56 protein-coding genes (2 of these 56 cut by a window edge) are annotated in these 55,207 nt (G+C 74.2%); 26 read left to right on the forward strand and 30 right to left on the reverse strand.

Features of this window, described 5'->3' with window-relative positions; all coding sequences use genetic code 11:
• Positions 1–123 carry the start of an SRPBCC family protein gene (locus tag JD78_RS05250; protein WP_153362527.1) on the reverse strand. It extends 270 nt beyond the left edge of the window, so the window shows 123 of its 393 coding nt (coding positions 1–123); its start codon is at positions 121–123; its stop codon lies off the left edge, out of view.
• Positions 124–273: 150 nt separating this feature from the next.
• Here JD78_RS05250 and JD78_RS05255 point away from each other — a divergent pair, with 150 nt between their 5' ends.
• Positions 274–1,188, forward strand: a complete 915-nt coding sequence (locus JD78_RS05255; protein WP_166521002.1) for a DMT family transporter — start codon at positions 274–276, stop codon at positions 1,186–1,188.
• A 7-nt stretch (positions 1,189–1,195) separates the two neighbouring features.
• Here JD78_RS05255 and JD78_RS05260 read toward each other — a convergent pair whose 3' ends face one another.
• Positions 1,196–1,576, reverse strand: coding sequence for an ArsR/SmtB family transcription factor (locus JD78_RS05260; protein WP_228395462.1), 381 nt, complete (start codon positions 1,574–1,576; stop codon positions 1,196–1,198).
• Positions 1,577–1,686: 110 nt separating this feature from the next.
• On the opposite strand from JD78_RS05260, the gene arsB reads away from it, so the two are divergent.
• From arsB to JD78_RS05280, 4 genes are all read left to right on the forward strand, one after another.
• Positions 1,687–2,814 carry an ACR3 family arsenite efflux transporter gene (gene arsB / locus JD78_RS05265; protein WP_153362528.1) on the forward strand — a complete coding sequence of 376 codons (1,128 nt, stop codon included), beginning with the start codon at positions 1,687–1,689 and terminating at the stop codon, positions 2,812–2,814.
• Complete coding sequence (locus JD78_RS22010; RefSeq protein WP_166521003.1) at positions 2,814–3,458, forward strand: arsenate-mycothiol transferase ArsC; 645 nt, start codon at positions 2,814–2,816, stop codon at positions 3,456–3,458. The genes arsB and JD78_RS22010 overlap by 1 nt, the downstream gene beginning before the upstream one ends.
• Complete coding sequence (locus JD78_RS05275; RefSeq protein ID WP_166521004.1) at positions 3,455–4,867, forward strand: FAD-dependent oxidoreductase; 1,413 nt, start codon at positions 3,455–3,457, stop codon at positions 4,865–4,867. The genes JD78_RS22010 and JD78_RS05275 overlap by 4 nt, the downstream gene beginning before the upstream one ends.
• 70 nt (positions 4,868–4,937) lie before the next feature.
• Entirely contained in the window at positions 4,938–5,351 is a 414-nt protein-coding gene (locus JD78_RS05280; RefSeq protein ID WP_369074111.1) for an arsenate reductase ArsC, read from the forward strand.
• A 9-nt stretch (positions 5,352–5,360) separates the two neighbouring features.
• On the opposite strand, the gene JD78_RS05285 is transcribed toward JD78_RS05280, so the two are convergent.
• The 3 genes from JD78_RS05285 to JD78_RS05295 are packed head-to-tail and all read right to left on the reverse strand — an operon-like array spanning position 5,361 to position 7,574.
• Entirely contained in the window at positions 5,361–5,696 is a 336-nt protein-coding gene (locus JD78_RS05285; RefSeq protein WP_166521005.1) for a YnfA family protein, read from the reverse strand.
• Positions 5,693–6,151, reverse strand: a complete 459-nt coding sequence (locus tag JD78_RS05290; protein WP_166521006.1) for an SRPBCC family protein — start codon at positions 6,149–6,151, stop codon at positions 5,693–5,695. Before JD78_RS05290 ends, JD78_RS05285 begins: the two co-directional genes overlap by 4 nt.
• A 34-nt stretch (positions 6,152–6,185) precedes the next feature.
• Positions 6,186–7,574, reverse strand: coding sequence for an FAD-dependent oxidoreductase (locus JD78_RS05295; RefSeq protein ID WP_153361851.1), 1,389 nt, complete (start codon positions 7,572–7,574; stop codon positions 6,186–6,188).
• Positions 7,575–7,666: 92 nt separating this feature from the next.
• Here JD78_RS05295 and JD78_RS05300 point away from each other — a divergent pair, with 92 nt between their 5' ends.
• Complete coding sequence (locus JD78_RS05300) at positions 7,667–8,026, forward strand: ArsR/SmtB family transcription factor (protein WP_153361852.1); 360 nt, start codon at positions 7,667–7,669, stop codon at positions 8,024–8,026.
• Positions 8,027–8,032: 6 nt separating this feature from the next.
• Here JD78_RS05300 and JD78_RS05305 read toward each other — a convergent pair whose 3' ends face one another.
• Positions 8,033–8,848, reverse strand: coding sequence for a DUF998 domain-containing protein (locus JD78_RS05305; RefSeq protein ID WP_153361853.1), 816 nt, complete (start codon positions 8,846–8,848; stop codon positions 8,033–8,035).
• A 99-nt stretch (positions 8,849–8,947) separates the two neighbouring features.
• Here JD78_RS05305 and JD78_RS05310 point away from each other — a divergent pair, with 99 nt between their 5' ends.
• Both JD78_RS05310 and JD78_RS22015 read left to right on the forward strand, forming a co-directional pair.
• Complete coding sequence (locus JD78_RS05310) at positions 8,948–9,304, forward strand: ArsR/SmtB family transcription factor (RefSeq protein WP_153361854.1); 357 nt, start codon at positions 8,948–8,950, stop codon at positions 9,302–9,304.
• On the forward strand, positions 9,301–11,247 hold the full coding sequence (locus JD78_RS22015) for an MFS transporter (protein WP_243730980.1): 1,947 nt from the start codon (positions 9,301–9,303) through the stop codon (positions 11,245–11,247). The genes JD78_RS05310 and JD78_RS22015 overlap by 4 nt, the downstream gene beginning before the upstream one ends.
• A 37-nt stretch (positions 11,248–11,284) precedes the next feature.
• Here JD78_RS22015 and JD78_RS05325 read toward each other — a convergent pair whose 3' ends face one another.
• The 3 genes from JD78_RS05325 to JD78_RS05335 form a co-directional block, all read right to left on the reverse strand.
• Entirely contained in the window at positions 11,285–11,488 is a 204-nt protein-coding gene (locus JD78_RS05325) for a hypothetical protein (RefSeq protein ID WP_153361857.1), read from the reverse strand.
• Positions 11,489–11,586: 98 nt separating this feature from the next.
• Positions 11,587–11,904 carry a hypothetical protein gene (locus tag JD78_RS05330; protein ID WP_153361858.1) on the reverse strand — a complete coding sequence of 106 codons (318 nt, stop codon included), beginning with the start codon at positions 11,902–11,904 and terminating at the stop codon, positions 11,587–11,589.
• A gap of 15 nt (positions 11,905–11,919) precedes the next feature.
• Positions 11,920–12,573, reverse strand: a complete 654-nt coding sequence (locus tag JD78_RS05335; protein WP_153361859.1) for a DJ-1/PfpI family protein — start codon at positions 12,571–12,573, stop codon at positions 11,920–11,922.
• 117 nt (positions 12,574–12,690) lie between these two features.
• Here JD78_RS05335 and JD78_RS05340 point away from each other — a divergent pair, with 117 nt between their 5' ends.
• Positions 12,691–13,629, forward strand: a complete 939-nt coding sequence (locus JD78_RS05340) for a GlxA family transcriptional regulator (protein ID WP_153361860.1) — start codon at positions 12,691–12,693, stop codon at positions 13,627–13,629.
• A gap of 16 nt (positions 13,630–13,645) precedes the next feature.
• On the opposite strand, the gene JD78_RS05345 is transcribed toward JD78_RS05340, so the two are convergent.
• Both JD78_RS05345 and JD78_RS05350 read right to left on the reverse strand, forming a co-directional pair.
• A complete protein-coding gene (locus JD78_RS05345; RefSeq protein WP_228395342.1) occupies positions 13,646–13,963 on the reverse strand; it encodes a hypothetical protein in 318 nt (105 codons plus the stop codon).
• 54 nt (positions 13,964–14,017) lie between these two features.
• A complete protein-coding gene (locus tag JD78_RS05350) occupies positions 14,018–15,022 on the reverse strand; it encodes a helix-turn-helix domain-containing protein (RefSeq protein WP_153361861.1) in 1,005 nt (334 codons plus the stop codon).
• A 214-nt stretch (positions 15,023–15,236) separates the two neighbouring features.
• Between JD78_RS05350 and JD78_RS05355 the strand changes: the two genes are divergently transcribed.
• Positions 15,237–16,061: an alpha/beta fold hydrolase gene (locus JD78_RS05355; protein ID WP_153361862.1), complete on the forward strand. Its 825-nt coding sequence runs from the start codon at positions 15,237–15,239 to the stop codon at positions 16,059–16,061.
• Between the two features lie 43 nt (positions 16,062–16,104).
• Here JD78_RS05355 and malQ read toward each other — a convergent pair whose 3' ends face one another.
• Positions 16,105–18,015, reverse strand: coding sequence for a 4-alpha-glucanotransferase (malQ, locus tag JD78_RS05360; protein ID WP_153361863.1), 1,911 nt, complete (start codon positions 18,013–18,015; stop codon positions 16,105–16,107).
• 126 nt (positions 18,016–18,141) lie between these two features.
• Between malQ and JD78_RS05365 the strand changes: the two genes are divergently transcribed.
• Positions 18,142–19,176, forward strand: a complete 1,035-nt coding sequence (locus tag JD78_RS05365) for an ABC transporter substrate-binding protein (protein WP_153361864.1) — start codon at positions 18,142–18,144, stop codon at positions 19,174–19,176.
• A 19-nt stretch (positions 19,177–19,195) separates the two neighbouring features.
• Here JD78_RS05365 and hrpB read toward each other — a convergent pair whose 3' ends face one another.
• Positions 19,196–21,739 carry an ATP-dependent helicase HrpB gene (gene hrpB / locus JD78_RS05370; RefSeq protein WP_166521007.1) on the reverse strand — a complete coding sequence of 848 codons (2,544 nt, stop codon included), beginning with the start codon at positions 21,737–21,739 and terminating at the stop codon, positions 19,196–19,198.
• Positions 21,740–21,843: 104 nt separating this feature from the next.
• On the opposite strand from hrpB, the gene JD78_RS05375 reads away from it, so the two are divergent.
• The 3 genes from JD78_RS05375 (at position 21,844) to JD78_RS05385 (ending at position 26,878) form a co-directional block, all read left to right on the forward strand.
• Positions 21,844–23,931, forward strand: a complete 2,088-nt coding sequence (locus tag JD78_RS05375; RefSeq protein ID WP_153361880.1) for an elongation factor G-like protein EF-G2 — start codon at positions 21,844–21,846, stop codon at positions 23,929–23,931.
• Complete coding sequence (locus JD78_RS05380; RefSeq protein WP_153361865.1) at positions 23,928–25,571, forward strand: SLC13 family permease; 1,644 nt, start codon at positions 23,928–23,930, stop codon at positions 25,569–25,571. The genes JD78_RS05375 and JD78_RS05380 overlap by 4 nt, the downstream gene beginning before the upstream one ends.
• A 101-nt stretch (positions 25,572–25,672) precedes the next feature.
• A complete protein-coding gene (locus JD78_RS05385) occupies positions 25,673–26,878 on the forward strand; it encodes a cation:proton antiporter domain-containing protein (protein ID WP_153361866.1) in 1,206 nt (401 codons plus the stop codon).
• A 58-nt stretch (positions 26,879–26,936) separates the two neighbouring features.
• Here JD78_RS05385 and JD78_RS05390 read toward each other — a convergent pair whose 3' ends face one another.
• Complete coding sequence (locus tag JD78_RS05390; protein ID WP_153361867.1) at positions 26,937–27,431, reverse strand: MarR family winged helix-turn-helix transcriptional regulator; 495 nt, start codon at positions 27,429–27,431, stop codon at positions 26,937–26,939.
• A 96-nt stretch (positions 27,432–27,527) separates the two neighbouring features.
• Between JD78_RS05390 and JD78_RS05395 the strand changes: the two genes are divergently transcribed.
• The 5 genes from JD78_RS05395 (at position 27,528) to JD78_RS05415 (ending at position 32,510) form a co-directional block, all read left to right on the forward strand.
• A complete protein-coding gene (locus tag JD78_RS05395; protein ID WP_153361868.1) occupies positions 27,528–28,025 on the forward strand; it encodes a pyridoxamine 5'-phosphate oxidase family protein in 498 nt (165 codons plus the stop codon).
• Positions 28,022–28,756 (forward strand): NAD(P)-dependent oxidoreductase, encoded by a 735-nt coding sequence (locus tag JD78_RS05400; RefSeq protein WP_153361869.1) that lies wholly within the window; start codon positions 28,022–28,024, stop codon positions 28,754–28,756. Before JD78_RS05395 ends, JD78_RS05400 begins: the two co-directional genes overlap by 4 nt.
• A 224-nt stretch (positions 28,757–28,980) precedes the next feature.
• The gene (locus JD78_RS05405) at positions 28,981–30,030 is read left to right on the forward strand and encodes a TIGR03885 family FMN-dependent LLM class oxidoreductase (protein ID WP_166521008.1); all 1,050 of its coding nucleotides are present in this window, start codon (positions 28,981–28,983) and stop codon (positions 30,028–30,030) included.
• Between the two features lie 11 nt (positions 30,031–30,041).
• A complete protein-coding gene (locus tag JD78_RS05410) occupies positions 30,042–31,721 on the forward strand; it encodes an alpha-amylase family protein (protein WP_153361870.1) in 1,680 nt (559 codons plus the stop codon).
• 144 nt (positions 31,722–31,865) lie between these two features.
• Entirely contained in the window at positions 31,866–32,510 is a 645-nt protein-coding gene (locus JD78_RS05415) for a hypothetical protein (RefSeq protein ID WP_166521009.1), read from the forward strand.
• Between the two features lie 54 nt (positions 32,511–32,564).
• Here the strand turns inward: JD78_RS05415 and JD78_RS05420 are convergent, their stop codons facing one another.
• The 6 genes from JD78_RS05420 to JD78_RS05445 all read right to left on the reverse strand — a co-directional run bounded on the left by JD78_RS05420 (position 32,565) and on the right by JD78_RS05445 (position 38,588).
• Positions 32,565–33,047 (reverse strand): SRPBCC family protein, encoded by a 483-nt coding sequence (locus JD78_RS05420; RefSeq protein ID WP_153361872.1) that lies wholly within the window; start codon positions 33,045–33,047, stop codon positions 32,565–32,567.
• The gene (locus tag JD78_RS05425) at positions 33,044–33,418 is read right to left on the reverse strand and encodes an ArsR/SmtB family transcription factor (protein WP_153361873.1); all 375 of its coding nucleotides are present in this window, start codon (positions 33,416–33,418) and stop codon (positions 33,044–33,046) included. The genes JD78_RS05420 and JD78_RS05425 overlap by 4 nt, the downstream gene beginning before the upstream one ends.
• Positions 33,419–33,520: 102 nt before the next feature.
• A complete protein-coding gene (locus JD78_RS05430; RefSeq protein ID WP_153361874.1) occupies positions 33,521–34,273 on the reverse strand; it encodes an ANTAR domain-containing protein in 753 nt (250 codons plus the stop codon).
• Between the two features lie 69 nt (positions 34,274–34,342).
• Positions 34,343–35,116, reverse strand: a complete 774-nt coding sequence (locus JD78_RS05435) for a sulfite exporter TauE/SafE family protein (RefSeq protein ID WP_153361875.1) — start codon at positions 35,114–35,116, stop codon at positions 34,343–34,345.
• Positions 35,113–35,904 (reverse strand): sulfite exporter TauE/SafE family protein, encoded by a 792-nt coding sequence (locus JD78_RS05440; protein WP_153361876.1) that lies wholly within the window; start codon positions 35,902–35,904, stop codon positions 35,113–35,115. Before JD78_RS05440 ends, JD78_RS05435 begins: the two co-directional genes overlap by 4 nt.
• Before the next feature lie 77 nt (positions 35,905–35,981).
• On the reverse strand, positions 35,982–38,588 hold the full coding sequence (locus JD78_RS05445; protein WP_208103991.1) for a DEAD/DEAH box helicase: 2,607 nt from the start codon (positions 38,586–38,588) through the stop codon (positions 35,982–35,984).
• A gap of 165 nt (positions 38,589–38,753) precedes the next feature.
• On the opposite strand from JD78_RS05445, the gene JD78_RS22515 reads away from it, so the two are divergent.
• Positions 38,754–38,876, forward strand: a complete 123-nt coding sequence (locus JD78_RS22515) for a hypothetical protein (protein WP_267128589.1) — start codon at positions 38,754–38,756, stop codon at positions 38,874–38,876.
• Between the two features lie 269 nt (positions 38,877–39,145).
• Here JD78_RS22515 and mmuM read toward each other — a convergent pair whose 3' ends face one another.
• From mmuM to JD78_RS05460, 3 genes are all read right to left on the reverse strand, one after another.
• On the reverse strand, positions 39,146–40,060 hold the full coding sequence (mmuM, locus tag JD78_RS05450; RefSeq protein ID WP_166521010.1) for a homocysteine S-methyltransferase: 915 nt from the start codon (positions 40,058–40,060) through the stop codon (positions 39,146–39,148).
• The gene (locus JD78_RS05455) at positions 40,057–40,842 is read right to left on the reverse strand and encodes a hypothetical protein (protein WP_153362682.1); all 786 of its coding nucleotides are present in this window, start codon (positions 40,840–40,842) and stop codon (positions 40,057–40,059) included. Before JD78_RS05455 ends, mmuM begins: the two co-directional genes overlap by 4 nt.
• Positions 40,843–40,946: 104 nt before the next feature.
• Positions 40,947–41,564, reverse strand: a complete 618-nt coding sequence (locus JD78_RS05460) for a hypothetical protein (protein WP_166521011.1) — start codon at positions 41,562–41,564, stop codon at positions 40,947–40,949.
• A 60-nt stretch (positions 41,565–41,624) separates the two neighbouring features.
• Between JD78_RS05460 and arfB the strand changes: the two genes are divergently transcribed.
• A complete protein-coding gene (gene arfB, locus JD78_RS05465) occupies positions 41,625–42,071 on the forward strand; it encodes an alternative ribosome rescue aminoacyl-tRNA hydrolase ArfB (protein ID WP_153362803.1) in 447 nt (148 codons plus the stop codon).
• Positions 42,072–42,073: 2 nt separating this feature from the next.
• On the opposite strand, the gene JD78_RS05470 is transcribed toward arfB, so the two are convergent.
• A complete protein-coding gene (locus JD78_RS05470; RefSeq protein WP_166521012.1) occupies positions 42,074–42,520 on the reverse strand; it encodes a hypothetical protein in 447 nt (148 codons plus the stop codon).
• 42 nt (positions 42,521–42,562) lie between these two features.
• Entirely contained in the window at positions 42,563–42,712 is a 150-nt protein-coding gene (locus tag JD78_RS05475; protein ID WP_153362550.1) for a hypothetical protein, read from the reverse strand.
• A 241-nt stretch (positions 42,713–42,953) separates the two neighbouring features.
• Here JD78_RS05475 and JD78_RS22845 point away from each other — a divergent pair, with 241 nt between their 5' ends.
• The 4 genes from JD78_RS22845 (at position 42,954) to JD78_RS05495 (ending at position 50,899) form a co-directional block, all read left to right on the forward strand.
• A complete protein-coding gene (locus JD78_RS22845) occupies positions 42,954–44,399 on the forward strand; it encodes an AAA family ATPase (RefSeq protein ID WP_153362549.1) in 1,446 nt (481 codons plus the stop codon).
• Between the two features lie 1,024 nt (positions 44,400–45,423).
• Positions 45,424–47,997, forward strand: coding sequence for a molybdopterin oxidoreductase family protein (locus tag JD78_RS05485; protein ID WP_243730982.1), 2,574 nt, complete (start codon positions 45,424–45,426; stop codon positions 47,995–47,997).
• Positions 47,997–50,537, forward strand: coding sequence for a nitrite reductase large subunit NirB (nirB, locus tag JD78_RS05490; RefSeq protein ID WP_166521013.1), 2,541 nt, complete (start codon positions 47,997–47,999; stop codon positions 50,535–50,537). Before JD78_RS05485 ends, nirB begins: the two co-directional genes overlap by 1 nt.
• A complete protein-coding gene (locus tag JD78_RS05495) occupies positions 50,534–50,899 on the forward strand; it encodes a Rieske (2Fe-2S) protein (RefSeq protein ID WP_166521014.1) in 366 nt (121 codons plus the stop codon). Before nirB ends, JD78_RS05495 begins: the two co-directional genes overlap by 4 nt.
• Before the next feature lie 95 nt (positions 50,900–50,994).
• Here the strand turns inward: JD78_RS05495 and JD78_RS05500 are convergent, their stop codons facing one another.
• Positions 50,995–51,450, reverse strand: coding sequence for a DUF2000 domain-containing protein (locus tag JD78_RS05500; RefSeq protein WP_153362725.1), 456 nt, complete (start codon positions 51,448–51,450; stop codon positions 50,995–50,997).
• A gap of 50 nt (positions 51,451–51,500) precedes the next feature.
• Between JD78_RS05500 and JD78_RS05505 the strand changes: the two genes are divergently transcribed.
• Positions 51,501–52,289, forward strand: a complete 789-nt coding sequence (locus JD78_RS05505; protein ID WP_166521015.1) for a helix-turn-helix domain-containing protein — start codon at positions 51,501–51,503, stop codon at positions 52,287–52,289.
• A gap of 3 nt (positions 52,290–52,292) precedes the next feature.
• On the opposite strand, the gene JD78_RS05510 is transcribed toward JD78_RS05505, so the two are convergent.
• From JD78_RS05510 to JD78_RS05525, 4 genes are all read right to left on the reverse strand, one after another.
• Positions 52,293–52,709, reverse strand: coding sequence for a hypothetical protein (locus tag JD78_RS05510; RefSeq protein WP_153362572.1), 417 nt, complete (start codon positions 52,707–52,709; stop codon positions 52,293–52,295).
• A 135-nt stretch (positions 52,710–52,844) separates the two neighbouring features.
• A complete protein-coding gene (locus tag JD78_RS05515) occupies positions 52,845–54,266 on the reverse strand; it encodes a hypothetical protein (protein ID WP_153362571.1) in 1,422 nt (473 codons plus the stop codon).
• A complete protein-coding gene (locus tag JD78_RS05520; RefSeq protein ID WP_166521016.1) occupies positions 54,266–54,763 on the reverse strand; it encodes a SigE family RNA polymerase sigma factor in 498 nt (165 codons plus the stop codon). The genes JD78_RS05515 and JD78_RS05520 overlap by 1 nt, the downstream gene beginning before the upstream one ends.
• Before the next feature lie 202 nt (positions 54,764–54,965).
• Positions 54,966–55,207, reverse strand: the 3' end of a protein-coding gene (locus tag JD78_RS05525; RefSeq protein WP_166521017.1) for a hypothetical protein. 553 nt of this gene lie beyond the right edge of the window; the window shows 242 of its 795 coding nt (coding positions 554–795); its start codon lies off the right edge, out of view — the gene reads right to left on this strand; its stop codon occupies positions 54,966–54,968.

Here is a 55,207-nt window from a genome sequence, read left to right on the forward strand (position 1 = left end):
CCGCGCGATGCCGGCGGCCAGCCCGGCAGCCCACCGGGGCAGGTTCGCCGGGTCGCGGGCCCAGGCGTAGACCTCGGCGGCCGGCCGGTCGATGTGCACGCTGAGGTGCCGGGACTCGCTCATGCCCGCATCGTGCCGCAGCCCACCGACGGGCGGTCCTCGATCACCGGTTGATCGCGTCGATCCGGCCATCGTCCGGGGCGGGACGGCCAGTCCCAGCACGACGGCCGGAAACCGCCGGATCCCGTCGGTGGCGGGCTCTACCTTCTCCTCGTGCCCGCTCCTCGACGCCCGTTGGTGCTGCTCGCCGTCGCCGTCACCGTGCTCGCCTGGGCCTCGGCGTTCATCGGGATCCGGGCGGTCGGGGAGGACCTCTCACCCGGCGCGCTTGCGCTCGGCCGGCTCTTGGTCGGCGCCGCCGTCCTCGGTCTGCTGCTGGTGCGCCGCGGCTGGGTCGCGCCGACGCCGGGGGAGTGGCGGCTGCTGCTGGTCTGCGGCGTCGGCTGGTTCGGCATCTACAACGTGGCGCTGAACGCCGCCGAGCAGCACCTGGACGCCGGCACCACGGCGATGCTGGTCAACATCGGCCCGCTGCTGATCGCCCTGCTCGCCGGGGTGCTGCTGGGCGAGGGCTTCCCGCGCTGGCTGATGATCGGGCTCGCCGTCGCCTTCGTCGGGGTGCTGCTCATCGGCCTGGCCACCCGAGAGTCCGGCGCCGACCTGGCCGGCGTGCTGCTCTGCCTGGTCGCCGCGGTCACCTATGCCGGCGGCGTGGTGGCGCAGAAGCCGCTGCTGCGCCGGCTGCCCGGGCTACAGGTCACCTGGACCGCCTGCGCGATCGGGGCCGTCTGCTGCCTGCCCTGGGCGGGCGCCCTCGTCACCGACCTGGGCACCGCCCCGGCGTCCTCGATCGCGGGCATGGTCTACCTCGGTGCGGTGCCGACGGCGATCGCCTTCAGCACCTGGGCGTACGCGCTCTCCCGGATGGACGCCGGCCGGCTGGGCGTGACCACCTACCTGGTGCCGCCGCTGGTCGTGCTCATGGGCTGGCTGCTGTTGGACGAGGTGCCGCCGGCGCTCGCGGTGGTCGGCGGCGTCGTCTGCCTGGCCGGAGTGGGCATCTCCCGCCGGCGGGGCCGGGTGCGCCGTCCGGTGCCGGTCCCGCAGGAGACCGCCACCACCGGCTGACGAGGCGTCAGACCCGGGCGTCCACGCCGGGCAGCGCGGCCACCACGGCGTCCATCGCGCCGGGCACCAGCGAGTAGTACGCCCACACCCCGCGCTTGTCCCGGGCCAGGAAGCCGGCGTCGACCAGCACCTTGAGGTGGTGGGAGACCGTCGGCTGGGACAGCCCCAGCGGCTCGGTGAGGTCGCAGACGCACACCTCGCGGCCCGCGCCGGCGGCGACCAGGGAGAGCACGCGCAGCCGGGCCGGGTCGGCCAGCGCCTTGAGCGTGCGGGCCAGCTCGCCGGCCCGTGCGGCGTCCAGCGCGCCGTCCAGGGCGGCCGGCGCGCAGCCGGGGCCGTCGTCGACCACGTGCAGGGTGAGCGCGCCCGCCGTTCCGCTGGAGTTCACCGGGCCAGTGTCGCGGCCGCATTGACGTCTGTCGATCCCTTGGGGCAGAGTCCCCCACGGATAGACCGTCATCGATCCGTCGCGCCGCGGCGGGGAGGAGCACCCGCCCCATGAGCGATCTCGCCGCGGACACCCCACGGTCCGGCACCGACCTCGAGACCCCGGTTTTGGCCCGGCTGTCCACGCTGGACCGGTTCCTGCCGGTCTGGATCGTGGTGGCGATGGTGGCCGGGTTGCTGCTCGGCCGGCTGGTGCCCGGGCTGGACGACGCCCTGGACGCCGTCCGCATCGGTGAGGTGAGCCTGCCGATCGCCATCGGCCTGCTGCTGATGATGTACCCGGTGCTGGCCAAGGTCCGGTACAGCGAGCTGGACCGGGTGACCGGCGACCGGAAGCTGCTCGGCGCCTCGCTGGTGCTCAACTGGCTGGTCGGCCCGGCGCTGATGTTCGCCCTGGCCTGGCTGCTGCTGCCCGACCTGCCCGAGTACCGCACCGGCCTGGTCATCGTCGGCCTGGCCCGGTGCATCGCCATGGTGCTGATCTGGAACGACCTGTCCTGCGGCGACCGCGAGGCCGGCGCCGTGCTGGTGGCGATCAACTCGGTGTTCCAGATCCTCGCCTTCGCGGTGCTGGGCTGGTTCTACCTGCAGGTGCTGCCCGGCTGGCTGGGGCTGCCGACCACGTCGGCGGAGTTCAGCTTCTGGGCGATCGTGGCATCGGTGCTGGTCTTCCTCGGCATCCCGCTGCTCGCCGGCTTCCTCACCCGCACGATCGGGGAGCGGACGAAGGGCCGCGACTGGTACGAGGGCCGCTTCCTGCCGCGGATCGGCCCGGTCGCGCTCTACGGCCTGCTGTTCACCATCGTCATGCTCTTCGCGCTGCAGGGTGACGCGATCACCTCCAACCCCTGGGACGTCGCCCGCATCGCGCTGCCGCTGCTGGCCTACTTCGCGCTGATGTTCGGTGGGTCGTTCCTGCTCGGCATGCGGCTGCGGCTGGGCTACGCCAAGACCGCGACGCTGGCCTTCACCGCCGCGGGCAACAACTTCGAGCTGGCCATCGCGGTGGCGATCGGCACCTTCGGGGTCACCTCCGGCCAGGCGCTGGCCGGCGTCGTCGGCCCGCTGATCGAGGTGCCGGTGCTGGTCGCCCTGGTCTACGTCTCGCTCTGGGCCGCCCGGCGCTGGTTCCCCGGCGACCCGACCGTTCCCGCCACCGCACCCGAGGGAGTCCGCTGATGACCAGTACGGAGCGCGCGATGTCCGGCCTGCTGGACCCGAACACGGTGCTGCGGCGCCACGTCGAGGACCTGTCGGCCCGCTTCGCCGGGATGGTGAACCCGGAGACGGTCGAGCGGATGGTCTTCGAGAGCTTCGCCACCCTCGGCCGCACCGCCCGGGTGAAGACGCACCTGCCGGTGATGGCCTGCCGCTTCGCCACCGAGCGGCTCACCGCGCTCGCGCAGGCGAAGGGGGTGCTGGCCAAGGAGGCGCCCGAGGTGCTGTTCGTCTGCGTGCAGAACGCCGGCCGATCGCAGCTGGCCGCGGCCATGGTCGAGCACTTCTCGCAGGGGCGGGTGCACGTGCGCTCCGCCGGGTCGATGCCCGCCGCCGAGATCGATCCCGTGGTCCTGGACGTGCTGACCGACCGCGGCATGACGGTCACCGACGCGTTCCCCAAGCCGCTGACCGACGACGTCGTCCAGGCCGCCGACGTGGTCATCACCATGGGCTGCGGCGACGCCTGCCCGGTCTACCCCGGCAAGCGCTACCTGGACTGGGACGTCACCGATCCGGCCGGCCGCGACCGGGACGCGGTGGACGCCATCGCGGCGGACGTCGAGACCCGCGTCCGGGGGCTGCTCACCGAGCTCGGCGCATGAGCCGCCGGCTGCTCGTCGTCGGCGGCAGCGACGCCGGCATCTCCGCAGGGCTCCGCGCCCGGGAGCTGGACCCCGGCGCCCAGGTGACCGTCGTGGTGGCCGACGACTACCCCAACTACTCCATCTGCGGGATCCCGTACCACGTGTCCGGGGAGGTGCAGCCCTGGCAGTCGCTGGCGCATCGCTCCTCCGCCGACCTTGCGGCCGCCGGCCTGACCCTGCGGCTCGGCACCCGGGTCACCGGCATCGACGTGGCGGGGCAGGGGGTGTCCGTGATCGGCCCGGACGGCGCTCCGGACGTGCTCGGCTACGACGAGCTCGTCGTGGGCACGGGCGCCCGGCCGGCGGTCCCGGCGATCGACGGCGTCGGCGGGCCGGAGGGTCTCGGGCCGGCGGACGGCCTGCACCTGCTGCACACCATCGACGACATGCACGCGCTCACGGCCGCGCTGACCGACCGCCCGGTGCGCGAGGCGCTCATCGTCGGGGCCGGCTACATCGGGGTGGAGATGGCCGAGGCGCTCGTCGCCCGGGGCATCGCCACCACCGTCGCGCAGCGCCCCGCCGAGGTGCTGGCCACCGTCGACGCCGAGCTGGGCGCGCTGGTGCGCGCGGAGATGGAGGCGCACGGCGTCGAGGTGCTCACCGGCGCCGCCGTCACCGGGGTGACGCGCGCCGAGGACGCCCGGATCGCCGTGACGGCCGCCGGCCGGTCGGAGCGGGCCTTCGACCTGGTGCTGGTCGTGGCCGGTGTCCGGCCCGACGTGCAGCTGCTGGTCGACGCCGGAGCGCGCACCGGCGCGGGTGGCGCCGTGGTGGTGGACGAGACGATGGCCACCGGGCTGCCGCACGTGTGGGCGGCCGGTGACTGCGTGGTCACCCACCACCGGCTGGCGGGGGTCACCTGGCTGCCGCTGGGCACCACGGCGCACAAGCAGGGCCGGGTCGCCGGCGCCAACGCCGTCGGCGGGCACGCGCGCTTCGCCGGCAGCGTCGGAACCCAGGTGGTCAAGGTCTTCGACCTGGTGGCTGCCCGCACCGGCCTGCTCGAGCACGAGGCGGTCGCCGCCGGCTTCCGGCCGGTCACCACCCAGAGCACTCTCGACGACCACAAGGCGTACTACCCCGGCGCCCAGCCGATCACGATCCGGGTCACCGCCGACGCGGACACCGGCCGGCTGCTCGGTGCCCAGCTGGTGGGCCGGCTGGGCAGCGAGGTCGCCAAGCGTGTCGACGTCTACGCCACCGCGCTGTTCTCCGCCATGACCGTCGACGCCATCGCCGACCTGGACCTGGCGTACACCCCGCCGCTGGGCTCACCCTGGGACGCCGTGCAGCTGGCGGCCCAGGCGTGGAGCCGCGAACACCGCCCCCCGCGCACCGTCGCGCCCAGCGCGGCGCTGGCCTGATCCACCCCTGCGTGATCCACCCCTGCCTGATCCACCCCTGCCTGATCCACCCATGACAGAGGAGAACCCCGTGAGCGACCGTCCCAGCGTCCTGTTCGTGTGCGTGCACAACGCCGGCCGCTCCCAGATGGCGGCCGGCTGGCTGCGGCACCTGGCCGGCGACGCCGTCGAGGTGCGCTCGGCCGGCTCGGTGCCCGGCGACCAGGTCAACCCCTCGGCCGTCGCGGCGATGGCCGAGGTCGGCATCGACATCTCCGACCAGCGTCCCAAGGTGCTCACCACCGACGCCGTGGAGGCCTCCGACGTCGTCATCACCATGGGCTGCGGCGACGCCTGCCCGGTCTTCCCGGGCAAGCGGTACCTGGACTGGGCGCTCGAGGACCCCGCCGGCAAGGGCGTCGAGTCCGTGCGCCCGATCCGCGACGAGATCGAGACGCGCATCCGTGGTCTGCTCACCGAGCTGCAGGTGCCGACCGGCCGGTGAGGGGGAGGGTCAGCCCGCCCGTGGGGCGTACATGATGATCCCCACCCCGACCAGGCAGACGAGCGCGCCGACGACGTCGTAGCGATCGGGCCGGAAGCCGTCGACGGCCATGCCCCAGGCCAGGCTGCCGGCGACGAACACCCCGCCGTAGGCGGCCAGGATGCGGCCGAAGTTCGCATCGGGCTGCAGCGTCGCCACGAAGCCGTAGGCACCCAGCGCGACCACGCCCGCGCCGATCCACAGCCAGCCGCGGTGCTCGCGGACCCCCTGCCAGACCAGCCACGCCCCACCGATCTCGGCGACCGCGGCCAGCGCGAACAGCACGAGCGAGCGGGCGACCGTCACGGGCGCTCGGCGATGTCGGCGAGGCGGTCGAGTGACGCGCGGAGCCGGTCGGCCGTGGTCGCCCGGGCGCGACGCATCCGGTTCTCGTCGGTCAGCCGGGTCCAGTCGTAGGTGTGGACGACGTGGGTGCGCGCGGGGTCGAGCACCTGCACCTCCCACCGCCACAGGTGCCCGGGCGGCTCCTTCCCGGGCTCCGCCGGCCGCCAGGCGACGAGCCGGCCCTCGGCGAACTCGACGACGTGGTTCTCCCGCACGGCGCCGGTGGTGAGCGTCATGGTGAACACCGCGCCGACGGCCCGGACCCGCTGCCCCGGAGCCGCCGCGGCGAGGTTGTCGTTTCCGTCCCACCGGGGGTGCTGGGCCGGGTCGGCGATCAGCTCGAACACCCGCTCGGCGGTGGCGGCGATCTCGCGGGCGGCGCTGGCGATGCGCGGCGCGTCGTTCTGGCTGGGCACGCCCGCATCCAAGCACCGGGAGGCGCCCGCCGGGTCAGGGCACCGGCTGAGCGGCCGTGCCGCAGCAGGCCGCCGGTTCCGGCTGCTCCGCCGCGAACCCGTGCGCGCTGCCGGTGGCGAACCCCACGCCGCCTGCCTCGGCCGCCTCCCGGTCGCCCAGGTCGGTGCTGCAGACCCCGGTGGAGGGCAGGTGCAGCTGCACGTCGTCGGCGGCCTCGGTGTCCCCGGCCAGCGCGGCGGCGATCGAGCGCACCTGCTCGTAGCCGGTGGCCAGCAGGAAGGTCGGCGCGCGACCGTAGGACTTCATCCCGACCAGGTAGAAGCCCTCGTCGGGGTGGGCCAGGTCGCGGTGCCCGTGCGGGGGCACGGTCCCGCAGGAGTGGGAGTTGGGGTCGATCAGCGGCGCCAGCCGGGTCGGCGCCTCCAGGCCCGGGTCGAGGTCCAGCCGCACCTCGCGGAGCACCTCCAGGTCGGGCCGGAAGCCGGTCGCGGCGGCCAGCGCGTCGACCTGCAGGTCGACCGGGGCGCCGTCCCGGCCGGTGCCGCGCACCCGGAGCCGGCCGTCGGCGGTGGGGGCGAGCCCGGTCAGCGTGACCTCCCGGTGGAGCGTCACGCTCCCGGCCTGGACGGCGGCCTTCAGCGTGGACCCGAGCAGTCCGCGGGCGGGCAGGCCGTCGGCGTCCCCGCCGCCGTACAGCCGGGCGGGGGAGCGGCCGCGGATCGCCCAGCTGATCCGGGTGCCCGGCTCCGCCCGCTGCAGCTCCACCAGCGCCAGCAGGGTGTTCGCCGCGGAATGGCCCATCCCGACCACCAGGGCGTGCCGTCCGGCGAAGCGGGCCCGGTCGGTGCCCAGGACGTCGGGCAGCGGCCCGACCAGCCAGTCGCCGGCCTGCTCCTCGCCGACCGCGGTCAGCCCGGAGGCGCCCAGCGGGTTGGGCTGGCCCCAGGTGCCCGAGGCGTCGATCACCGCCCGCGCGGCCAGGTCCTCGACCCGGCCGCCGGCGACGGTGCGCACCACGTACGCCCGGCCCTCCCGGCCGACGGTCCGGGTCTTGTCCACCCCGGCGCGGCTGACCGCGACCACCCGGGTGCCGGTGCGGATGCGGCCGGCCAGCTGCGGCGTCGCGGCGAGCGGGGTGAGGTAGCGCTCGACCAGCTCGGCGCCGGTGGGCAGTTCGGCCCGGTCGGGGGACTCCCAGCCGGTCGGCTCCAGCAGCCGGACGGCAGCCGCGTCGACGTCGTACTCCCAGGGGGAGAAGAGCCGGACGTGCCCCCAGGCGCGGACGGCGGAGCCGACCTGCTCCCCGGCCTCGAGCACCAGCGGCTCCAGTCCTCGTTCCAGCAGGTGCGCGGCGGCGGCCAGCCCCACCGGGCCGGCCCCGATGACCACCACGGGCAGGTCGTGCGTGCGGTTCGCGGCCATGGCGCCGTCCTCTCGTCGTCTCACCACCAACGAGTCAGGACGTTAACAGCGATCACTGTTGACAACAAGGAGTGTGTGGCACACTTGCCGGCATGCCGCAGGACCTGGACGTGCGCCTCCTCGACGTCGACGAGCAGACCTCTCCCGCCGACCGCGCCCGGCTGCTCGCGCCGCAGCTGAAGGCCCTCGGCGACCCGAACCGGCTGCACCTGCTCCTGCTGCTGGCCGAGGGCCCCCGCACGGTCCGGGAGCTGACCGACGCCGCTGGGATGAGCCAGACACTGGTCAGCCACCACCTCGCGCCGCTGCGCGAGCAGGGGCTGGTCTCGATCACCCCGAAGGGCCGCAGCAACGTCTACTCGCTGTGCTGCGAGGCCTTGGCCGGGCCGGTGCGCGCTCTGGCCACGCTGGCCGCGCTCACCCCCGAGGGTGCGCGGGCCTGCTGCCGCTGACCCGGCTCAGCGCCGGGGTGCCCAGGGGTCGTCGGGGTCGAAGTCGTCGGGGTCGTCGTCGCCCGGTGCCCCGGCCGCGGTGGCGCCCGTCGTCGGCGCCGGCGACTGCGGGCCCCGCTGCGCCGCTGCCTCCAGGGCGGCGTCCCGCTCGGCCGCCTTCCGCGCCCGCGCCAGCCGCGCGTCCTCCCGCAGCTGGCGGCGGGAGGGTGAGCCGTCGGCGTTGGTGAGCTGCCACCAGCTGTCCTTCTGCCGCCACAGGGCGACGCCGGTGACGGCGAGCCCGACCGGGATCACGTAGCCCGCGACCCGCTCCATCCCGCCCTCACCGAGGAAGAGGAACACCGCGGCGCCGAAGAAGATGGTGGCGATGAGGCCGATCAGGCCGAGCACGGCCAGCGTCGTGCCCAGCGCCTCGGACCGCGGTCGCACCCCGTAGGCCAGCGCGATCAGGCCGATGGCGCCGCCGAGGAAGTGTGCGGCGGCCGCGATCTCGTGCACCGACGTCACCGAGTCCGACGGGAACAGCCCGACGACCAGCACGCCCAGGCCGGCCACGGTGAGCAGCACGCGGGCCAGCCGGCCGCCGAGCCCGGCCAGCCCGGGCCCCAGCAGCAGCGCGCCCGCGGTGATCAGCACGCCCTGGGCGACGAACGACCCGTTCATCAGCAGCCGGGCGGGGGAGTCGCCGGCGCCCAGGTCGCTGATCACGTCCTGGGAGTAGGAGTAGCCGCCGTAGCGGGCGGCGGCGATCGCCTCGACGACGAAGAACTGCAGGGTGAGCACCCAGGCCACCCCGCCCCAGCGGTACCGACTGTCCGTCACGGGAAGCGATGCTCCCAGCTCGGTCTGTGCCCAGTGCAGGCGAGGGTCGTCCATGCCATCCTCACGTCCGTTGAGATGTTCGGACGACGAGGGTGACCGATGGACGACGCCTGCGACCTGCTGTGCCTGGACCTGCCGCACGCCGAGGAGGTGCGCACGCGCCTGCTGTCCGCCGACCTGGCGGCGTCGGCCGCGGAGCGGGCCAAGGCGCTGGCCGACCCGACCCGGCTGCGGGTGGCCGCGGCGCTGGCGGCCGGTGGGGAGCTGTGCGTGTGCGACCTGGCCTGGGTGACCGAGCTCGCGCAGAACCTGGTCTCCCACCACCTGCGCCGGCTGCGGGCCGCCGGCCTCGCCGGCGCGCGGCGGGACGGGAAGCTGGCGATGTACCGGCTCACCCCCGCCGGCTCGTCGCTGCTCACCGCCCTGGTCGGGGTGCCCGCGGAGGCCGGCCGATGAGCGCCGTGACGACGCCGGGCCGGGCGGCGCTGGTCCGCCGGGTGCGGTTGCTGGTGGCCGCCACCATCGGCTGGAACGTGGTCGAGGCCGTGGTCGCGATCAGCGCCGGCGTCGGTGCCTCCAGCGCGGCGCTGATCGGCTTCGGCCTGGACTCGGTCGTCGAGGTCTCCTCGGCAGCAGCGGTGGCCTGGCAGTTCGCCGGCCGGGACCCCGAGGCCCGCGAGCGGGTGGCGCTGCGGGTCATCGCCGTCGCCTTCTTCGCGCTGGCCGCCGTCGTCACCACGGAGGCGCTGCGGCTGCTGCTCGGCGGAGCCGAGCCCCGGCACTCCACCGTGGGGTTGGCGCTGGCCGCGCTCAGCCTCGCGGTCATGCCGGTGCTCTCGCTCGCCCAGCGGCGCGCCGGGCGGGCGCTGGGCTCCGCCTCGGCGGTCGCCGACTCGCGCCAGACCCTGTTGTGCACCTACCTGTCCGCGGTGCTGCTGGCCGGGCTGCTGCTCAACAGCACGCTGGGCTGGTGGTGGGCCGATCCGCTGGCTGCCCTGGTCATCGCCGCCGTCGCCGTGCACGAGGGCCGGGAGGCGTGGCGGGGGACGCCTGCTGCGGCCCCGCGCTCGTCGCACCGACCGGCGGCGACGACTGCTCCTGCTGCGACTGACCGGTCGTCCAGGCCGGCCCGGCCGCCGGGCCCCGGCGTGGGGTGCCCGCGCGCGGACCGGCAGGCTCGGCGCGTGACGACGGGGGAGTGGCCGGGGCACCAGGTCGGTGAACCGGGGTTCCGGCGGGCTGCCACGGGCGTCTTCCTGGCCGGCATCGCCGTCTTCGTCAGCCTCTACGCCCCGCAGTCCCTGCTGCCCGAGCTGACCCGCTCGTTCGGGGTCTCCCCGGCGGCCTCGACGCTGGCGATCTCGGCCACCACCGGGGCGCTCGCGGTGGGCCTGCTGGTGCTCGGCCCGCTGTCGGACCGGCGCGGGCGCACCGGCATCCTGCACGCCAGCCTCGCCGCCTCCGCGGCGCTGGCCGTGCTCATCGCCCTGGCGCCGACCTGGGAGGTGCTGCTGGTGCTGCGCGGCCTGCAGGGCTTCGCCCTCGCCGGACTGCCGGCCGTGGCGGTGGCCTACCTGCGCGAGGAGCTGCACCCGCGGGTCAGCTCCCGCGCGATCGGGCTGTACGTCAGCGGCACCGCCATCGGCGGGCTCTCCGGCCGGTTGGTCAGCGGGTTCCTCACCGAGGTCGGCGGCTGGCGGACGGCGCTGGGCGGTGCCGCGGCGCTGACGGTGGGCTGCGCGGTCGCCGTCCGGTTGCTGTTGCCGCCGTCCCGCCGGTTCATCCCGGTCGACCGTGCGGGCCGGCTGCTCCGCCAGCTGGGCGCGGCGTTCACCGACCCGGCGCTGCTGGCGCTGTACGGGGTGGCCGCGCTGCTGATGGGCGGGTTCGTGGCCGTCTACAACGCGGTGACCTTCCGGCTGGAGTCCCCGCCCTACTCGCTGACGCCGGCGCTGGTCGGGCTGGTCTTCCTGGCCTACCTGCTGGGCTCGGCGAGCTCACCGACCGCCGGCTGGCTGGCCGACCGGGCCGGCCGCCGGGTGGTCGTGCCGCTGTGCCTGGTGGTGATGGGCGCCGGCATTGCGCTGACCCTGCCCACCCCGCTGTGGTGCGTGATCGCCGGCCTCTGCGTGCTGACCGTGGGCTTCTTCGCCGCGCACGGCGTGGCCAGCGGCTGGGTGGCGGCGCGGGCGCACCGGGGCGGTCGGCCGGTCGGGCAGGCCGCGTCGCTCTACTCGTTCTGGTACTACGTCGGCTCGTCGGTGGGCGGCACCCTCGCGGGCCGGGCGTGGCAGGAGGGCGGCTGGCCGTGGGTGGCGCTGCTGGCCGGCGGCTGCACCCTGGCCGCGCTGCTGCTGACGGTGCTGCTGGGCCGGACCCGGCCCCTGGGCGTGCGCTGACCCCGGGGCCCGGTGCGCGGGCCCCGGGGTCGGCGGCTCAGCCCTCGGTGGCGTCGTGCTCGTAGGCGCCGGCCGGGTCGGCGTCGTCGGACTGCACGGCCTGCCGCTCCAGCTCGGTGCGGTGCTCGAGCACCTCGTCGGACAGGTGCGGGTCCTTGGCGTGCTCGGTGCGGTCCCGCGGAGCCGGCTCCTCGGGGGTGATCACGTCGTCGAGCGTCGGCTCGTCGTGCGGGCTGGTCATCGCGTCCTCCGCTCTCGTGGCCCGGTGGTCCCGGGCGGTTCCGTCTCCCGGGTATCCCACGACGGTGCCCGCGCAAACGGACCGGCGGGAGGCGGTGGTCAGTCCGCGAGCCGGTGTCCGGTCACGGTCGACTTCGGGAGGCGGCCCGCGCGGGAGTGGCCCTGCAGCTCGTCACCGGCGACGACCACGTCGAAGAGCAGGTCCAGCCGCAACGGCCGGGTGATGCTCTGCCGCCACGTCACCCGCTCCCCATCGGGGTGGGGATGCGTCGTGACGTCGTGCAGCGCCACGGTCTCGCCCTTCCCGTTCGCCTCGCCGGTGAGGCCACCGTCGCGCTCGGTGAAGGTCATCTCCGCCTCGATGCTGCCGACGGGGGTGCGCATGCGCAGGGCCCAGCGGCCGGGGATCCGGCTCATCGTCTCCTCCTCGGGTCAGACGGCGAGGGGCTCGCGGCCGACGGGCCGCCAGACCGTGCCGCGGCGTTCGTACTCGAACAACTGCTCGACGGCGTGGGCCACCCGCGGCCCGAACCGCCGGTCCAGCAGGTGCAGCGCGAGATCCAGCCCGGAGGTGACGCCGCCGGAGGTGACCAGGTCGCCGTCGTCCACGACCCGCGCGTCGACGACGTGCACCCCGGTGGCCGCCAGGACGTCGTTGCCGAGCCGGTGGGTGACGGCGTGCCGGCCCTCCAGCAGGCCGGCCATGGCCAGCGCGAGCGAGCCGCCGCAGACGGTGGCGACCAGGGTGTCCGGCGCACCGAACGCCTGCTCGATCTTGCCGGGCAGCCCGGTGGTGCCGACGCGGGCGAGCAGGACCGGGACGGTGTCCACCAGGTCGGGGTCGGCCTCGACCGGGCCCGAGGCGCCGGGTACGACGACGAACCCGGGTGCGGTGGGCGCCAGCACATGGGTGGCCTGCAGCTGCAGCCCGCCGGTGCCGCTGGTGACCGGGCCGACGGCGTCGACGCCCACCAGTCGCACCTCCAGCGCGCCGCCGACGGCGTCGGAGCCGGCACTGAGCACCTCGAAGGGGGCGATGACGTCCAGCGGGTCGAACCCGTCGAACAGCACGATCTGGGCGAGCACGGGGCTCCTCTCTCGGTGGGTGCAGCGAGCGTAGGAACCGGCCGGACGGTCACACGAGTGGCAGATCCGCCCCTCACCGCAATCATCTCGCCACCCGGGCGGGGGTACTGTGCCGGCGTGCACACGGTGGCGGTCCTGGCGCTGGACGGCGTCCTCGCCTTCGACCTGGGCACCCCGCTGGAGGTGTTCGGGCGCACCACCGTCGGCGGTGCCCCTGCCTACGAGCTCGTCGTCGCCGGTCCCCGCCGGACCGTGGCCGCCGGGCCGGTCTCGCTGTCGGTGCCGCACGGCCTGGACCGGCTGGTGGTCGCGGACACGGTGGTCGTCCCGGGCCGGGCCGACCCGGGGGTGCCACCGGACCCCCGGGCGGTGCGCGCACTCCAGGAGGCGGCCCGCCGCGGTGCGCGGATCGCCTCCATCTGCGTGGGCGCCCTCGACCTGGCCGCGGCCGGGCTGCTCGACGGGCTGCGGGCGACGACGCACTGGCGGGCGGCCGCGGCGCTCGCCACCCGCTTCCCGGCGGTCGACGTCGACGCCGGCTCCCTGTTCGTGGACAACGGCCAGGTGCTCACCTCCGCCGGCGCGGCGGCCGGCCTCGACCTGTGCCTGCACATGATCGCCCGGGACCACGGTGGCGCGGTGGCCGCCGAGGCCGCCCGCACGGCCGTGGTGCCGCTGACCAGGGAGGCCGGGCAGGCGCAGTACATCCGCGACGACGGCCTGGGCAGCGGTGGGCTCACGGCCACGCTGCAGTGGATCGAGGAGCACGCGGCCCAGCCGGTGACCGTGGCCGACATCGCCCGGGTGTCCGCCGTCAGCGCGCGGACCCTCAACCGTCGCTTCGCCGACGAGGTGGGGACGACCCCGAGCGCGTGGCTCACCCGCTCCCGGGTCCGGCTGGCGCAACGCCTGCTGGAGACGACGGACTGGTCGGTCGAGCGGGTCGCTGCCGCCAGCGGCCTGGGCTCGGCCACCAACCTCCGCGCCCGGTTCGCCGCCGTCGTCGGCACCAGCCCCACCCGCTACCGGACCGCCCTCGGCACCGCGCCGCACTGAGCCGGACGCGCGGCGCTCAACCCTGGGTCAGCTGCTCGGCGGGCAGCCAGGCCTCGACCAGCACGGGGCCGTGCGCGCCGGTGATCGTGTAGGCCACCCGGCCGTGCCAGCCGTCCTCCTGCTGCCGCCACTCGACCAGCAACCCCGGCCAGGTGCCCGGCGCATCAGGCGGGTCGAGCACCCAGCAGTGCCGGCCGTGCCCGTCGCCGGCCGGGCGCCGCCGGCGGCTCGACCGGTCGGGCGACGGCGGCTCCGACGGTGCCGGGACGCCCGAGCGGGCCGCGCGGTCGGCGAGCGACGCCCCGAACCGCCCTCGCTGCATCCCGCCGGCCACCGGAGGATCGTCTCACGGTCGTCGAACACTTGTTCGACGACGGTTGCCCGCGTGTCAGCGGCCGCCGTGCCGCGGCGGGGGCAGCTGCAGTGGTGCACCGCTGCGGGTGGTGCCGTCCTGCCGCCAGCCGCGCGGCGTCACGCCGAACGCCTGGCGGAAGCGGCGGCTGAAGTAGGAGGCGTCGGTGAAGCCCCAGCGCCGGGCGACCGCCGCGATCGGGCGACCGTTGCGGGCAGGGTCGACCAGCTCGGCGCGCGCACCCTCCAGTCGCTGGTCGATGATCCACTGCTCGAGGCTGAACCCGGCCGAGGCGCACACCCGGTAGAGCTGGCGCACCGAGATGGACAGCGCCGCGGCGATCCGCGCGGCGTCCAGGTCGGGTTCGGTGAGGTGCCGGCGCACGTAGCTGCGGACCTGGCTGAGCATCGTCTCGGCCAGCGCGTCCTGCGCGGTCCGGCCGGTGTCCACGGACGAGGCGATCAGCGCCCGGGTGAGGTCGATCGTCGCCGACGCCAGCGAGTGCACCATCGGCTCGTCCACCAGTTCCTCGGCGCGCAGGGTCACCTGCTCCAGGTGCGCGCTCACCAGGTCGTGCAGCGGGCTGTGCCAGGCCGCCGGGAGAGCCCGGCGCAGCACGTCGACCGGCACCCCGAGCCGGGCCACCGGGATCTGCAGCGACCGGCAGACCCCGTGACCGGACCAGCGGTACTCGTACGGCGAGGTGATGTCGGTCAGCGTGAGCCCACCGACCGGCACGACCTGCCGGCCGCCGAGGTGGTCCTGCAGCGCCTCGCCCACCTCCTGGACGGCGAAGGACACCAGCGGCTCGACGTCCTGCCGGGCCTGCCGGGCCGACTGGGTGAGCTCCAGCTCACCGGTCAGGTCGGCGCGGGTCACGGTGAGCCCGCCGAGGTCCCAGGTGTCCATCCGTGCGTGCGTGGGTGGGCGCCGGCCGGGGAACCGGACCCGGGCACCGATCACCGCCTCCAGCTGCGCCCCGACCTGGGCCGGCCGGCGCTCGGACGGGGGGAGCAGATCGGTGTCGACCAGCATGACCATGGGAGCCCCTCGAGGTGGGTCCGCGGCGGCACTGCCCTGACGGGCAGATCCTGGGCCGTCCGGCGGCGGCGTGGCAAGGGACCGGGTCGGCAGGCAGGGTCCAGGGCGGGGCAGCCAGGGCACACCCCGCGTGGCGGACCCGCCCTAGCGTCGGCGCCGTCCGGTCCCGGCCGGCGGGCCCGGACGCATCCGCACGGAGCAGAGGAGCAGCGCCATGCCCTTCGTCACCACCCCCGACGGCGTCGAGATCTTCTACAAGGACTGGGGCACCGGTCAGCCGATCGTCTTCAGCCACGGCTGGCCGCTGTCGTCCGACGACTGGGACGCCCAGCTGATGTTCTTCCTGGCCCAGGGCCACCGGGTCATCGCCCACGACCGCCGGGGCCACGGCCGCTCCACCCAGGTGGGCGACGGCCACGACATGGACCACTACGCCGACGACCTGGCCGCCCTGACCGCGCACCTGGACCTGCACGACGCGGTGCACGTCGGTCACTCGACGGGTGGGGGCGAGGTCGTCCGGTACCTGGCCCGCCACGGCCAGGACCGGGTGGCGAAGGCGGTGCTGATCGCCGCCGTGCCGCCGATCATGGTGCAGACCGACGCCAACCCCGGCGGGCTGCCCACGAGCGTCTTCGACGGCATCCAGGAGCAGGTGGCCACCAACCGGTCGAACTTCTACCGGGAGCTGCCGGCCACGGCGTTCTACGGCTTCAACCGGGACGGCGTGCAGCCGCAGGAAGCCGTCATCCAGAACTGGTGGCGGCAGGGCATGATGGGCGGCGCCAAGGCCCACTACGACGGCGTCGTCGCGTTCTCCCAGACCGACTTCACCGACGACCTGAAGAAGATCACCGTGCCGGTGCTGGTCATGCACGGCGACGACGACCAGGTCGTGCCGTACGCGGACTCCGGACCGCTGTCGGCCGAGCTGCTGCCGAACGGGACGCTGAAGACCTACGCCGGCTTCCCGCACGGCATGCCGACCACGCAGGCCGCGACGATCAACGCCGACCTGCTGGACTTCATCCGGAGCTGAGTCGACCGCCGGGCCGGGGTGCGGCGCCCGGCCCGGCACCGGGTCAGCTCTTCTTCTTCCTCGCGGCCGTCTTCTTCGCGGCCTTCCGGGCGCGCTGGGGCTTCGCGGGCCGCAGCCCCTCGGCCAGCACCCCGGCCACCGCCTGCACGCCGGGGTGCCCGGCCAGCTCCTCGGTGGGCACCGGCAGCGGGATGCACCAGTTGGGCCGGTCGGTGGTGCCGGGCATGTTCGGCCGGCGTGCCACGGCCAGGGCGTCGTCCAGCGTCGCCGACAGCAGCGTCGACGGCGCCGTCGCCAGCCGCCGGTGGGCGGCCTCGACCGCCTCGACGGGCGTCGCGTCGGCCGGGACGGTGGACAGCCGCGCCAGCAGCGAGGCCCGGCCGCGCTCCAGCTCCTCCTCGGTGCCGACCCCGTGCTCGCGCTGCTCGGTCAGGTCGGCGCCGGTCCACAGCCCCGCGACCGTGGGCAGGTCGTGGGTGCTGATCGCCGCCATCGCCTCGGCCGGCCACTGCGCCGGCTCGTCCTCCTCGAACCAGAGCAGGCGGTAGGACAGGATGCCGTGCTCGGCCATGGCCTCCCGGACGCCGTCCTCGACGGTGCCGAGGTCCTCGCCGACCACGATCGCCTGGGCGCGGTGGCTCTCCAGCGCGACGATGTCGAGCATGTCCTCGTAGGGGTAGCGCACGTACGCGCCGTCGGCGGCGGAACCGTCCGAGGGCACCCACCACAGCCGGAACAGCCCCATTACGTGGTCGACCCGCAGGCCGCCCGCACCGGCCATGGTGGCCCGGATCGACTGGATGAACGGCTCGTAGTCGGCGGCCTGCAGGCGCCAGGGCACCAGCGGCGGGGAGCCCCAGTCCTGGCCCTGGCTGTTGAAGGCGTCCGGCGGGGCGCCCACGCTCACGCCCTGGGCCAGCACGTCCTGCCAGGCCCACGCATCGGCGCCGCCACCGGCGACGCCGATCGGCAGGTCCTGGATCACCGTGATCCCCTCGGTCGCCGCGCGCAGCTGGACGTCGAGCAGCCACTGCAGCCAGGCGTGGAAGGCGATCTGCCGGTCGTGCCCGGCGGCGAAGTCGGCGACGCCGGTGCCGCGGGGGTCGACCAGCTCGGCCGGCCAGGTCTGCCAGTTCGGCCCGTGCTCGTCGGCGATCGCGCACCAGGTCGCCCAGTCCATCAACGGCTGGCCCTGGTGCCACCACCACTCACGGAACGGGCCCTCGTCGGCACCGGAGTCGCGCCCGGCGTCGAAGACCCGCTGCAGCACCCGGCGCTTGACCGCCCAGATGGCGTCGCGGTCGATCAGCTCGCCGTCGTTGAGCGCCCGGCCGGCGTCGGTCTCGGCGTCGACCGCCTCGATCCCGGGGACGTCGGCGATGCGCAGGTAGACCGGGTTGCGGAACCGGCGGGTGGCCGGCAGGTAGGGGCTGTCCTCCTGGCCCGCGGTGGGGGCCACCGCGTGCAGCGGGTTGACCAGCACGAAGCCCGCCCCCTGCGCCTGGGCGAACTCCCGGACGGTGCGCAGGTCGCCCAGGTCGCCGATGCCCCAGCTGTCCCGGCCGCGGGTGGCGTACAGCTGCACCGCCCAGCCCCAGCCGCGCCAGCCCTCGGGCAGCCAGCAGCGGCCGGGGGAGACGATCAGCCGCCGGTCGCGGCCGTCGGTGGTGCGCAGCCGGTGGTAGCCGAGCGGGAAGTCCTCCGGCAGCGAGCCGTCGACGCGCCGGACCTCGCCGTCCTCGCAGGTCACCTCCGCGCCCTCGACCTCCAGCGGGTCGCCGGGGCGGGCCACGATCGGGGCCCGGTCGAGCAGGTCGGTGGGTGGATGGCCGATCACCTGGCGCAGCAGTTCGATCGTCTCCTCGGAGACGGTGTGCTCCTCGTCGAGGGCGTCGAGCCAGCTGGCGTCGATGCCCCAGGCGTCGGTGGTCGGCTTCGCGGGCGTGCTGGTCACCCCCTGATCCTCTCCGCTGCCGGTCGCCGCTGCCGGGTGAGGGGTGCAGGTCACGTCCACGCCCGGGGCGTTCAGCGCGACGGAGGCAATTGGTTAGGCAAGCCTTGCCTCATGTAGAAACACCGTATGCCACGCTCCCGCTCGCTCGCGCGCCGCACGCTCACCGGCGTGCTGGCCCTCGCCGTCCCCGTGTCCCTGCTGGCCGCCTGCGGCTCCGACGCCGAGGGGGACGCTGCCGCGGCGCCGTCCTCGAGCGAGGAGAGCGGCGCGTTCCCGGTCACCATCGAGCACGCCTACGGCGCCACCGAGATCCCCGAGGAGCCCATCCGGGTGGTCTCCCTCGGCTACACCGAACAGGACGCGATCCTGGCCTTCGACGTCGTGCCGGTCGCCGTCCGGTACGCCTTCGGGCCCGAGGACGACGTCTTCTTCCCCTGGGCCGACGAGGCCGCCGGCGACGCCGGGATCGCCGGTGCAGGTGAGGTGGAGATCCTGCCCCGCAACGAGGTCGACCCCGAGGCGGTCGCCGCGCTGGACCCGGACCTGATCATGGCCGTGACCGCCGGGCTCACCGAGGACGAGTACGAGACGTTCAGCCAGATCGCGCCCACCGTCGTCCAGCCGGCCGAGTACACGGCCTTCGGCACCCCGTGGCAGGAGCAGACCCGGGTGACCGGGCAGGCCCTGGGGCAGCCCGAGCGGGCCGAGGAGCGCATCGCCGACGTCGAGGCGCAGATCGAGCAGGTCCGTGCCGACCACCCCGAGTTCGCGGGGAAGACCGTCACCCTGTCCGGCCCGGCCTACGAGGGCGAGTACCCGTTCCACACCTCGGCGGACACCCGCACCCAGTTCTTCCTCGACCTGGGCATGACCGTCGACCCCGCGCTGGACGCCGTGGCCGACAGCGAGTTCTACGGCACGGTGAGCCGCGAGGAGGCCCGGATGCTGGAGGCGGACCTGATCGTCTTCCAGTCCGGCTCGGACGCCGAGCGGGCCGGCATCGAGGGCGACCCGGTGCTCTCCGGCCTGCAGACCGTGACCGACGGCCGGGTGGTCTTCGCCGAGGGCGCGGACTACGACGCCCTGCAGTTCGCCAGCGCGCTGAGCCTGCCCTACCTGCTGGAGTCCTTCGTGCCGGAGCTGTCCGCCGCCCTGGGGTGACCCGGCGCGGTCCTGCCGTTCACCCCGGCCCGCCGCGCGGCTTGGCACGGCGGGTCGGGGCTGCCGACGCCGGGTCCTCCGGCCACGGGTGGCGGGGGTAGCGGCCGCGCAGCTCGCTGCGCACGCCGGGCCACCCGGTGACCCAGAAACCGGCCAGGTCGCCGGTGGTGGCGATCACCCGGGAGGCGGGGGAGAGCAGCTGCAGGCGCAGCGGCCGGCCGGCCACCACCGGGGCGTCGGCCCAGCCGAACACCTCCTGCACCCGCACCGACAGCGTCGGCACCGACGGGTCGGCGTAGTCCACCCGCAGCGCGGAGCCGGTGGGCACCACGACCCGCTCGGGCACCAGCTCGTCCAGCCGGCCGGCCAGCTGCCAGGGCACCAGCGACCGCAGCGCCCCGGCGACGTCGACCCGCCGCAGCGCCGCCCGGTCCCGGGCCGCGGCCACCGCCGGGCTGTCCGCGAGCGCCGCCAGCAGCGCGGCGTCGTCGACCGCCGGCCACGGGTCGCCGAGGCCGGCGTGCGCCGCGGCGAGCCGTGCACGCAGCGCGCCGGCCGCGGGCGTCCAGTGCAGCAGCTCCAGCCCCTCGCGGCGCAGCCCCTCGGCCACCGCCGCGCCCACCGCCGCCGGGTCCGGGTCGGGCAGCGGCCGCTCGGTGAGCACCACCGCACCCAGCCGCTCCACCTGCGCCGCCCGCACGTCGCCGTCGCGCCACGACACCTCCGGGCCCGTGCGGCGCAGGGACGCGCCGGCGTCCAGCGCCGTCGCCTCGTCGACGGCGACCGCCAGCCGCACCCGCGCGTCGGCCCGGCCGGGCGCCCGGTCGGCGGCGGCCACCGCCAGCCAGGTCGCCCCGCCCAGCGCGGTGCCCGGCGTCAGCTCCGCGCCGGTGCCGGCCGCCAGCAGGTACGTCCGCTCGGCGCCCGGCCGCCGCCGGGCCAGCCACTCCGGGTGCGCCAGGCCGACGACCAGCCCGGCCGCCTGGTCGTCGGGGAGCTGGTCGTCGGGGAGCTGGTCGTCAGGGAGGTGGCCGTCGGGCCCCGACCCGGCCGGTGCCGCGTCGGGCACCGCCCGCGCGAGCCGGCCGGCCTCGTCCCGCCACCGGGCGGCGGGCCCGCCTCGGGCGCCGCGCAGGGCGCGCCACTCCGCGACCAGGTCGTCGGACCGGGGTGCGACGTCGGCCGACAGCAGCGCCACCACCTCCGCGGCCCGCCGCCGGCCCACCAGTGGCGCACCGTCGAGCAGCGCGCGGGCCAGCCGGGGATGGGCGCCCACCGCGGTCAGCGCGCGGCCCCGGGCGGTGACCCGCCCGGCGTCGTCCACCGCGCCCAGTTCGCGCAGCGCCGCCCGGGCCACCGTGAACGCGGCCTCGGGAGGTGCGTCGGGCAGCGCCAGGCCGGCGGCGTCGGGGGAGCCCCAGCAGGCCAGCTCGAGGGCGAAGCCGGTGAGGTCGCCGACCGCGATCTCCGGCTCGGCGGCGGCCGGCAGCCGGTCGTGCTCGGCGGCCGACCACAGCCGGTACACCCGCCCCGGTGCCTCCCGCCCGGCGCGGCCGGCGCGCTGCACCGCCGCGGCCCGGGAGACCCGCACCGTCACCAGCGCGCCCAGCCCCCGGGCGACGTCGAACCGGGGCACCCGGGCCAGCCCGGCATCGACGACGACGCGCACGCCGGGCACCGTCAGGCTGGTCTCGGCGACGTCGGTGGCCAGCACCACCCGCCGTCGTGGTCCGGGGGTCAGGGCGGCGTCCTGGTCGGCGGCCGGCAGCCGGCCGTGCAGCGGGCGGACGTCGGCGTCGACGCCGGTGAGCCGGCCGGCCACCCCGCCGATCTCCGCCGCGCCGGGCAGGAAGACCAGCACGTCGCCGGCCGCCTCGGCCAGGGCGCGCCGGACCGTGGTGGCGACCGCGTCCAGCAGCCGCGGGTCGACCCGGGTGCCGTGCGGCGGGGCCACCGCGGGTTCCGGCGGGCACCAGACGGTCTCGACGTCGTGCAGCGCTCCGGTGGCCTCGACCACCGGCGCCGGCCCACCCTCGCCGCCCAGCAAGGCCGCCAGCCGCGATGCCTGCGCCGTCGCCGACATCGCCAGCAGGGCCAGCTCCGGGCGCAGCGCGGCGCGCACGTCGACGCCGAAGGCCAGCGCGAGGTCGGTGTCCAGCTGCCGCTCGTGGCACTCGTCGAGCACCACCGCGGCGACCCCTGGCAGCTCCGGGTCGGCCTGCAGCCGGCGCACCAGCAGGCCGGTGGTGACCACCTCCACCCGGGTGGCGTCGCTGCGCCGGCTGTCGCCGCGCACGCTGTAGCCGACCGACCGCCCCACCGGCTCACCGACCAGGGCGGCCATCCGCCGGGCAGCGGCGCGGGCCGCGACCCGGCGGGGCTCGGCGACGAGCACCCGGCCCGGCAGGTGGTCGGCCAGTGCCAGCGGCACCAGCGAGGTCTTGCCGGTGCCCGGCGGGGCGACCAGCACCGCGGTGCCGGCGGCGGTGAGCGCCTCGGTGAGCCGGGCGAGCACGGCGCGGACCGGCAGGTCGGCGCCCGGCGTCCCCGGCGGTGGCAGCACGCCGACAGTCTCCCCGGCCGGGCAGGGGCCTCCGACCCTTGCCCTCGCACGTGATCCAGGCCACAGTGGCCACTCGGGACGACGTCGTCTGCACGGAGGTCCAGGTGGCCGGTCAGGGCAGGGAGAACGGCAGGGACAGGCCGGGCGCTCCTGCGCCCCGCCCGCCGGACCGGGTGCGCAACGTCGCACTGGTCGGACGGGCGGGGGCGGGGAAGACCACGCTGGCCGAGGCGCTGGCGGCGGCGACCGGGGCGGTGCCCCGGGCCGGGCGGGTGGAGGACGGCACCACCTGCCTGGACACCGACGAGGTGGAAGTGCGGCTGCAGCACTCGGTGACGCTGCACGCGGCCACCGTGGAGCACGACGGCCACCGGATCACCCTCTTCGACACCCCGGGGTCGCCGGACTTCCTCGGCGAGCTGCGGGCCGCGCTGCGCGCCGCCGACGCCGCGCTGTTCGTCGTCTCCGCCGTGGCCGGGGTCGACGCCGGCACCGTCACGCTCTGGGACGAGTGCGCGGCGGCCGGCCTGCCGCGCGCCGTCGTCGTCACCCAGCTCGACCGGCCCCGGGCCGACGTCGCGGAGGTGGTCCGCGCCTGCGCGGCCCAGTTGGGCGCGGGCGTGCACCCGGTGCAGCTGGTCGACGGGGGCGCCCTGGTCTCGCTGCTCGAACCCCAGCCGGGCACGCCGGACGCCGACCGGCTGCGCGCCGAGCTCATCGAGGCGGTGATCGCCGAGAGCGAGGACGAGACGCTGATGGAGCGCTACCTCGACGGCGCCCCGATCGGCCTGCCCGAGCTGGTCGCCGACCTCGAGACCGCGGTCACCCGGGGGGCCTTCCACCCGGTGCTGTGCGTCTCCCCGCTCACCGGGCTCGGCGTGGACGCACTGCTGGACCTGCTGGTCACCGGCTTCCCGTCGCCGCTGGAGCGGCCCTGCCCGCCGGTGCTGCGCCCCGACGGCAGCCCCGCCGGCCGGGTCTCCTGCGACCCCGACGGCCCGCTGGTGGCCGAGGTGGTCAAGACCACCACCGACCCCTACCTGGGCCGGATCAGCCTGGTGCGGGTCTTCTCCGGGCGGCTCCGGCCGGACATGCCGGTGCACGTCTCCGGGCACGGGCAGGGGCACGGGTGGGGCGACCGGCACCCCGACCACGACGCCGACGAGCGGGTGGGCGCGATCTCCGGCGCGCTCGGCAGCGTGCTGCGCCCGGTGGCCGAGTGCCTGGCCGGTGACGTGTGCGCGGTCGCCCGGCTGGCGACGGCGGAGACCGGGGACACCCTGTCCGACCCCGAGCGACCGCTGGTGGTCCAGCCGTGGGACCTGCCCGTGCCACAGCTGCCGGTCGCGGTGGCGGCGGCCTCCCGCACCGACGAGGACCGGCTGGCCGCGGCGCTCGCCCGGCTCACCCTGGAGGACCCCATCGTGCGGGTCGAGCGGCGCACCGACACCGGGCAGCTGCTGCTGTGGTGCACGGGCGACGCGCACGCGGAGGTGCTGCTGGAGCACCTGCGCACCCGCTACCAGGTCACCGTCGCCACCCCACCGGTGCGGGTGGCGCTGGTGGAGACGCTCGCCGGGCCGGCGACGGTCACCGCCCGGCACGTGAAGCAGTCCGGCGGGCACGGCCAGTACGCCGTTGTCGTGGTGGAGGGCCGGCCCGGGCCGCCCGGGTCGGGGATCACCTTCGACCAGCGGGTGGTCGGCGGCGCGGTGCCCGGGCAGTTCCACGGCAGCGTGGAGAAGGGCATCCGCACGCAGGCCGCCCGCGGGGTGAGCCCGGACCGGCCGCTGGTCGACGTCGCCGTCACCCTGGTCGACGGCAAGGCGCACTCGGTCGACTCCTCCGACGCGGCCTTCGCCGCCGCCGGTGCGCTGGCGCTTCGCGAGCTCGCCGCGACCGCCGGCACCCGCGTGCTGGAGCCGTGGTGCCGGATCGAGGCGGTCGTGCCGGTCGACGCGGTGGGCCCGGTGCTCGGCGACCTCGCCGGCCGGCGGGCCCGGGTGACCGGCAGCGACGTCGGCCCCGGCCGCGAGGAGACGACGGTGCGCGCCGAGGTGCCCGAGCGGGAACTGCTCGACTACGCCCGCGCGCTCCGCTCGCTCTCCCACGGCACCGGCCGGTTCCGCCGGGAACCGCTGGGTCATGAGCCGGCGCCGGCCGCGGTCGCCGCCGAGCTGCAGCCCGCGTGAGCGCCGAGAGCGGCACCCGCCCCGAGCGGACCGGCTCCTCGGCGTCACGGGCCGGGGAGCCGGTCGACCAGGACCAGCCCGACGTCACCGACACCGCCGTCCCGCCGCGGCGGCAGTGGGCCGGCCGCATCGGCGGCCCGGTCGCCGCGCTCGTCGTCTACTTCCTGCTCCGCCAGAGCGACGACCTGAGCACCGCCGGGCGCACCACCGCGGCGATCGGGGTGCTGCTCGCGGTCTGGTGGATGACGGAGGCCCTGCCGTTGCCGGCGACGGCGCTGGTGCCGATCGTGGCGTTCCCGCTGCTCGGGGTGCTCCCGGTCGGCGAGGCCACCGCGCCCTACGCCGACCCGAACATCTTCCTGTTCATGGGCGGCTTCATGATCGCGCTGGCGATGCAGAAGTGGGAGCTGCACCGGCGCATCGCACTGCTCACCGTGCGGGCGGTCGGCACGGAGCCGAACCGGCTGATCGGCGGCTTCATGGTCGCCACCGCGTTCCTCAGCATGTGGGTGAGCAACACCGCCACCACCGTGCTGATGCTGCCCATCGGGCTCAGCGTGCTGCTGCTGGTGCTGGACCGGGTGGGCGCCGGGGACGAGGACGCCGCCGCCGCTGACCAGGCCCGAGGAGGGACGACGGCGGTCACCGAGGCCATCAAGGACAAGGACACCCGCAATTTCGCCGTCGCGCTGATGCTGGGCATCGCCTACGCCGCCAGCATCGGCTCGCTCGCCACGCTCATCGGCACCCCGCCCAACCTGATCCTGGCGGCCTTCGTCCGGCAGAACTACGACATCGTCCTGGGGTTCGGGGAGTGGATGCTGCTCGGCCTGCCGCTGGCGGTGGTCTTCCTCGGGCTCGCCTGGCTGGTGCTCACCAAGGTGGCCTTCCGGTCCGGTCTGCGGGAGATCCCCGGGGGTCGGCAGGTCATCCAGTCCGAGCTGGACCAGCTCGGGAAGATGTCCCGCGGCGAGTGGACCGTGCTCGCGGTGTTCGTCGTCACGGCCCTGCTGTGGGTGTTCCGGCAGCCGCTGACCGGGTGGGAGGCGCTCACCGACGTGCTGCCGTTCGTCGCCGAGCTCAGCGACCCGGCCATCGCGATCGCGGCCGCGATCGCCCTGTTCCTCATCCCGGTGAAGGCGCGGGAGGGCGTCTCGGTGCTGGACTGGCACACCGCCCAGCAGCTGCCCTGGGGGGTGCTGCTGCTCTTCGGCGGCGGGCTGAGCCTGGCCGCCGCGGTCCAGGAGAGCGGGCTGGACGAGTACATCGGCGGCCAGGTGGGCGCGGTCGGGGCGCTGCCGGCCATCGTGCTGGTGTCCATCACCGCCGGCGTGGTGCTGCTGCTCACCGAGGTCACCAGCAACACCGCCACCGCCGCCGCCTTCCTGCCGGTCCTCGGCGGGGTCGCGCTCGGGCTGGACCTGCTGCCGCTGGTGCTGCTGGTGCCCGCGGCCCTGGCGGCCACCTGCGCGTTCATGCTCCCGGTGGCCACCCCGCCCAACGCCATCGTGTTCGGCTCGGGCTACGTCACGATCGGGCAGATGCTGCGGGCCGGTGTCGTCCTCAACGTGATCGGCATCGTGCTGATCACCGCCGCGGTCTACCTGCTCGGCGGGGTCGCGCTCGGCATCACGTTCTGAACCGGTCGTGTTTCCCGCCGACCGGTCGGTGGGCACGGGGCGCCGGGGCGCGGTGACCGGCACGTCGTCCGCCATCCACCGGAGCCGGGCGAGGAGGACCAGTGCAGGACCTGCACCTGGGGTATGCGCTGGTCGGCAGCCTGGCGGTGGTGCTGGCCGCGCTGTCGAGCAAGATGCGCGACCTGCCCGTCAGCGAGCCGCTGCTGGCGATGGTGCTCGGCGTCGTCGTCGGCCCGCAGGTGCTCGGGTGGATCGAGATCGCCGACGCCAGCCGCTCGACCCTGGTCGAGGAGACGGCCCGGGTGCTGCTGGCGGTCTCGCTGATCGGGGTGGCGCTGCGCTACCCGGTGCGCCGGCTGCGGCCGATCATCACCCCCACGACCCTGCTGGTGACCGCGGGGATGGCCGGCATGGCGCTGCTCTCGGCCGGGGTGGCCTGGCTGGTCCTCGGCGTGCCGGTGGCCCTCGCCGCGCTCATCGGTGCGTGCATCACCCCGACCGACCCGGTGCTCGCCTCCAGCGTGGTCACCGGCGAGCCGGCCGAGGAGCACCTGCCGGCGCGCACCCGGCAGCTGCTCTCCGCCGAGTCGGGCACCAACGACGGGCTCGCGCTGCCGCTGGTGCTGCTCGGGATCGCGCTCGTGCTGGGCGAGTCCCTGGGCCACGCGGCCCTCGACGGCCTGTACCAGGTCGTCGTCGCCGTGGTCATCGGCGCCGTCGTGGGGCTGCTGGCCGGGCGCGCGGTCAGCTTCGCGCAGAGCCGCGACGACGTCTCCGAGGGTGCGTCGCTGGTGTTCACCCTGGTGCTCGCGGTCGCGGTGCTGGGCATCGCGCGGCTGGCGAACGCCGACGGGATCCTCGCGGTGTTCGTCGCGGGGCTCGCCTACAACTTCGTCGTCAGCCAGGACGACGTCGGCCCGCAGAACACCATCGACGAGGGGGTCAACCGGTACCTGGTGCTCCCGCTGTTCCTGCTGCTGGGCATCCTGCTGCCGTGGTCGGCGTGGGGCGATCTGGGCTGGGGTGTCGTGGTCTTCCCGATCGCGGTGCTGCTGCTGCGGCGGCCCCCCGTGCTGCTGGCGCTGATGCGGCCGCTCGGGCTGGAGCTGCGCGATGCGGTCTTCCTGGGCTGGTTCGGGCCGGTCGGGGTGAGCGCGCTGTTCTACCTCTCCTTCAGCGAGGAGGAGGGGGTGACCGATCCCCGGCTGTGGGCGGCCGGCACGCTGGTGGTCGCGGCCAGCACGCTCGCGCACGGCGTCACCTCGGCACCCGGCCGCCGCCGCTACCGCCGTGCGGCGGGCAGCTGACGGGGCCGGCGTGACGAGCTGGCTGCTGGTGCACCCACCACCGGCGACGGTGGGCGGGTCAGGCGTCGCCGTCTGACGCGGGGTACAGGCTGGCGTCCGGCCGGGGCGCGTCGCTGGTGGCCCGGACGATCTTGAGCAGCAGCTCGTTGAGCTGCCGGCTCTCGTCGGCGGTCAGCCCCGCGTCACCGAGGTCGCTCGTGGCCTGGGCGACTCCCCACACGGCGTCGAGCGTCTGCCGGCCGGTGTCGGTGATCTGCACCGGGTTGCGTCGACCGCGGGCGCGGGCGCCGGTGCGGCGGATCAGGCCCCGCTGCTCCATCCCGTCCAGCAGCGGGGACATGCTCTGCGGCCGGACCAGGACCGCGCGTGCGATCTCGGAGGTGGTCATCTCCGGGTAGACCGCGAGGAACGCGAGCACCCCGAAGTGGATCGGGTTGATCCCGTGGTCGGCCAGGGCGAGCGTCATCCGGTACCCGGCGAACCGGGCCACCCGGACCAGGTTCCAGGTCAGCACCCCGTCGAGGCCCGGGTCCGCGTCGTCCGATGGCTGCACGCCCACATCCTGCCCGGGCTCCTCCGGCGCCGGGTTGCCGGATCGCCCTCGAGGCGTAACTTACAGAGGTCTGTAACTCCACCGAGGGGACCGATCATGCCCGACACCACGACCAGCGACCGGCAGCACATCGCGGACCTCGTCAGCAAGGCGAAGGTGGCGATGCTCACCACGATGACGCCGGAGGGCAGGCACGTCAGCCGCCCGATGGCCCTGCAGGAGGCCGAGTTCGACGGCGACCTGTGGTTCTTCGCCTCCGCGGACTCCGCGAAGGTGCACCAGATCGAGGCGGCGCCGGCGGTCAACGTCTCCTTCTCCGACACCGGTGACCACTCGTGGACCTCCATCGCGGGCACCGCGCACGTCGTCTCCGACCGGGCGAAGGCCGAGCAGCTGTACACGAAGGTGCTCCAGGCCTGGTTCCCCCAGGGGCTCGACACCCCGGGGCTCACGCTGATCCGGGTCGAGGCCGAGAGCGCCGAGTACTGGGAGGGACCGAGCAGCACGGCGTCCTACGTCCTGCAGACGCTGCGTGCCGCGGTCACCCGGGACGCCGACCGGGACCCGGTCCGCAACGACACCGTCGACCTGTGACCGGGAGCCGGACCTCCCCGCACGGCGACGCGGGCGGCCCGCGGCACGCGAGGCTGCTCGTCCTCGGAGCGAACGGCCCGACCGGTCGGCGGGTCGTGCAGCAGGCCCTCGACCGCGGGCACCGGGTGAGCGCGCTGACCCGGCACCCCGAGTCGTTCCCGATCCGGCACGACCGGCTGCACGTCCTCGCCGGTGACGCCACCGACGAGCGGGTGATCGACGCCGCGGTCGCCGGGGCCGACGCGGTGGTCTGCGCGATCGGTGCGTCCTTCACGCGACGACCCGTGCAGGTCTACTCGGCGAGCGCCCGGCTGCTCGTCGAGGCGATGACGCGCCACCAGCGGCGGCGGCTGGTCGTCGTGACGTCGTCCGGGTTGGGGCCACCGGACCCGGACGCCGGGGTCGTGGGCCGGGCGTTCCGCCTCCTGATGCGGCAGTACGTCGGCAGGACCGTCTACGACGACATGGCCGGGATGGAGGTGCTGGTATCGGCCAGCGATCTGGACTGGACGATCGTCCGACCGCCCGGGCTGACCGACGCACCCGGCACCGGGTACGCGGTGGCGGACACCGAGATCGACGCCGCCTTCTGTGCCCGCGAGGACCTCGCCGGCATGCTCCTCGACCAGCTCGACGACGACCGGTTCGTCCGGGGGATCGCCGCCGTCGCCACCCCGGGTCTCCGCGTCGGCGCCGGGTACATGCTCTGGCACGAGGTGCTCAAGCGCTGACGCTGCCGCGCGACGGGCCGACCCACGGGCGCGACCCATCTGGACGTGGCGTTGGGTCCGGCGGCGGCGGCGGCGGTGGTGGCGGTGGTGGCGGTGATCACCTCGGCCCGAGCGGGGCGTCCCGGCAGGTGACCACCCCGCTGGAGCCGGGTGGTCACCCGCCCGCGGTCGTTGCGGCCTGCACCCACCCGGCGGGTGATCGCCGACGCCGGTAGGCATGCGGCATGACGGTGCTGGGCTTCCACAACTCCCACGAGCAGGTGCACCCTGCCGACCTGCTGCGGGCGGTGCAGCACGCCGAGCAGGTCGGCTTCACCGCGGCGATGTGCTCCGACCACCTGGAGCCCTGGAACGAGCGGCAGGGCCAGTCCGGTTTCGCCTGGTCCTGGCTGGGCGCCGCGCTGGCCACCACCGGGCTGCCGTTCGGGGCGGTCAACGCCCCCGGCCAGCGCTACCACCCGGTGATCGTCGCCCAGGCGATCGCCACCCTCGGGTCGATGTTCCCGGGCCGGTTCTGGGTGGCGCTGGGCTCCGGTGAGGCGATGAACGAGCACGTCACCGGGCACGTCTGGCCGCGCAAGGAGCTGCGCGACGCCCGGCTGCGCGAGTGCGTGGACATCATCCGCGCGCTGCTGGCCGGTGAGGAGGTCAGCCACGACGGGCTGGTCACCGTCGACCGGGCGCGCATCTGGACGCGGCCGGAGCAGCAGCCGGCGCTCATCGCCCCGGCCGTCTCGGCGCGGACCGCCGCTCGGCACGCCGAGTGGGCCGACGGGCTGGTCACCATCAACCAGCCGCACGACGTGCTGCGCGAGGTCGTCGCCGCCTACCGGGACGCCGGCGGGCAGGGCACGCTCACCATCCAGGTGCACGTCTCCTACGACCCCGACCAGGAGAAGGCGGTCGCGATCGCGCACGACCAGTGGCGCAGCAACGTCTTCCCGCCGCCGCTGTGCTGGGACCTGGACACCACCCGCGCCTTCGACCAGGCCAGCCAACACGTGCGGCCCGAGGACATGGGGGAGTCGGTGCGCATCTCCAGCGACCTCGGCCAGCACGCGGCCTGGATCGCGGAGTACGTCGACCTGGGGTTCGACCAGGTGTACCTGCACCACGTGGGCCAGGAGCAGCTGCCGTTCCTGGACGCCTTCGGCGAGCACGTGCTGCCGCAGCTCGACGTCACCGCACCCGCCCCGGCCGTGGCCATCGACCCGCCCGGCCCGGCCGAGCCGCGCCGTCCGGCGCAGGTGCCCGAGCCCGCCGTCCTGGACTGAGGAGCTGACCCGTGCGGATCACCGACACGAGCGACCTGTGGTGGAAGAACGCCGTCGTCTACTGCCTGGACGTCGAGACGTTCATGGACTGGGACGGCGACGGGGTCGGCGACCTGGAAGGCCTGGCCCAACGGCTGGACCACCTGGCCGACCTCGGCGTCACCTGCCTGTGGCTGATGCCCTTCTACCCGACCGCCGGGCGGGACGACGGCTACGACATCACCGACTACTACGGGGTCGACCCCCGGCTGGGCACGCTCGGTGACCTGGTGGAGGTGATCCGGACGGCGAAGGACCGCGGCATGCGGGTGATCGCCGACCTGGTCGTCAACCACACCTCCGACCAGCACCCCTGGTTCCAGTCGGCCAAGGCGAGCAAGGAGTCCCCGTACCGGGACTTCTACGTGTGGCGCGAGGACGAGCCGCCGGACACCAGCGACCAGGTGGTCTTCCCCGATGCCGAGGACGGCATCTGGACGCACAGCCCGGAGACCGACACCTGGTACCTGCACCGCTTCTACGCCGAGCAGCCCGACCTCGACGTCACCAACCCCCGGGTCCGGGACGAGATCGCCAAGATCATGGGCTTCTGGCTGGAGCTCGGCCTGTCCGGCTTCCGCGTCGACGCGGTCCCGTTCCTGCTGGAGACCGCCGGGGTGGACGAGGAGTCCGCCCGGCACTTCCCCGACCCGCACGCCTACCTGCGCGCGCTGCGCGCCTTCCTCGGCCGGCGCACCGGCTCCGGGGTGCTGCTGGGGGAGGTCAACCTGCCGTTCGAGCAGCAGGCGGACTTCTTCGGCGGTTCCGACGGCGACGAGCTGACCATGCAGTTCGACTTCAACACCATGCAGCAGATGTACCTCTCGCTGGCCCGCGGCGATGCCGGGCCGCTGGCCGCCTCGCTGGCTGCACGTCCGGAGATCTCCCCGGACAGCCAGTGGGGCACCTTCGTGCGCAACCACGACGAGCTGACCCTGGACAAGCTCGCCGACGACGAACGCGCCGAGGTCTTCGCCGCCTTCGGGCCCGACCCGGACATGCAGGTGTACGACCGCGGCCTGATCCGCCGGCTGCCGCCGATGCTGGCCGGCGACCCGCGGCGGGTGCGGATGGTCTACAGCCTGCTGTTCTCCCTGCCCGGTACGCCGGTGCTGTTCTACGGCGAGGAGATCGGCATGGGGGAGGACCTCTCGGCCGGCAGCCGGCTGTCGGTGCGCACCCCGATGCAGTGGACCAGCGGGGCCACCGGCGGGTTCTCCGACGCCCCGGCCGACCAGCTCACCCGGCCGGTCGTCGACGGCGGCTTCGCACCCGAGTTCGTCAACGTCGCCGGCCAGCGCCGCGACCCGGACTCGCTGCTGTCGTTCATGAAGCTGCTGGTCCGCCGCTACCGGGAGTCCCCGGAGCTGGGCTGGGGCGGGTTCCAGCTGCTGGAGCAGCCGCACGCCGCCGTCCTGGCGCACCTGTGCACCTGGGACGACGGCGCCCTCGTCGCCGTGCACAACCTGGGCGCCGAGCCGCTGACGGTGCCGCTCACCGTGCCCGGCTGCGGCGCCACCCACCGGCTGGAGGACCTGCTCGCCGCGGGCGGTGTGCAGCTGGCCGACGACGGCTCGGTCGAGCTGGCGCTGGAGGGCTACGGGTTCCGCTGGCTGCGGGTGGTCGCGGAGGACAGCCGGCGGCTGCTCTGATCCCGCACGCTGACGCTCAGGTCGTGATGGACCACGGTCGGTCACTCCCCGCCGGGATCCCACCCGCCTCGCCCGCCACACCCGCCCGCCTCCGGCGCTGTGTCGGAGGTGCGACCTACCGTCCGCGCCGAGGTGATCGAACAGATGAGTGACGAGCGAGAGGCCCGCGGTGGGGCGACCGCCCTCGCGGCGGTCCAGGAGAACGCCGAGCCGACGGAGGCGCCGGCTGCCGAGCCGGCGACGGCAGGAGGCCCGCAGGCGACCGGCCCGGTGCCGACGGTCGACGCGCCGCCGGTCCCGGCGCCGGCGCGGGCCGACCAGTCGGCGCCGCCGGAGTCGGAATCGTCCCCGGCTGGGGCGGGGGACGGGACTCCCGCGGGCCCGCCGCACCCGACGACGCCGGTCGACGTCCGACGGCGGCCGCGGCCGCGGTTGCGCCGGCCCGACCCGATGATCCGGATGGGCCCGTGGGCGCCGGTCGCCGGTGCCGGTGTCGGGCTGCTGCTCGGCCTGGTCGTGGTGCTGTTCCTGGCCCCGGCGGTGGACACCTTCGACCAGCGGCTGTCCCTGGTCTTCGTGGTGCTCGGGCTGTCGCTGCTGGGCGCCGGTGGCACGCTGCTCGCCGACGAGGTGCGGCTGCTGCGCCGCGGGGCGCAGGCCGCGGAGGCGCGGGCGGCGAACGTCGGGGTGATCGCCGGCCTGCTCAACGGGCTCACCCCGGCCCGGCTGCTGATCACCGCCAGCGCCTTCGTGCTGCTGCTCAGCGCCTACGTCACCGGCGGCAGCTGACCGTGCGGTTCCCGGCCCCGCGGGGCCGGGAACCGCACCGTCGGGCTGGTGTCCTCAGTGGGCCAGCAGGGCGTCGAGGCGTTCGTAGCCCTCGCGGACGCCGGTCTCCATGCCGCTGGCCAGGAACGCGTCCCGGCCCTCGAACGAGTCGACCAGCGAGGTCGCGGTGAGGCGGGTCCGTCCGCCGGGCAGCTCCTCCAGGACCAGCCGCTCCAGCGCGACGTCGTCCGGCATGCCGTCGTAGGTGAAGGTCTGCACGATCAGCTGGGCCGGGCGGACGTCGTGGAACGAGCCGTGGAAGGCGTGCTCCTCGCCGTCCCTGGTGTGCACGTAGCGGTAGGAGCCCCCGGTCCGGCAGTCGTAGTGCTCCATCCGGGTCTCCATGCCGTGCGGGCCCTGCCACCGGGCGACCAGCTCGGGGTCGGTGTGGGCCCGGAAGACCTTCTCCGGCGGGGCGTCGAACTCGCGGGTGATCCGGACGAGCGGGACGTCGGGGTCGGCGACGATCCGGGTCTCGCGGGCGCTGGTGCTGGTCATGACGGACCTTCCTTGCCTGGGGTGGGGGAGACGTCGTCCGGCAGCGGCTCGTCGGGCATCGCGGCGAGCACGTCGTCCAGCCGGCGGTAGCGCTGCTCGGCCTCGCGGCGGTAGCGCTCGATCCACGTCGTCATCAGGTCGAAGACCTGCGCTTCCAGGTGCACCGGGCGGCGTTGGGCCTCCCGGCTGCGGGTCACCAGGCCGGCGTCCTCGAGCATCCTGAGGTGCTTGGACACCGCCTGGAGGCTCACGTCGTAGGGGGCGGCGAGCTCGTTGACCGTGGCGTCGCCGACGGCGAGCCGGGCCACCATGTCGCGCCGGGTGGGGTCGGCCAGGGCCGAGAACACCCGGGACAGGTCATCCGCCGCCACCGGACCTCCTCTCTTCCTCAACCGATTGGTTGAGGAAGGGTGGGGCGGGCGGCAGCCTGTCGTCAACCAGTCGGTTGAACGATGCGGGGGGAGGCTCCCGGGTCAGCTCTGCCCGTCGGCGGGCACCCGGAGGGCGTCCAGCGGCAGGAGGCCGGTGACCAGGTCGGCGGCGACGTCGTCCACCATGCGTTCCTGGGCGAAGGCGTGGGCCTTCAGCAGCGCCAGCGCGTCCTCGCTGTCGAGCCCGTGCGCCACGTTGACCATGCCCATCGCCTGCCAGACCCGCGCCCGGCGCATCGCATCGGGCCCCTCCCACCAGCCGCGACCCGGGTCCGGCTCGGCGTCAGCCGTACCCCGGGCGGCGACGGAGAGCTCGCGGCTCACCGCGACCACGACGTCCAGCACCTCGTTCCGGTCGATCGCCGGCAGCGCCTCGGGATCCTGGACGTACAGGTCGAGCACCACCAGCGGCCCGAGCGGGGGCAGCAGCGGCACCGAGAGCACCGCGCGGAACGGCGTCGTCGTGGTGAGCGCCGCATGCAGGTCCGGCCAGTTGCGGGCGATCTCGCCCTCGTCGAAGGCGATGGCGACGCCGTCGTCGTGCGCCCGGATGCAGGGGCCCACGCCCTGGGTGAACTGCAACCGCTCGGCCTGCGCCGCTACGGGGTCACTGGCGCCCAGCGGCGTCCGCAGGCCGCCCATGTCGTGGATGCCCAGACCGGCGCCGTCCACCGGCAGCGTCGCAGCGCAGGCGCGCGCCAGCCGGACGCCGAGCAGTTCCGGGGCCTGCAGCTCCGGCGGTGCCTGCTCCAGTTCTCGGGCGAAGCGGTCGGCAGCGGGGCCTGGGGCGGTCATCGGTCCTCCGTGGGTCGGTACTGCTGTGCCGCGGGCACCTCGTGCCCCGGCGAGGGCCCCATCATGCGGTCAGCCGTAGGCGTCGATGCCCAGGTGCACCGCCAGTGCCAGTCCGGCGACGGCGATGACCCGCCGGAGCAGGCGTTGCGGCACCCGCCGCACCACCCGGGGCCCGAGCCGGCCGCCGACGAAGAAGCCGAGGGCCAGGGGCAGCGCGGCGAGCCAGTCGACGTCGGCGAGGAACGCGTACCCCAGCGCCGCCACCAGGTTCGCCAGCCCCAGCACCAGGTTCTTCAGCGCGTTCCCCCGCGGCACGCCCTCACCGAGCACCAGCAGGTACATCGCCAGCATCAGCACGCCGGCGGCAGCGCCGAAGTAGCCCCCGTAGACCGCCACGAGGAAGGTGCCCAGCGCGAGCCCCCAGTGGTCCCGCGGCGGGTGCGCCGCCGCATCGGCGGCGCCCTCCGCGGCGAGTTCCCGGGGCGGCCGCTGGACGAGGATGGCCACCGACGCCGCCGCGATCAGGAAGGGCACCAGCAGCTCGAAGGCGTCCGCCGGGGTGAGCAGCAGCAGGACGGCGCCCAACAGCCCGCCGAGCACCGCGGCGACGCCCAGCCGGACCAGCCGCGGGCGCTGACCGCTGAGCTCGGGACGTGAGGCGCTGACCGAGCCGACGCTGTTCAGCACCAGCGCGACGGTGTTGGTCACGTTGGCCGACAGCGGGGACAGCCCGGTCGCCAGCAGGGCGGGGTAGCTGACCAGCGAGGCCAGCCCGGCGATGCTGCCGGTGAGGCCGCCGCCGACCCCGGCGAGCACCAGCAGGACGAACTCGAGCACGGTCATCGCGTGAGCAGCACCCCCAGCGCGACGAGGCCGAGCACGACGATCGCGCTGCGGAGCACCGGGGCGGGCAGCCGCCGGCCCAGCGTCGACCCGACGTACCCGCCCACCACCGAGCCGCCGGCGACCAGTGCGGCCGCGGTCCAGTCGATCCGGTCGGTGGCGACCAGGACGTAGGTCAGCGCCGCCACCGCGTTCACCCCGAGGGTGAGCACGTTCTTGATCGCGTTGAGCCGCTGGAGCGGCTCCCGCAGGAGCAGCCCGAAGATGCCGATCTGCAGCACGCCCTGGCTCGCCGCGAAGTACCCGCCGTAGGTGCCGGTGGCGTACGCCCCGGCGAACAGCGCGGCCAGCCGGCCGCGGCCGACGACCTGCACGGCCGGTTCGGTGTCGCTGGCGGCGGCCCGGCGGCGGGCCAGCCAGCGCTGCAGCAGCGGCTGCACGGCGACCAGGACGACGGCCAGGGCCACCAGGCCGGGGACGATCGCCTCGAACGCGGCGGCCGGCAGGTGCAGCAGCAGGAAGGCGCCGGTGAGGGCGCCCAGCACGGAGGCGGGGAACAGCCGCAGCAGCAGGCCGCGCTGGCCCCGCAGCTCACGGCGGTAGCCGATGGCCCCGGTCAGGTTGCCCGGCACGAGCCCCAGGGAGTTGGAAATGGTCGCGGTCACCGGCGGCAGGCCGACGGCCAGCAGCACCGGGAAGGTGACCAGGGTGCCGGAGCCGACGACGGCGTTGATCGACCCGGCGGCGAGCCCCGCGGTGGCGACCGCGACCATCTCCCACGCCGTCATGCGCACATCGCCGCGAGCGTGTCACAGGGCTGCGGGTGAGCCCGCGCACGCCCCGCGAGCGCCGCAGCCGGGGGGCCTCAGTCCTTGCGGCCGGCGTCGACCAGGCGGAGCACGACGCTGCCCTCCTCGTCGGAGGCGCCGAGGTCGACCTCGGCGTCGAAGCCCCAGTCGTGGTCGCCGGCCGGGTCGTCGACGATCTGGCGCACCCGCCACAGCCGCGGCTCGTCCCGGTCGACGATGAGCAGGGCGGGGCCGCGGGCGTCGGCGCCGGTGCCCACCTCGGCGTGCTCGGCGAAGTAGGCCTGCACGACCTCGCCCCAGCGGTCGGCGTCCCAGCCGGCGGCGGAGTCCAGCTCGCCCAGGTCGTACCAGCGGCGGCGGGCCCACAGCTCCACGCGGCGGAACAGCTGGTTGCGCACCATGGCGGTGAACGCCCGCTCGTTGCCGGTGAGCGGCCGGGGGCGGGCCGGGACGGCGACCGGTGCGTCCAGCGGCTGGTCCGGGCTGGTCAGCTGCTCCCACTCGTCCAGCAGCGAGGAGTCGACCTGGCGCACCAGCTCACCCAGCCACTCGACCAGGTCGGTGACCTCCTCCGTGCGGGCCTCGGTGGGCACGCCGGAGCGCAGCGCCTTGAACGCGTCGGAGAGGTACCGCAGCACCGCGCCCTCGGAGCGGGTCAGCCCGTAGTGGTTGACCAGCTCCCGGAAGGTCATCGCCTGCTCCCACATGTCCCGCACCACGGACTTGGGGGACAGCTGGGCGTCGCGCGCCCACGGGTTGCCGGCGGAGTAGACCTCGAAGGCGTGGCCGAGCAGCTCCTCGAGCGGCTTCGGGTAGGTGACCTCCTCCAGCAGCTCCATTCGCTCCTCGTACTCGATGCCCTCGGCCTTCATCTGGGCCACGGCCTCGCCCTTGGCCTTGTTCAGCTGTGCGGCGATGATCTGGCGCGGGTCGTCGAGGGTCGCCTCGATCACCGAGACGACGTCGAGGGCGTAGCTGTCGGACTCCTGGTCGAGCAGGCCGATGGCGGCCAGTGCGAAGGTCGACAGCGGCTGGTTGAGCTGGAAGTCCGGCGGCAGGTCCAGGGTGAGGCGGTAGCGCCGTCCGTCGGGGTCGGGGACGTCGAGCCGCTCGACCACGCCGGCGGTGATCAGCGAACGGGCGATGCCGATCACCTCACGCACGTGCTTGAGCTGCCGGGCCCGGGGCTCGTGGTTGTCGGTGAGCAGGTGCCGCATCGCCGCGACCGGGTCGCCCGGCCGGGCCAGCACGTTGAGCACCATCCCGGTGGAAACCCGGAAGTGGCTGGTCAGCGACTCGGGCTCGGCGTTGATCAGCCGCTGCTGGGTCGACTCGCTCCACGGCACCATGCCCTCGGGCACCTTGCGGCGCACCAGCTTGCGGCGCTTCTTGGGGTCGTCGGCGACCTTGGCGAACTGCTTGAGGTTCTCCACCTCGTGCTCGGGCGCCTGGACGACGACGGTGCCCGCGGTGTCGTAGCCGGCCCGCCCCGCCCGGCCGGCGATCTGGTGGAACTCGCGGACGGTGAGCATCCGCATCCGGGTGCCGTCGTACTTGCTCAGCGCGGAGAACACCACGGTGCGGATCGGCACGTTGATCCCGACGCCGAGGGTGTCGGTGCCGCAGATGACCTTGAGCAGCCCCGCCTGGGCCAGCTGCTCCACCAGCCGCCGGTACTTGGGCAGCATCCCGGCGTGGTGCACGCCGATGCCGTGCCGCACCAACCGGGACAGCGTCGTGCCGAAGGCGGAGGAGAAGCGGAAGCCGCCGATCATGTCGGCGATCGCCTGCTTCTCCTCCTTGGTGGAGACGTTGACGCTCATCAGCGCCTGGGCCCGCTCCAGCGCCGAGGCCTGGGTGAAGTGGACGACGTAGACCGGCGCCTGCCGGGTGTCCAGCAGCTCCTGGATCGTCTCGTGCATCGGCGTCGTCGCGTAGTAGTGGTGCAGCGGCACCGGGCGCTCGGCGTGGGCGACCAGCGCGGTGGGGCGGCCGGTGCGGCGGGTGATGTCCTCGCGCAGCGCCGTGACGTCGCCGAGGGTCGCGCTCATCAGCAGGAACTGGGCGTTGGGCAGCTCGATGAGCGGCACCTGCCAGGCCCAGCCGCGGTCAGGGTCGCCGTAGAAGTGGAACTCGTCCATCACCACGAGCCCGATGTCGGCGTCCGGCCCCTCACGCAGCGCGATGTTGGCCAGCACCTCGGCCGTGCAGGCGATGATCGGGGCGTCGGCGTTGACCGAGGCGTCACCGGTGAGCATGCCGACGTTCTGCGCGCCGAAGACCCCGCACAGGGCGAAGAACTTCTCGCTGACCAGGGCCTTGATCGGGGCGGTGTAGAAGCTCACCCGGTCGTTGGCCAGTGCCGCGTACTGCGCCCCGGTGGCCACCAGTGACTTGCCCGACCCGGTCGGGGTCGCGAGCACCACGTTGGCTCCGCTGACCAGCTCGATCAGCGCCTCCTCCTGCGCGGGGTACAGCGTCGTGCCGCCCTCGGCGGCCCACTCGGCGAAGTGGGTGAACAGCGCGTCGGGGTCACCGGCGAGCGACTGCAGCTCGGTGAGGTCGTCCGGGTCGCCGATCAGCGAGCGGACGGCGGGTGAGGGCAGCGCGGCGGCGGGGGAGTCGGCCGGGGTGGCGTCGGTGCCGGCGGGAGTGAGCGTCATCGTGCCCCACAGCGTGCCGGATGCCCGGCAGCTTCCCGGCGCCGCGTCCCTGCTGGCGTCCGAGATGGTCCGGTAACGAAACGGTCACGACTCCTCCAGTCGCGCGTGCGATCGGTCGATGCAGGGGAGAAGGTGAACAGCAGGTGAACGAAAGGTGGATGGGACATGCGCGAACGCTTCTGCCCGGAGTGCCGCTGGACGCTGGTGACCGACCGGGACGGCCGCCGGCACCTCGAGATGCGCTGGGTGCCGGTCGGCGCGGAGACGCCGATGGCCCGCGCGGCCTGATCGGGCGGCTTCGGAACACGACCCCGACGCGGGCGGTAGGAGGGGCGCGCACCGACGCGCGCCTCTCCCACCGCCCGCGTCGTGCGTCTGGGTCACGACGCCAGGCCGGCGGGCAGATCCCGGACTTGGGGGGCACTCCGCTGGAGCGGTACGTCTCCGATGCACGGTTCGCCGTCACCGGCGCCGAACCGATCCGCTGGCGGCCCGCCGAGTGCGCAGTTCTGGTCGCCACCGCTGGTGTGTCTGCGCGCGTCGGCGACCAGAACTGCTCACTCGTGCGCGGAGGTGGCGGCGGCGATGGCGGCGACGTCGGCGGGTCGTACCCGGCAGCAGCCACCGACCAGCCGCGCCCCGGCGGCGGTCCACGCGGTGACGTCGCCGACGCCGGGCTGCCCGGTCCAGCGGCGGGCGGCGGCGTCCCAGCGCTCGCCGCTGTTCGGGTAGGCCGCCGCCGGCTTCCCGCTGGCCGTGGCCATGACCGCCACGGCCGGGGGCACGCCGGCCGGATCGGTGCAGTTGACCCCGACGGCCACCACCTGCGACAGGCCCCGGACCAGCGCGGCGACCTCGGCCAGCGGTTCCCCGCGACGGGTCCGTGGCACGCCGTCCGGGCCGGTCGTGCTGGTCAGCGACAGCCAGGCGGGGACGTCGAGCGACTCGAGCTCCGCCAGCAGCGCCTCGACCTCGGCGGCGCCGGGCAGCGTCTCGACCGCCAGCACGTCGGCGCCGGCCTCGGCCAGCAGCGCCAGCCGTGGCCGGTGGAACGCGCGCAGCTCCGTTACGGACACGTCGTCCAGGTAGCCGCCGGTGTACTCCGACCCGTCGGCGAGGAACGCGCCGTAGGGCCCGACCGACCCGGCCACCCAGCCGGTGCGCCCGGCGGCGGCGAGGCCCTCCCGGGCCAGGCGCACGGAGCCCGCGATCAGGTCCCGGGCCCGGTCGGTGTCGATCCCGGCCGCAGCGAACCCGGGGAGGGTGGCCTGGTAGCTGGCGGTGGTCAGCACCTGTGCGCCGGCCGCGGCGAAGGCGGCGTGCGCGGCCACGACCGCGGCCGGGTCGTCGCGCAGCAGCCGCGCCGACCACAGCGCGGAGGAGACGTCGTGCCCGCGGGCCTCCAGCTCGGTGGACAGCCCGCCGTCGAGGACGACCGGGCCGGCGGCGAGCGCGGTGGCGAGAGAGGTCACGCCTCCGATGGTGCCCGGTGGAAGCGCAGCAGACCCGGGGTGTGCCGATCGGCCGCGACGAAGGCCACGGCGACCGCGAGCGGGGCGGCGCCGGCGATCCCGGTCACGGCCAGCACGTCGGCGAACGTCGCGGTGGAGACCGGGGCCGAGGACAGCAGTGCCCAGCCGAGGCCGGTGAGCGGCACGGTGACCAGGCCGGTGCCGAGCGCCAGCCGGACGCGGACAGCCCGTCCGGCGGTGGAGGCGAGCAGCCCGGCGAGGACCGCCGGCACGACGGGCACCAGGCAGCGGACCAGGAGGTCCGCGGGGCGTTCGGCGGCGGTCGAGAACGACGCCAGCGACAGCGCCGCGGCCACCGAGACCGCGGCCGAGCCCAGCACCAGGGCCCACCACAGCCGCACCGCCGGCACGGTCGGCAGCAGTCTCGCGGGGCGCACCAGGCGGGCGCCGCAGAGGCACAGCAGCACACTGATCAGCAGGAAGGAGACCAGCGACTGCGGCACGTCGGACACCCCGCCGCCGTCCCGGCCGGGCAGCTGCCACGGCTGGCGGCCGAGCACGGTGAGCAGGACGGTCAGCCCGATCAGGGACCCGAGCAGGCCGGCGGGGCCCATCGCGCGGGGGGTGGTCCCGGCGGCCGCCCGGGCGTCGAGGGCCTCGGCGCGGCGCATCAGGTCCGCCATCACCGGGTTCTCCGGCAGGGCGGGGCGCTCGGCGTCGGCCAGGGGGGCGACGGCGTTGCCGGTCACCACGTGCAGCCGGGGCGAGGCGTCCTGGTTCACCACCCGAGCGTCACACTCGGTGAGCGGGTCCGCGACCGGAACGGCCACCCGTCACCGGACCGGGCGACACGGTCGTTCCCGAACGGGGTGCCCGGTCACCGCGGTCACCCGACCGGGGTGGCCCGGCGGTTCCTCGGCAGGGTGATGGCCAGTGCGATCAGCAGCGGGACGACGCCGAACACCGCAGCCGCGTACAACGACCCCAGCAGCGTCTCCAGGATGCCGCCGTCGTCGTAGAGCGCCCAGCCGAGGGCGAGCAGCGGCAGGACCAGGGTGCCCATGCCGAGCGTGGCCCGCAGGTGCGCCCGCCGGCCGAGAGGGCGGGCGGCCACGCCGACCAGCAGCACGGGCACGAAGGTGAACAGCCAGTCGAACACCGGGATGACCGGGCCCTCGCCGCTGCCCAGCGCCGCGAAGTAGACGTCGTTCCAGCCCTGGGCGAAGGTCGACGCCGCCGCCAGGACCACCCACGTGGCGGCCGCGGTGGTGGAGCCGAGCGCCCACGGGCGGGTGAGAGTGGCGGCGACGGTGAGGCAGACCAGCGCCGTACCCACGACCAGGGCCAGCAGCGAGGTCGGCACGTCGGCCACCTGCCAACCGGACATCGTGCGCCGGGGGGCCGGCCAGTCCAGCGACCCGACGACGCCGGCGGCGGCGGTCAGCAGCACGGCGGCCGCACCGAGCGACAGCGGGCTGGGCGGGGCGGTCGACGGCGCTGTCATGGCCGCAGCCTGGCAGGTCGGCCGGGAAGTCGGTCGTGGCCGGCGCGCGGAGCAGGGAGGATGGTCACCGTGCCCGGGGACGACGCCTACGCAGACCTGCCGGTGACGGCGTCCCTCGTCGTCCCGGCGGGCCTGCTGTCGTGGCGGTTCTCCCGGTCCTCGGGGCCCGGTGGGCAGGGGGTCAACACCGCCGACTCGCGGGTGGAGCTGTCCGTGGCACCGCTGGAGCTGCCCGGCCTGACCGACGCCCAGCGGGCGCGACTGGCCGACCGGCTGGCGAACCGGCTGGTCGACGGCGTGCTGACGGTCGCTGCCAGCGAGCACCGGGCGCAGCTGCGCAACCGGGAGGCCGCCCGCGAGCGCCTCGCCGCGGTGCTGCGCGCGGCGCTGGCCCCGCCCGCACCGGCCCGCCGGAAGACCAAGCCCACCCGCGGCTCGAAGGAGCGGCGGATCACGGCCAAGAAGCAGCGCGGGGAGACCAAGCGCCTGCGCGGCCGGTGGGACTGAGTTCAGTCCTCGTCCAGCACCGGGATCGGGGTCAGTTGCGTGCGCAGCCACTCGGCCTGGGCGCGCCCGACCGCCACCTCCAGCTCGCCGGTGGTCGTCTGAACGGTCAGCACGACGTCCAGGAGGTCGTCGGTCCTGCTCCTCTCCCACCAGGTCGTCGGCCGCTCCCCGCGCCGGACGACCAGCACGTCGAGGACGACGTGGCTGCGGCCGTCCACGAGCCACCGGGAGAGGTCCAGCCGGCCGGGACGCGGCTCCGCCAGACGTCGCTGCCACCGGTCGGGAACCTGCCGGTGCACCCCCTGGACGGTGCGGACGGCCACCGGTGTCGTCCCGGTGACCTGCCGCCTCCCGAGTCGCTTGATGCGCGCGCGCCGGAAGACGACGAGTCCGACGACGATCAGGCTGTAGATGATGAGCAGCCGCACCAGGTCTTCGCCGTCGAACACCGCGGGAGCGTGGCACAGCAGCCGGCACGTCCGACGGGCCGGCTAGCGACGGCGGGCCACGCGGGTGCCGACCAGCACGCCCATCAGCGACCAGAAGGCACCCACCCCGACCCCGGCCAGCACCACCCAGAACGGCACCCGCATCTCGTCGGTCGCCGTCGCCACCAGCCGCTCCTGCACGCTCGGTTCCATGAAGGGCATCTTGACGGACAGTGCGCCGCACGGGTTGACGCGCAGCGCTCTGGACTTCCTTGCAGGCTGTATGTGACATGGCCACGTCGAGTGGCTTGCGTGGCCAACATGGCCTGTCACGCCTCGTGTCTCGTGCGCACCATGTCCGGAGTTGTCTACTTCCTAGCCACCATGCGCCGCCTGCAGCACGACCGGTTCGCTGACCGTGTCGACTTCAGCTTCTTCCGCGCATGTGTTAGACATGCCCGTGCGCATTGAGCGGCTCTGGTTCGCGGGTATCAAGAGCTTCGACGCGACCCAAAGTCTCACTTTCCAAGGCTTGAACCTTATCTACGGACCGAACTCCTCAGGGAAAAGCAGCATATTTCAGGCCCTACTGTTATTGAAGCAGAGTGTTCAACGTGCCTACGCGGCCGAGCCAGGGGTGCTGGAGTTTCGTAGCGGGGTGGCGGACCTTGGGGGGTTTCGAACCTTCGTCCACGGTCATGATGTAAGCAAAGCGATTACGGTGGGCTTATCCCTAACACAGGTTAGAACGCCCGCTCCGCGATTCTTTGGTCATCGAGTTTCTGTGGAACTCAAATTCGGCATGCGATCCGCTGCCGATAGGGAGCCTAGCCTTCTGCAGATTACCGTCGGGGATGACACGGACATAAAGTTTGCGTTCGATAGGCAGTTCGGCGAGATGAGGTTGGCGGATGCTGCTAGCTCGGCAGCACTGATCAACAAATGGTCGTCCGTGTACGAGGATCAAGCGCGCCATCGAGGGCGAAACGAGCCCCTGCCCACGGATGCAGACAGGCGATGGCTGCGAGAGTGGGTTCGCAAGCATGGCTGTCAACTGGCTGGCTGGTTGCCATATTGGTCGCCAGCGGAGTATGGCCGCGGAAAGCCTGGTCGACCATTCGGTGGTAGCTTTGATGCACCGCGATACGACTACCTGCAGAGCCTTCTTTACTGGTGGCAGAGTTGGTCGAGTGGTTTCGCTTTCGAGCTCTATCAAATGCTAGAGGACCTGGTATACGTTGGTCCTCTACGCGAATTTCCTCGTCGTGTGGCTACCGAAGCCAGTGATGCAATCGGTGTTGGTGTGCGTGGCGAGCGCCTCGTGTTGCACTTGGCGCGCCATGGTGAGCTCGTCGATCAAGTCAATGACGCATTCAGGGAACTGGAGATTCCGTACCGACTGAAGGTCGACCAGGTCCAGTCTGAGGCTGTGCAGGATGCGTTGGGGGACGTGGCTATCGCAATTCTAAGTGACGTACGCACAGGGGTCGACGTTAGTCCGGCGGATGTTGGATTTGGACTGTCCCAAGTACTCCCGGTAATCGTCCAACTTCTCGGGAACACTAATAGCATTATCCTCGTCGAACAGCCGGAGATTCATCTACATCCAAAGGTCCAGTCCAGGCTAGCGGATGTACTCATCAAGTCCGCAGTCAGGGGCAAGAATCAGGTCGTCGTTGAGACTCACTCGGAACACATACTCCTACGTGCGCAGCGACGAATGCGTGAACGCCAGACTGCTGGGTTCCGGGCAGGTTCGTTGGGAGTTCAGTACGTGTCATCGGTCGAAGGACGGGGTGTAGTGCAAAGCTTGCGCGTGGCCGCGGATGGTTCGCTTCTTGATCCCTGGCCGGACGGGTTCTTTGACGAGCGATTCGAAGACCTATTCGCAACGATCTGACGAGTGTTTGAGGTGCTGACCGCCACGTCTTCGAGTCAAGGTGTCGCCGCGGTCGATAACGACGTAATGACTGCACTGGCGGAAAAGCTTGTCAACACTGCCGTTCTGACTCGCCCATCGGTGGAGTGGCAGGCAGCTCTGCGCCAGGTGCTTAAAGACGCACCTCTGGACACGCAACAACGGTGGATCGAGTACGTGCGGGGTCGCCTCGTTTCGGACAGAAATCGGTGGTCGTGCGTTACGTGCCGACTTAACGCCCCGTTGGGGCTTATATTCGCGTCTGACGAGTCGGGAACCTGTCCCACGTGTTCGGGCGACAAAGAACTTCCAGTTGGCGTGCTAGGTAGCCCTCGCCTTGATCAGTGCAGAGCGGCCCAGGTTGCGCCACTTGAAAGGGGTGACGACTGTGCTGGTCGCCTCAACGCCGGGTTTGGCCCGATCCTCGATTTCTCCGACCAGGTGGACGTCGTCGACCCGTACGCCGTTACTGATGCACTGCGTAACCCTGCGGCCTCTGGTCTCGCACGATTCGTGCAACGCGCCGCGGCTGGTGGGGTCACGCGGTTGTTCGTTCATACGGGCGTAGGGGGGTCGCACAACAAGAAGGTCTTGCCCGCAAGTGATCTGGCTTCAGAGCTGGGTCAACTCGCCTCGAACGTGCTGGACGGTCTTCCTATGGAAGTGCACATAAGTGTGCTGAATAGCCAAGAGCGCGCGAAGCACATGCATGACCGCTTCGTGGGAATGTCCTGGGGGTCACGCGGCAAACTCTCTTGGGCTCTTGGTAAGGGACTCGGTCAATTCAATGGATCGCGAGCAAGTCGTGCCTACGCGGTTGCGCGTCAGAGTGATGGCGCAGTGGCTCGAATAGTGACCGACTTGCGTGTCTTCTCCACGTTAGGAATGCGGGTCTATTAGCCGCCTGCTGCTCTCACGGCCACACAGCGGGAGGTGTGAGGCGAACGGAACGCGACCTTGACGTGAGCGCAGCCGCCGGGAAACGGCGTCCCCGGAACCTCTAGATGTGTCCGCCGCCGTCTCGTTGCCCACCCCCGGGGTCGGCACGCGCACCACCGAGACGCACTGCCCGTACTGCTCGCTGCAGTGCGGCATCACCATGACCGCGGGCGATCGGCCGGCCACCCTGGTGCCCGCCGACTTCCCGGTCAACCGCGGCGGCCTGTGCTCCAAGGGCTGGTCGGCGGCGGAGCTGCTCGACCACCCCGAGCGGCTCACCCGCCCGCTCGTGCGCGCCGACCCGGCCGACCGCAGCAGCCCGCTGGTCGAGACCAGCTGGGACGCCGCGCTGGACCGGGTGGTCGCCGCGATCCGCCGCACCCAGGCCGAGCACGGCCGGGACGCCGTCGGCTGCTTCGGCGGGGGTGGCCTGACCAACGAGCAGGCCTACCAGTTCGGCAAGTTCGCCCGGGTCGCGCTGCGCACCAGCGCCATCGACTACAACGGCCGGTTCTGCATGTCCTCCGCCGCCGGTGCCGCCGTGCGGGCCTTCGGGCTGGACCGGGGCATGCCGTTCCCGCTCAGCGACGTCGCCGCGGCCGACGTCGTCGTGCTGGTCGGCAGCAACCCGGCGGACACCATGCCGCCGGCGATGCAGTACCTCGACGCTGGCCGTGCCGCCGGTGCCGAGCACATCGTCGTCGACCCGCGGCGCACCAACACCGCCCGGCACGCCGACCTGCACGTGCAGCCGCTGCCGGGCACCGACCTGGCGCTCGCCAACGGGCTGCTGCACATCGCGCTGGCCGAAGGGCTGGTCGACGAGGACTACGTCGCCGCCCGCACCACCGGCTTCGACCAGGTGCGGGCCGGGGTCGCGGGGTACTGGCCGGACCGGGTCGAGCGGCTCACCGGGGTGCCGGTGCAGCAGCAGCGGCGGATCGTCTTCGCCCTGGCCCGCGGCAAGCGGTCGATCGTCCTCACCGCGCGCGGTGCCGAGCAGCACCGGCACGGCACCGACACCGCGACCGCCTGGATCAACCTGGCCCTCGCCCTCGGGCTGCCCGGGCGGCCGGGCAGTGGCTGGGGCACGGTCACCGGGCAGGGCAACGGCCAGGGCGGACGGGAGCACGGGCAGAAGGCCGACCAGCTGCCCGGCTACCGGAAGATCACCGACCCGGCCGCCCGGGCGCACGTCGCCGCCGTCTGGGGCGTCGACCCCGAGGACATCCCCGGCCCCGGCCGCAGCGCCTTCGAGCTGCTCGACGCCCTGGGCACCGACGGCGGCGTGCGCACCCTGCTGGTGCTGGCCTCCAACGTCGCCGTCTCCGCTCCCGACGCCCGCCGGATGGTCAGCCGGCTCCGCGACCTGGACTTCCTCGTGGTCAGCGACTTCTTCCTCTCCGAGACCGCCGAGCTCGCCGACGTCGTGCTGCCCAGCGCCATGTGGGCCGAGGAGGAGGGCACGATGACCAACGTCGAGGGCCGGGTCATCCGCCGCCGTCGCGCGCTCGCCCCTCCCGGGGAGGTCCGCGACGACCTGCAGCTGCTCGCCGAGCTGGCCGAGCGGCTGGGCGCCCCGGGGTTCAGCGGGGACGCCGAGACGGTGTTCACCGAGCTCGGCCGGGCCAGCGCCGGGGGAGTGGCCGACTACGCCGGTCTCAGCTACGCCCGGATCGACGCCGAGCAGGGCCTGTTCTGGCCGGTGCCCACCGCCGACCACCCGGGAACTCCGCGGCTGTTCACCGAGCGGTTCGCGCACCCCGACGGCCGGGCCCGGTTCACCCGGGTGGAGCACGTGCCGGCGCACGAGGAGCCCGACGCCGACTACCCCTACGTGCTCACCACCGGCCGCGTGCTCGCGCACTACCAGTCGGGCACCCAGACCCGCCGTTCGCGGAGCCTGCAACTGGTCGCCCCCACCGCGCGGGCCGAGCTGCACCCCGACCTCGCCCGCCGGCTCGGCATCGCCGCCGACGACGTCGTGGAGCTGACCACCCGCCGCGGCCGGGCCCGCTTCCACGCCACGATCACCGACGCCGTCCGGCCCGACGTCGTCTTCGCACCCTTCCACTGGGGCGGGGCCAGCTCGGCCAACGCGCTCACCGACCCGGCGCTGGACCCCACCAGCCGGATGCCCGCCTTCAAGGTCTGCGCCGTCGCCGTCTCCCGGGTCGGCGGGCCCGAGGAGCTGATCGCCCCACCCGACCCGACCGGTCAGCCGCGGCCGCTCGCGCACCAGAGCCCGACGTCCCCCACGCCGCACGCCCCGTCCCGGAGGAGGACCACCCGAGTGAAGAGCAGCCCGCGCTTCCTGCAAGGCGTCTACCCGATCACCGGCGAGGGGCTGGCCAAGCCCGGCCCGCTGGACCCCGCCCTGCGCTACGAGGTGCCGCAGGGCAAGACCGCCCAGGCGCTGTACTTCCGCGGCGGCAACTCCACCGCCGAGCTGGTCTACCTGCTGCTGGTGCGCGACGGGCAGCCGATGCGCTGGTTCCCGATCGGCGCCAAGGGCGACGTGCACGTGCCGCTGCGGGTGGTCGAGGACCTCGACGGCGGCACCGTGGTCGAGCTGCACGTGGCCGCCCCGGAGGGCGTCACCGGCGACGTCGTCGTCGACCTCGGGCTGGTGGAGGTCTGATGGGCGCCACCCTCGGCGGTCGCCTCGAGGGGCTGACCTCGCTGCACTTCGCGCTGGACGAGGCCGACGGCGTGGACTCCCGGCAGCGCCTGGTGGTGGTCGGCAACGGCATGGCCGGCGCCCGGCTGGTCGAGGAGGTGCTCGAGCGCCGCGGCGGCGAGCAGTTCGCGATCACCGTCTTCGGCGAGGAGCCGCACGGCAACTACAACCGGATCATGCTGTCCCACGTGCTGGCCGGCGAGGAGCACGAGGACGACATCGTGCTCAACAGCCACGACTGGTACGCCGACAACGGCATCGTGCTGCGGGCCGGCGTCCGGGTCGAGCGGATCGACACCCACGCCAAGCTCGTCTACGCCTCCGACGGGACGGCGACCGGCTACGACCAGCTGGTCATCGCCACTGGCAGCCGCTCGTTCGTGCCCCCGATGGAGGGCATCCGCACCGCCGACGGCGCACTGATGCCCGGCGTGCTGGGCTTCCGCACCATCGACGACACCCGGGCGATGCTCGCCGCGGCGGCCGAGCACGAGAAGGCGGTCGTCGTCGGCGGCGGGCTGCTGGGCCTGGAGGCCGCCCGCGCGCTGCAGGGCCACGGCCTGGCCGTCGAAGTGGTGCACGCCGGCACCCACCTGATGAACCAGCAGCTCGACCCCGACGGCGGCGCCATCCTCAAGCAGTCGGTGGAGGACCTCGGCATCATCGTGCACCTGGCCACCCGCACCACCGAGGTGATCGGGCCCGACCGGGTGCGTGGCGTGGTGCTCGCCGACGGCCGGGCCCTCGACGCCGACCTGCTGGTGCTCGCCGCCGGCATCCGCCCGGTCACCGAGGTCGCGCTGATGAGCGGCATCGAGGTCGAGCGCGGCGTCGTCGTCGACGACCAGCTGCGCACCGACGACCCCGACGTCTACGCGGTGGGGGAGTGCGCCCAGCACCGCGGCGAGGTCTACGGCCTGGTCGCCCCGGTGTGGGAGCAGGCCCGGGTGCTCGCCGACGTGCTCACCGGCACCGACCCGGACGCCGAGTACCACGGCTCGCGCACCGCCACCAAGCTCAAGGTCGCCGGGGTCGACGTCGCCACCATGGGGCTCAACCGGCCCGAACGGGACGCCGACGAGTTCCTGGTCATCTCCGAGCCGCGCCGCGGGGTGCACCTGTCGGTGGTGATCCGCGACGACGTCCTCATCGGCGCCACGCTGCTCGGCGACACCCGCAAGGTCGCCTTCCTCACCCAGGCCTTCGACCGGGGCACCCCGCTGCCGGAGGAGCGGATCCGGCTGCTGGTCGACCTCTCCGACGGCGCGGCCGAAGTCGGCGTCGCCGAGCTGCCCGCCGAGTCGCAGGTGTGCAACTGCAACGGCGTCACCAAGCAGGCCATCTGCGACGCCGTCGCCGGTGGCTGCGCGAGCGTCGGCGGCGTCATGGACGCCACCCGCGCCGGCAAGGGCTGCGGCTCCTGCAAGGGCCTGGTGCAGCAGATCGTCGAGTGGGCCGCCGACGGCGACGTCGTCGAGGACCCGGCCGCGAGCTGGTACGTGCCGGGCATCCCGCTGGCGAAGCCCGCGCTGATGGCCGAGATCCGCTCCCGGGACCTGCGGTCGGTGTCGGCCGTCTTCGCCGCGCTCGCCCCCGGCGGTGCGGAGGACGCCAAGTCGAAGATGGCGCTGACCTCGCTGCTCCGGATGATCTGGGGCAGCGACTACGAGCAGGAGAACGACGCCAAGTTCATCAACGACCGGGTGCACGCCAACATCCAGCGCGACGGCACCTTCTCCGTCGTCCCGCAGATGAAGGGCGGGGTGACGACGGCGGCCCAGCTGCGCACGATCGCCGACGTCGCGGAGAAGTACGAGGTCCCGATGATCAAGGTGACCGGCGGGCAGCGGATCGACCTGCTCGGCGTCCGCAAGGAGGACCTGCCCGCGATGTGGGCCGACCTCGGCATGCCCTCCGGCTACGCCTACGGCAAGAGCATGCGCACGGTGAAGACCTGCGTCGGGTCGGACTTCTGCCGGTTCGGTCTCGGCGACTCCACCCAGCTGGGCATCGACCTGGAGACCCGGTTCCAGGGCATCGAGAGCCCGGCCAAGATCAAGATGGCCGTGGTCGGTTGCCCCCGCAACTGCGCCGAGGCCTACGTGAAGGACGTCGGCGTGGTCGCGGTCGGCAACGGGAAGTGGGAGGTCTACGTCGGTGGGGCCGCGGGCGCGAGCGTGCGGAAGGGCGACCTGCTGGCCACGGTCGACTCCCCGGCGGCGGTCATGGAGCTGACCGGGCGGTTCGTGCAGTACTACCGGGAGAACGCCAACTGGCTGGAGCGCACCTACGACTTCGTGCCCCGGGTCGGGCTGGCGCACCTCCAGCAGGTGCTGCTGGAGGACAGCGAGGGCATCGTGGTGCACCTCGACGAGGGCATCCAGCGCTCGATCGACGCCTACACCGACCCCTGGGCGCAGGACCGCGCGGAACCCGCCACCGCCGGCCAGTTCCGCCCCGCGTTGCCGCTGGTCGAGCTGCCGAAGGTGCCGGTCCGATGAGCCTCACGCGCACCGAGACCTCGGCCGGCGGACCGGGTCTGTTCGGCACCCGGGCGACCGGCACCGCACACGTGGTCGGCCGGGTCGAGGACGTGCCGCCGGGGGAGGGCCGGGCGTTCGTCGCCGGCGACGTCCAGGTGGCGGTGTTCCGGCTGCGCGACGGGTCGCTGCACGCCACCCAGGCCGCCTGCCCGCACGCCGGCGGTCCGCTGGCCGACGGGCAGACCGACACCGACGTGCTCGTCTGCCCGCTGCACCTCTACACGTTCCGCTGGGCCGACGGCACCAGTCCCGGGGGCGCGGGGCCGGTGCGGGTCTACCCGGTGCACGAGGAGGACGGGCGGCTCGTCGTCACCGTCTGACGCCGCCACCTTCCAGGTTTCGGCGCCGAAGCCCGGCCAGGTCTTGGCGCCGAAACCCTGGCAGGTTTCGGCGCCGAGAGCTGCGCGGGGCGCCGTCAGGCGTGCATGCGGGCGCCCTTGAGGATCTTGTCGACGGCGTTCCTCGGGCCGTGGACGGCGAGCCCGACCAGGTCCAGGTCGGCGCCGGGCACCGCCCGGACGGCCGCGCGGTTCTCCGCGTCGCCGCCGGTGGCGAACAGGTCGGCGGTGAACAGCGACGTCGGCAGGCCCCGGGCCAGCGCCTTGGTCCGGGCACTGCCCAGCAGCTGCGCCGGGCCGGTGAGCACCAGCACCGGCTGGCGGAACATCGCCAGGTACCGGGTGCCGTCGCCGTCCTCGTACGGCGCGCCGATCAGCTCGGGCACCGCCGCGGCGATCGCGCTGGACAGGAAGGCGGTCACGTTGAGCTCCTGCCAGGGCAGCAGCCCCTCACGCAGCAGGACGGCGATCTTGGTCGGCCACGGCGGGCCGGCGACCGGTGCCTCAGCGGCCGGGTCGAGCAGCGTCTCCATGCCGGTCAGCGTCGGGCACCGGGCCCGGCCGGGGCTTGTACGTTCCTGACGTGGCAGACGAGGTGCGCGCCTGGCGCCCGGCCGTCCCCGGGCTGACCGAGGTCTTCCACGCGCACTTCACCGACCACGTCTACCCGGCGCACACCCACGACGCGTGGACGTTGCTGCTCATCGACGACGGCGCGGTGCGCTACGACCTGGACCGCCACGCGCACGGCGCCACCACCACCGCGGTGACCCTGCTGCCGCCCGGGGTGCCGCACGACGGGCGGTCGCAGCACCCCGGCGGCTTCCGCAAGCGGGTGCTGTACCTGGAGCCGGCGACGCTCGGCACCCACCGGGTCGGCTCGGCCGTCGACTCCCCGGCGTTCGCCGACCGGGCGCTGCGGGACCGGGTGTCGCAGCTGCACGCCGCGCTCGCCCCGCACACCGAGGGGCTGGAGGCCGAGAGTCGGCTGGCGTTCGTGCTGGAGCGGCTGCGGCAGCACCTCGACGCCGACGTCCGGTCCGCGCCCGACGTGCGGGACGACCGGCTGGCCGACCGGCTGCGCGAGCTGCTCGACGCGCGGCTCGTCGAGGGGGTCTCCCTGGAGGCGGCGGCCGTGGAGTTCGGGGTGCACCCCACGCACATGGTGCGGGCGTTCACCCGCCGGCACGGGCTGCCGCCGCACCGGTACCTGACCGGACGCCGGATCGACCGGGCGCGGCGGCTGCTGCTCGCCGGTCAGCCACCGGCCGAGGTGGCGACGGCGGCCGGCTTCTACGACCAGGCGCACCTCACCCGGCACTTCCGCCGGGTGCTCGGGACGACGCCGGCCGCCTACGCCCGTTCCGCCTGACGATCACGGCGCCGGCACCTCGACGGCCGCCTCGGCGGGACCGCCGCACTCCTCGGTGCCACCCACCCGCACCCAGTCGAGGTCGGCGTCCCGTTCGGCGAGCACCGCGCCGTCCGCGGCGAGCACCGTGACGACGACGGAGTCCGGACTGGTCATCGGGAAGGCCACGGACGCCGTGCCGCCGGCGACGTCGGCGACGAGTTCCCGCCCTTCCACGGCCGGCTGGTCCTCCCGGACCTCCAGCGTGCAGGGGCTGGGGCAGGTCACCAGGACCGACACCGGGTCGCCTGCCGCCCACTCACCGGGCAGTTCGACCCTGAGCCCGTTGCTCCAGCCGATCGCCGGGCAGGCGGTCTGGACGAGCGGACCGCACCCACTGAGCAGCCCGACGAGCAGCACGGCGCCCGCCGCGCGCCTCACGGCGTCCCCGCAACAGGCCGGGGCAGCGGAGGCCGCGGGCGGGCCGGCCGCCGAAGCGCAGGCAGCGGCCGGGTCCGCGCCTCCTCGGCCAGCTGGCGCGCCGCGATCACCGACGCAGGTTCCGTGGCCGCCACGTCAGTTGCCGCCGCCCGGGGTCGCGGCGATGGCCTCCAGGCCGTTGTACCCCAGCGGGCGGGTGCTGCCCACCGACTGTCCAGCGGCCAGGAACTCCACGCCCTCCACGTCCACCGACGGGGGCAGGACGGCGACGCCGTCGACGAGGCCCACCTGCTGAAGCACGGCGCCTGCGCCGTCGAGGAGGCGGGCGGAGTCGGCGGCCGGGGGGCCGATCAGGACCAGGCTCTCGATCGGATCGGTTCCCTGCAGGAACGGCGCGCTGCAGCGGAGTGCGAACACCTGATCGGACAGCGCCGGACCGCCTGCGCGGAGGTCGGTGGCGCACCAGGTGCTGGCGACGGTCCCGTCGGCGGAGGTCGCGGCGAGCACCGCCTCCAGGTAGACCGAGCCCGAGGGGAGCGTTGCGGCGAGCAGGTCCACCCGGGCCGTGTCCGCGGTGGAGGCCGGCACGTCCCCTCGCCAGACGACCGTGAACTCCAGCTCCTCCGCCGGCAGCCCGGTGATCTCCAGGACGTGGTCGATGGCACCGGTCAGCACCGGCCCGCGGTCCCCTGGCTCGCCCCGCAGCCAGGTCACCGGGACATCGTCCGCTGCTGAGGCCCCGACCGAACGGTGGGTGCTGGGCATGGCGGTGGTCACCTCCGCGCCGTCCCGGGTGACCCGGTAGCGCAGCGCCTCGTCGTAGGTGCCCGCTGCTGGTGGCAGCACCACGGTGGCAACGCCGTTCGGCGCGTCGACCGGGTCGAAGCTGCGGCTCACGGCGCCGTCGGCGTGCACCTCCGGTCGTCGGGACAACGAGATCTCATCGCCCGGTGCGGCCACGACGACCAGCGCGCCGGTGCCCGCGTCGGACAGGGCGACCGGGGACGCGGCGTCGGTCCCGCTCAGCAGAGACGTCGGCTGCAGCTGCGCGGCCTCGGCACCGGCCGGTCCGGTGAACCAGGCGGCGGCGACCCGGTCCTCCCGCTCCGGGTCCGTGCCGGCCACCAGCGCCCACCGCGCGCCGGCCACCTCGCCGGCGAAGACGACGCGCCGGGACGCCAGCGGCGGGTCGACCTCAGCGGTCGGCGCGTCCGGGTCGTCGGCCTCGGTCCAGGTCAGGCGGCGCACGTCCTCGACGAACGCGGTGTCGGCGGCGAGAGACCCGCGGGTCGGTCCGGAGAGCACGTCGGCCTCGGCCGGGACCGGGACGTCGGCAACGACCGGGGTGGCGACAGACGCACGCTCTGCCGGTGACAGCAGGGAGGGCACGACGACCACGACCCCGGCGACCACGGCGGCGACCGCGGTCAGCGCGAAGGCCTGCCGCCGCTGGGCCCGGTGCCGGGTCACCACGGCGTCGGCGAGGTCGTGGCGCGGCGGCGGGGACGTGCGGTCGGCCAGCCGGTGCAGCCGCTCGTGCAGGTCGGTGGGTTCCATCAGGCTCGTTCCTCCCGGGCGGCGTACGCCGGTGGGCTCAGCAGCTCGCGCAACCGGGCCAGCCCCCGCGCGGTCTGCGTGTTCACGGTGCTGGCCGAGCAGCCCATCGCCGCCGCGGTCTGCTGCTCGGACAGGTCGGCGTAGTAGCGCAGGACGACGGCAGTGCGCATGCGCGGGGGCAGGGCGCGCAGCGCGGCCCGCAGCTCCTCGTCGTCCTCCGTCGCGGGGGGCGCGGCCCGGTCGGGCAGCTGCTCGACGACCTGTTCGGTGGTCGACAGCCGCCGTCGCCAGCTGGTGTGGCTGGTCACCAGCACCCGCCGGACGTAGGCGGTCGGGTCACCGGTGCAGGTGACCCGGCCCCAGTGTCGGTAGCTCTTCAGCAGCGCCGTCTGCACCAAGTCCTCCGCGTGCCCTCGGTCCCCGGCCAGCAGGACGGCGAGCCGCAGCAGCGCTGCCTGCTCCCGGGACACGAAGTCCTCGAAGCTCAGCCCGTCCACCCGTGCTCCTCCCGCTGGTCGCTCACCCGTCTACACGCGGTGGGCGGCTCGGCGGACCCACAACGGTGATCACGAACGGGTCACGATGCGGCCGGCGGCGACGTCCCCCTGCAGCAACGGGCGTCCTCCCGCACCAACGTCGGTGCAGGGGGAAGGGCTTCGATCAGGGCACCTGATCAAAGCCACGCGCGGGGGTCCTTCGTCAGGCGGGCGGGAGGTCCAGGTCCGCGAGGGCGGTGGCGACGTCGTCGTCCCGGACGAAGTCCAGCGCGAGCAGCCGGTGCACCAGCACGCCGCGACGGGTCAGCCGCAGGTCCGCGGGGCGCAGCCGCGGCCGCACCGCCCCCGGCCGGGCGACGGCGGGCGCGGGGTCGAGGAGCCCGGCGCGCTGCAGGTCGGCGACGTCCTCGCGGGCGCCCCACGCCGTCCAGGCGCGCGGCTCGT

It is taken from the genome of Modestobacter roseus (assembly GCF_007994135.1).
In the GTDB taxonomy this organism is placed as follows: Bacteria; Actinomycetota; Actinomycetes; order Mycobacteriales; family Geodermatophilaceae; genus Modestobacter; species Modestobacter roseus.

Excerpts from the sequence above, each read along its gene's own strand:
- arsB (WP_153362528.1), top strand. The coding sequence starts at position 1,687 with ATGAGCGATCTCGCCGCGGACACCCCACGGTCCGGCACCGACCTCGAG.
- JD78_RS22010 (WP_166521003.1), top strand. The coding sequence starts at position 2,814 with ATGACCAGTACGGAGCGCGCGATGTCCGGCCTGCTGGACCCGAACACG.
- JD78_RS05275 (WP_166521004.1), top strand. The coding sequence starts at position 3,455 with ATGAGCCGCCGGCTGCTCGTCGTCGGCGGCAGCGACGCCGGCATCTCC.
- JD78_RS05295 (WP_153361851.1), bottom strand. The coding sequence starts at position 7,574 with ATGGCCGCGAACCGCACGCACGACCTGCCCGTGGTGGTCATCGGGGCC.
- JD78_RS05300 (WP_153361852.1), top strand. The coding sequence starts at position 7,667 with ATGCCGCAGGACCTGGACGTGCGCCTCCTCGACGTCGACGAGCAGACC.
- JD78_RS05310 (WP_153361854.1), top strand. The coding sequence starts at position 8,948 with ATGGACGACGCCTGCGACCTGCTGTGCCTGGACCTGCCGCACGCCGAG.
- JD78_RS22015 (WP_243730980.1), top strand. The coding sequence starts at position 9,301 with ATGAGCGCCGTGACGACGCCGGGCCGGGCGGCGCTGGTCCGCCGGGTG.
- JD78_RS05325 (WP_153361857.1), bottom strand. The coding sequence starts at position 11,488 with ATGACCAGCCCGCACGACGAGCCGACGCTCGACGACGTGATCACCCCC.
- JD78_RS05330 (WP_153361858.1), bottom strand. The coding sequence starts at position 11,904 with ATGAGCCGGATCCCCGGCCGCTGGGCCCTGCGCATGCGCACCCCCGTC.
- JD78_RS05350 (WP_153361861.1), bottom strand. The coding sequence starts at position 15,022 with ATGGTCATGCTGGTCGACACCGATCTGCTCCCCCCGTCCGAGCGCCGG.
- JD78_RS05355 (WP_153361862.1), top strand. The coding sequence starts at position 15,237 with ATGCCCTTCGTCACCACCCCCGACGGCGTCGAGATCTTCTACAAGGAC.
- JD78_RS05365 (WP_153361864.1), top strand. The coding sequence starts at position 18,142 with ATGCCACGCTCCCGCTCGCTCGCGCGCCGCACGCTCACCGGCGTGCTG.
- JD78_RS05395 (WP_153361868.1), top strand. The coding sequence starts at position 27,528 with ATGCCCGACACCACGACCAGCGACCGGCAGCACATCGCGGACCTCGTC.
- JD78_RS05405 (WP_166521008.1), top strand. The coding sequence starts at position 28,981 with ATGACGGTGCTGGGCTTCCACAACTCCCACGAGCAGGTGCACCCTGCC.
- JD78_RS05415 (WP_166521009.1), top strand. The coding sequence starts at position 31,866 with ATGAGTGACGAGCGAGAGGCCCGCGGTGGGGCGACCGCCCTCGCGGCG.
- JD78_RS05420 (WP_153361872.1), bottom strand. The coding sequence starts at position 33,047 with ATGACCAGCACCAGCGCCCGCGAGACCCGGATCGTCGCCGACCCCGAC.
- JD78_RS05430 (WP_153361874.1), bottom strand. The coding sequence starts at position 34,273 with ATGACCGCCCCAGGCCCCGCTGCCGACCGCTTCGCCCGAGAACTGGAG.
- JD78_RS05435 (WP_153361875.1), bottom strand. The coding sequence starts at position 35,116 with ATGACCGTGCTCGAGTTCGTCCTGCTGGTGCTCGCCGGGGTCGGCGGC.
- JD78_RS05440 (WP_153361876.1), bottom strand. The coding sequence starts at position 35,904 with ATGACGGCGTGGGAGATGGTCGCGGTCGCCACCGCGGGGCTCGCCGCC.
- JD78_RS05445 (WP_208103991.1), bottom strand. The coding sequence starts at position 38,588 with ATGACGCTCACTCCCGCCGGCACCGACGCCACCCCGGCCGACTCCCCC.
- JD78_RS22515 (WP_267128589.1), top strand. The coding sequence starts at position 38,754 with ATGCGCGAACGCTTCTGCCCGGAGTGCCGCTGGACGCTGGTGACCGAC.
- JD78_RS05460 (WP_166521011.1), bottom strand. The coding sequence starts at position 41,564 with ATGACAGCGCCGTCGACCGCCCCGCCCAGCCCGCTGTCGCTCGGTGCG.
- arfB (WP_153362803.1), top strand. The coding sequence starts at position 41,625 with ATGGTCACCGTGCCCGGGGACGACGCCTACGCAGACCTGCCGGTGACG.
- JD78_RS05475 (WP_153362550.1), bottom strand. The coding sequence starts at position 42,712 with ATGGAACCGAGCGTGCAGGAGCGGCTGGTGGCGACGGCGACCGACGAG.
- JD78_RS22845 (WP_153362549.1), top strand. The coding sequence starts at position 42,954 with ATGCCCGTGCGCATTGAGCGGCTCTGGTTCGCGGGTATCAAGAGCTTC.
- nirB (WP_166521013.1), top strand. The coding sequence starts at position 47,997 with ATGGGCGCCACCCTCGGCGGTCGCCTCGAGGGGCTGACCTCGCTGCAC.
- JD78_RS05495 (WP_166521014.1), top strand. The coding sequence starts at position 50,534 with ATGAGCCTCACGCGCACCGAGACCTCGGCCGGCGGACCGGGTCTGTTC.
- JD78_RS05500 (WP_153362725.1), bottom strand. The coding sequence starts at position 51,450 with ATGGAGACGCTGCTCGACCCGGCCGCTGAGGCACCGGTCGCCGGCCCG.
- JD78_RS05515 (WP_153362571.1), bottom strand. The coding sequence starts at position 54,266 with ATGGAACCCACCGACCTGCACGAGCGGCTGCACCGGCTGGCCGACCGC.